Annotated in this window: 57 protein-coding genes (1 of these 57 only partly in view); 24 read left to right on the top strand and 33 right to left on the bottom strand. The window is 34.0% G+C overall.

Annotated features, from left to right (window positions below):
- Together J7E44_RS06700 and gloA2 are read left to right on the top strand one after the other, a co-directional pair.
- On the top strand, nt 1–198 hold the end of the coding sequence (locus J7E44_RS06700; RefSeq protein WP_251040508.1) for a nuclear transport factor 2 family protein. 252 nt of this gene lie to the left of the window's left edge; the window shows 198 of its 450 coding nt (coding positions 253–450); its start codon lies beyond the left edge, outside the window; the stop codon is at nt 196–198.
- 6 nt (nt 199–204) lie between these two features.
- Complete coding sequence (gene gloA2 / locus J7E44_RS06695) at nt 205–582, top strand: SMU1112c/YaeR family gloxylase I-like metalloprotein (RefSeq protein WP_214826928.1); 378 nt, start codon at nt 205–207, stop codon at nt 580–582.
- Nucleotides 583–585: 3 nt separating this feature from the next.
- On the opposite strand, the gene J7E44_RS06690 is transcribed toward gloA2, so the two are convergent.
- Together J7E44_RS06690 and J7E44_RS06685 are read right to left on the bottom strand one after the other, a co-directional pair.
- On the bottom strand, nt 586–969 hold the full coding sequence (locus J7E44_RS06690; protein ID WP_214826927.1) for a DUF1634 domain-containing protein: 384 nt from the start codon (nt 967–969) through the stop codon (nt 586–588).
- Nucleotides 966–1796, bottom strand: coding sequence for a sulfite exporter TauE/SafE family protein (locus J7E44_RS06685; protein WP_214826926.1), 831 nt, complete (start codon nt 1794–1796; stop codon nt 966–968). The genes J7E44_RS06690 and J7E44_RS06685 overlap by 4 nt, the downstream gene beginning before the upstream one ends.
- Nucleotides 1797–1883: 87 nt before the next feature.
- On the opposite strand from J7E44_RS06685, the gene J7E44_RS06680 reads away from it, so the two are divergent.
- Both J7E44_RS06680 and J7E44_RS06675 read left to right on the top strand, forming a co-directional pair.
- A complete protein-coding gene (locus J7E44_RS06680) occupies nt 1884–2432 on the top strand; it encodes a DUF1543 domain-containing protein (protein WP_214826923.1) in 549 nt (182 codons plus the stop codon).
- Between the two features lie 195 nt (nt 2433–2627).
- A complete protein-coding gene (locus J7E44_RS06675; RefSeq protein WP_214826920.1) occupies nt 2628–3737 on the top strand; it encodes a 5-(carboxyamino)imidazole ribonucleotide synthase in 1110 nt (369 codons plus the stop codon).
- Between the two features lie 52 nt (nt 3738–3789).
- Here J7E44_RS06675 and J7E44_RS06670 read toward each other — a convergent pair whose 3' ends face one another.
- The 3 genes from J7E44_RS06670 to J7E44_RS06660 all read right to left on the bottom strand — a co-directional run bounded on the left by J7E44_RS06670 (nt 3790) and on the right by J7E44_RS06660 (nt 6751).
- Nucleotides 3790–4422, bottom strand: a complete 633-nt coding sequence (locus tag J7E44_RS06670) for an HdeD family acid-resistance protein (RefSeq protein ID WP_214826916.1) — start codon at nt 4420–4422, stop codon at nt 3790–3792.
- Between the two features lie 354 nt (nt 4423–4776).
- Nucleotides 4777–5688, bottom strand: coding sequence for a DMT family transporter (locus tag J7E44_RS06665; protein WP_214826912.1), 912 nt, complete (start codon nt 5686–5688; stop codon nt 4777–4779).
- 79 nt (nt 5689–5767) lie between these two features.
- The gene (locus tag J7E44_RS06660; RefSeq protein ID WP_214826910.1) at nt 5768–6751 is read right to left on the bottom strand and encodes a zinc-dependent alcohol dehydrogenase family protein; all 984 of its coding nucleotides are present in this window, start codon (nt 6749–6751) and stop codon (nt 5768–5770) included.
- A gap of 73 nt (nt 6752–6824) precedes the next feature.
- Between J7E44_RS06660 and J7E44_RS06655 the strand changes: the two genes are divergently transcribed.
- Both J7E44_RS06655 and purE read left to right on the top strand, forming a co-directional pair.
- Nucleotides 6825–7703, top strand: coding sequence for an AraC family transcriptional regulator (locus J7E44_RS06655; protein WP_214826907.1), 879 nt, complete (start codon nt 6825–6827; stop codon nt 7701–7703).
- Between the two features lie 82 nt (nt 7704–7785).
- Nucleotides 7786–8289 (top strand): 5-(carboxyamino)imidazole ribonucleotide mutase, encoded by a 504-nt coding sequence (gene purE, locus J7E44_RS06650; protein WP_214826905.1) that lies wholly within the window; start codon nt 7786–7788, stop codon nt 8287–8289.
- Nucleotides 8290–8335: 46 nt separating this feature from the next.
- Here the strand turns inward: purE and J7E44_RS06645 are convergent, their stop codons facing one another.
- The 4 genes from J7E44_RS06645 to ahcY form a co-directional block, all read right to left on the bottom strand.
- Entirely contained in the window at nt 8336–9895 is a 1560-nt protein-coding gene (locus J7E44_RS06645) for a BspA family leucine-rich repeat surface protein (protein ID WP_214826903.1), read from the bottom strand.
- A 17-nt stretch (nt 9896–9912) separates the two neighbouring features.
- Nucleotides 9913–11550: a BspA family leucine-rich repeat surface protein gene (locus J7E44_RS06640; protein WP_214826901.1), complete on the bottom strand. Its 1638-nt coding sequence runs from the start codon at nt 11548–11550 to the stop codon at nt 9913–9915.
- 148 nt (nt 11551–11698) lie between these two features.
- Nucleotides 11699–12091: an inner membrane protein YiaA gene (yiaA, locus tag J7E44_RS06635; RefSeq protein WP_214826899.1), complete on the bottom strand. Its 393-nt coding sequence runs from the start codon at nt 12089–12091 to the stop codon at nt 11699–11701.
- A gap of 249 nt (nt 12092–12340) precedes the next feature.
- The gene (gene ahcY / locus J7E44_RS06630; protein WP_214826897.1) at nt 12341–13657 is read right to left on the bottom strand and encodes an adenosylhomocysteinase; all 1317 of its coding nucleotides are present in this window, start codon (nt 13655–13657) and stop codon (nt 12341–12343) included.
- Between the two features lie 166 nt (nt 13658–13823).
- Here ahcY and J7E44_RS06625 point away from each other — a divergent pair, with 166 nt between their 5' ends.
- Both J7E44_RS06625 and J7E44_RS06620 read left to right on the top strand, forming a co-directional pair.
- The gene (locus J7E44_RS06625; protein ID WP_214826894.1) at nt 13824–14354 is read left to right on the top strand and encodes a pyridoxamine 5'-phosphate oxidase family protein; all 531 of its coding nucleotides are present in this window, start codon (nt 13824–13826) and stop codon (nt 14352–14354) included.
- Nucleotides 14355–14483: 129 nt separating this feature from the next.
- Nucleotides 14484–15098, top strand: coding sequence for a 4'-phosphopantetheinyl transferase family protein (locus tag J7E44_RS06620; protein WP_214826892.1), 615 nt, complete (start codon nt 14484–14486; stop codon nt 15096–15098).
- Here the strand turns inward: J7E44_RS06620 and J7E44_RS06615 are convergent.
- The 3 genes from J7E44_RS06615 to porU form a co-directional block, all read right to left on the bottom strand.
- Complete coding sequence (locus tag J7E44_RS06615; RefSeq protein WP_214826889.1) at nt 15079–17343, bottom strand: FUSC family protein; 2265 nt, start codon at nt 17341–17343, stop codon at nt 15079–15081. The genes J7E44_RS06620 and J7E44_RS06615 overlap by 20 nt on opposite strands.
- Nucleotides 17344–17419: 76 nt before the next feature.
- On the bottom strand, nt 17420–18583 hold the full coding sequence (gene porV / locus J7E44_RS06610; protein ID WP_214826886.1) for a type IX secretion system outer membrane channel protein PorV: 1164 nt from the start codon (nt 18581–18583) through the stop codon (nt 17420–17422).
- Between the two features lie 60 nt (nt 18584–18643).
- A complete protein-coding gene (gene porU, locus J7E44_RS06605; RefSeq protein ID WP_214826883.1) occupies nt 18644–22528 on the bottom strand; it encodes a type IX secretion system sortase PorU in 3885 nt (1294 codons plus the stop codon).
- Between the two features lie 164 nt (nt 22529–22692).
- Between porU and gldJ the strand changes: the two genes are divergently transcribed.
- A complete protein-coding gene (gene gldJ, locus J7E44_RS06600) occupies nt 22693–24294 on the top strand; it encodes a gliding motility lipoprotein GldJ (RefSeq protein ID WP_214826880.1) in 1602 nt (533 codons plus the stop codon).
- A 65-nt stretch (nt 24295–24359) separates the two neighbouring features.
- Nucleotides 24360–25631: a UDP-N-acetylmuramoyl-tripeptide--D-alanyl-D-alanine ligase gene (locus tag J7E44_RS06595; RefSeq protein WP_214826877.1), complete on the top strand. Its 1272-nt coding sequence runs from the start codon at nt 24360–24362 to the stop codon at nt 25629–25631.
- Here the strand turns inward: J7E44_RS06595 and J7E44_RS24090 are convergent.
- Nucleotides 25624–26235, bottom strand: a complete 612-nt coding sequence (locus J7E44_RS24090; protein WP_214826874.1) for an NUDIX hydrolase — start codon at nt 26233–26235, stop codon at nt 25624–25626. The two genes, J7E44_RS06595 and J7E44_RS24090, sit on opposite strands and share 8 nt — an antisense overlap.
- Before the next feature lie 29 nt (nt 26236–26264).
- Between J7E44_RS24090 and J7E44_RS06585 the strand changes: the two genes are divergently transcribed.
- Entirely contained in the window at nt 26265–26654 is a 390-nt protein-coding gene (locus J7E44_RS06585; RefSeq protein ID WP_214826871.1) for an SRPBCC family protein, read from the top strand.
- Between the two features lie 29 nt (nt 26655–26683).
- Here J7E44_RS06585 and J7E44_RS06580 read toward each other — a convergent pair whose 3' ends face one another.
- The 5 genes from J7E44_RS06580 to J7E44_RS06560 all read right to left on the bottom strand — a co-directional run bounded on the left by J7E44_RS06580 (nt 26684) and on the right by J7E44_RS06560 (nt 31820).
- Entirely contained in the window at nt 26684–27727 is a 1044-nt protein-coding gene (locus tag J7E44_RS06580; RefSeq protein WP_214826868.1) for an anhydro-N-acetylmuramic acid kinase, read from the bottom strand.
- A gap of 7 nt (nt 27728–27734) precedes the next feature.
- A complete protein-coding gene (lptC, locus tag J7E44_RS06575; protein ID WP_214826865.1) occupies nt 27735–28328 on the bottom strand; it encodes an LPS export ABC transporter periplasmic protein LptC in 594 nt (197 codons plus the stop codon).
- Between the two features lies 1 nt (nt 28329).
- Complete coding sequence (gene bamG, locus J7E44_RS06570) at nt 28330–29634, bottom strand: BamG family beta-barrel-assembly machinery protein (protein WP_214826862.1); 1305 nt, start codon at nt 29632–29634, stop codon at nt 28330–28332.
- A 333-nt stretch (nt 29635–29967) separates the two neighbouring features.
- Nucleotides 29968–31287 carry an NAD(P)-dependent benzaldehyde dehydrogenase MdlD gene (mdlD, locus tag J7E44_RS06565; protein WP_214826859.1) on the bottom strand — a complete coding sequence of 440 codons (1320 nt, stop codon included), beginning with the start codon at nt 31285–31287 and terminating at the stop codon, nt 29968–29970.
- A gap of 104 nt (nt 31288–31391) precedes the next feature.
- Entirely contained in the window at nt 31392–31820 is a 429-nt protein-coding gene (locus J7E44_RS06560) for an organic hydroperoxide resistance protein (RefSeq protein WP_214826856.1), read from the bottom strand.
- A gap of 217 nt (nt 31821–32037) precedes the next feature.
- Here J7E44_RS06560 and J7E44_RS06555 point away from each other — a divergent pair, with 217 nt between their 5' ends.
- From J7E44_RS06555 to J7E44_RS06530, 6 genes are all read left to right on the top strand, one after another.
- Nucleotides 32038–33156, top strand: coding sequence for a DNA polymerase III subunit (locus J7E44_RS06555; protein WP_214826853.1), 1119 nt, complete (start codon nt 32038–32040; stop codon nt 33154–33156).
- 232 nt (nt 33157–33388) lie between these two features.
- Nucleotides 33389–34609, top strand: coding sequence for a tail fiber domain-containing protein (locus J7E44_RS06550; protein ID WP_214826850.1), 1221 nt, complete (start codon nt 33389–33391; stop codon nt 34607–34609).
- A gap of 375 nt (nt 34610–34984) precedes the next feature.
- Complete coding sequence (locus J7E44_RS06545; RefSeq protein WP_214826846.1) at nt 34985–35611, top strand: TetR/AcrR family transcriptional regulator; 627 nt, start codon at nt 34985–34987, stop codon at nt 35609–35611.
- The gene (locus J7E44_RS06540; protein ID WP_214826844.1) at nt 35595–36914 is read left to right on the top strand and encodes a TolC family protein; all 1320 of its coding nucleotides are present in this window, start codon (nt 35595–35597) and stop codon (nt 36912–36914) included. Before J7E44_RS06545 ends, J7E44_RS06540 begins: the two co-directional genes overlap by 17 nt.
- 15 nt (nt 36915–36929) lie before the next feature.
- Nucleotides 36930–38042 (top strand): HlyD family secretion protein, encoded by a 1113-nt coding sequence (locus J7E44_RS06535; protein ID WP_214826842.1) that lies wholly within the window; start codon nt 36930–36932, stop codon nt 38040–38042.
- 156 nt (nt 38043–38198) lie between these two features.
- Nucleotides 38199–39776 (top strand): DHA2 family efflux MFS transporter permease subunit, encoded by a 1578-nt coding sequence (locus tag J7E44_RS06530; protein ID WP_214826840.1) that lies wholly within the window; start codon nt 38199–38201, stop codon nt 39774–39776.
- A gap of 49 nt (nt 39777–39825) precedes the next feature.
- Here J7E44_RS06530 and J7E44_RS06525 read toward each other — a convergent pair whose 3' ends face one another.
- Genes J7E44_RS06525 through J7E44_RS06515 form a run of 3 tightly spaced genes read right to left on the bottom strand, consistent with a single transcriptional unit; the run spans nt 39826 to nt 42225 of the window.
- Complete coding sequence (locus tag J7E44_RS06525) at nt 39826–40836, bottom strand: TQO small subunit DoxD (protein ID WP_214826838.1); 1011 nt, start codon at nt 40834–40836, stop codon at nt 39826–39828.
- A 53-nt stretch (nt 40837–40889) separates the two neighbouring features.
- Entirely contained in the window at nt 40890–41270 is a 381-nt protein-coding gene (locus J7E44_RS06520; protein WP_214826836.1) for a hypothetical protein, read from the bottom strand.
- A gap of 40 nt (nt 41271–41310) precedes the next feature.
- Nucleotides 41311–42225, bottom strand: coding sequence for an alpha/beta hydrolase (locus tag J7E44_RS06515; RefSeq protein ID WP_214826833.1), 915 nt, complete (start codon nt 42223–42225; stop codon nt 41311–41313).
- 126 nt (nt 42226–42351) lie between these two features.
- Between J7E44_RS06515 and J7E44_RS06510 the strand changes: the two genes are divergently transcribed.
- The 4 genes from J7E44_RS06510 (at nt 42352) to J7E44_RS06495 (ending at nt 45099) form a co-directional block, all read left to right on the top strand.
- Nucleotides 42352–43179, top strand: coding sequence for an SDR family oxidoreductase (locus J7E44_RS06510; RefSeq protein ID WP_214826830.1), 828 nt, complete (start codon nt 42352–42354; stop codon nt 43177–43179).
- A 132-nt stretch (nt 43180–43311) separates the two neighbouring features.
- A complete protein-coding gene (locus tag J7E44_RS06505; protein ID WP_214826827.1) occupies nt 43312–44226 on the top strand; it encodes a helix-turn-helix domain-containing protein in 915 nt (304 codons plus the stop codon).
- Between the two features lie 4 nt (nt 44227–44230).
- Nucleotides 44231–44551, top strand: coding sequence for a nucleoside triphosphate pyrophosphohydrolase family protein (locus J7E44_RS06500; RefSeq protein WP_214826824.1), 321 nt, complete (start codon nt 44231–44233; stop codon nt 44549–44551).
- Nucleotides 44548–45099, top strand: coding sequence for a DNA-3-methyladenine glycosylase I (locus tag J7E44_RS06495; protein WP_214826821.1), 552 nt, complete (start codon nt 44548–44550; stop codon nt 45097–45099). Before J7E44_RS06500 ends, J7E44_RS06495 begins: the two co-directional genes overlap by 4 nt.
- A 96-nt stretch (nt 45100–45195) precedes the next feature.
- Here the strand turns inward: J7E44_RS06495 and J7E44_RS06490 are convergent, their stop codons facing one another.
- On the bottom strand, nt 45196–45705 hold the full coding sequence (locus tag J7E44_RS06490) for an LptA/OstA family protein (protein ID WP_214826818.1): 510 nt from the start codon (nt 45703–45705) through the stop codon (nt 45196–45198).
- Nucleotides 45706–45781: 76 nt separating this feature from the next.
- A complete protein-coding gene (locus J7E44_RS06485) occupies nt 45782–46153 on the bottom strand; it encodes a winged helix-turn-helix transcriptional regulator (RefSeq protein ID WP_214826814.1) in 372 nt (123 codons plus the stop codon).
- Nucleotides 46154–46245: 92 nt separating this feature from the next.
- Between J7E44_RS06485 and J7E44_RS06480 the strand changes: the two genes are divergently transcribed.
- A complete protein-coding gene (locus tag J7E44_RS06480) occupies nt 46246–46776 on the top strand; it encodes an NAD(P)H-dependent oxidoreductase (protein ID WP_214826811.1) in 531 nt (176 codons plus the stop codon).
- Nucleotides 46777–46928: 152 nt separating this feature from the next.
- Here the strand turns inward: J7E44_RS06480 and J7E44_RS06475 are convergent, their stop codons facing one another.
- From J7E44_RS06475 to J7E44_RS06450, 6 genes are all read right to left on the bottom strand, one after another.
- Nucleotides 46929–47432 carry a TlpA family protein disulfide reductase gene (locus J7E44_RS06475; RefSeq protein WP_214826810.1) on the bottom strand — a complete coding sequence of 168 codons (504 nt, stop codon included), beginning with the start codon at nt 47430–47432 and terminating at the stop codon, nt 46929–46931.
- Between the two features lie 39 nt (nt 47433–47471).
- Nucleotides 47472–47942 (bottom strand): hypothetical protein, encoded by a 471-nt coding sequence (locus J7E44_RS06470; protein WP_214826807.1) that lies wholly within the window; start codon nt 47940–47942, stop codon nt 47472–47474.
- A 246-nt stretch (nt 47943–48188) separates the two neighbouring features.
- Complete coding sequence (locus J7E44_RS06465; protein ID WP_214826804.1) at nt 48189–48662, bottom strand: hypothetical protein; 474 nt, start codon at nt 48660–48662, stop codon at nt 48189–48191.
- Between the two features lies 1 nt (nt 48663).
- Nucleotides 48664–49161 carry a DUF2199 domain-containing protein gene (locus J7E44_RS06460; RefSeq protein ID WP_214826801.1) on the bottom strand — a complete coding sequence of 166 codons (498 nt, stop codon included), beginning with the start codon at nt 49159–49161 and terminating at the stop codon, nt 48664–48666.
- A gap of 44 nt (nt 49162–49205) precedes the next feature.
- Nucleotides 49206–50792 (bottom strand): patatin-like phospholipase family protein, encoded by a 1587-nt coding sequence (locus J7E44_RS06455; RefSeq protein WP_214826798.1) that lies wholly within the window; start codon nt 50790–50792, stop codon nt 49206–49208.
- A gap of 200 nt (nt 50793–50992) precedes the next feature.
- Entirely contained in the window at nt 50993–51892 is a 900-nt protein-coding gene (locus J7E44_RS06450) for a magnesium transporter CorA family protein (protein WP_214826795.1), read from the bottom strand.
- A 73-nt stretch (nt 51893–51965) separates the two neighbouring features.
- On the opposite strand from J7E44_RS06450, the gene J7E44_RS06445 reads away from it, so the two are divergent.
- On the top strand, nt 51966–52988 hold the full coding sequence (locus tag J7E44_RS06445; protein ID WP_214826792.1) for a 3-oxoacyl-ACP synthase III family protein: 1023 nt from the start codon (nt 51966–51968) through the stop codon (nt 52986–52988).
- A 61-nt stretch (nt 52989–53049) separates the two neighbouring features.
- On the opposite strand, the gene J7E44_RS06440 is transcribed toward J7E44_RS06445, so the two are convergent.
- The 3 genes from J7E44_RS06440 to J7E44_RS06430 form a co-directional block, all read right to left on the bottom strand.
- Nucleotides 53050–54210 carry a thioredoxin family protein gene (locus J7E44_RS06440; RefSeq protein ID WP_214826791.1) on the bottom strand — a complete coding sequence of 387 codons (1161 nt, stop codon included), beginning with the start codon at nt 54208–54210 and terminating at the stop codon, nt 53050–53052.
- Between the two features lie 188 nt (nt 54211–54398).
- Nucleotides 54399–54611, bottom strand: coding sequence for a hypothetical protein (locus tag J7E44_RS06435; protein WP_214826789.1), 213 nt, complete (start codon nt 54609–54611; stop codon nt 54399–54401).
- Between the two features lie 259 nt (nt 54612–54870).
- Entirely contained in the window at nt 54871–55581 is a 711-nt protein-coding gene (locus tag J7E44_RS06430) for a hypothetical protein (RefSeq protein WP_251040507.1), read from the bottom strand.
- 563 nt (nt 55582–56144) lie between these two features.
- Between J7E44_RS06430 and J7E44_RS06425 the strand changes: the two genes are divergently transcribed.
- Nucleotides 56145–56957: a helix-turn-helix domain-containing protein gene (locus J7E44_RS06425; protein ID WP_214826787.1), complete on the top strand. Its 813-nt coding sequence runs from the start codon at nt 56145–56147 to the stop codon at nt 56955–56957.
- A 191-nt stretch (nt 56958–57148) separates the two neighbouring features.
- Here the strand turns inward: J7E44_RS06425 and J7E44_RS06420 are convergent, their stop codons facing one another.
- Nucleotides 57149–57370, bottom strand: a complete 222-nt coding sequence (locus tag J7E44_RS06420) for a cytochrome C551 (protein WP_214826785.1) — start codon at nt 57368–57370, stop codon at nt 57149–57151.
- Between the last annotated feature and the right edge of the window lie 301 nt (nt 57371–57671).

Here is a 57671-nt window from a genome sequence, read left to right as displayed (position 1 = left end):
GATGAGAGGATAATTGTAGAATCTATTAATGTTGATGGAGAACTGGCGAGTGTATTCACTCCATATCAGTTTTATTATAAAGGGAAATTTTCACATTGTGGAGCCAATAGTTTTCAATTGGTAAAACAGAATGATAAGTGGAAAATTCAGTATATTATTGATACAAGAAGGAAGGAGAATTGTGAAAATATCAAATAATTTAAAATGAAAATTCACCATATAGCTATTATCGGCTCGAATTACGATGTTTCAAAGAAATTTTATACAGAGATTTTAGGATTGAATATGATACGCGAAGTATACCGTGAAGAAAGGCAGTCTTATAAATTGGATCTTGCTATTGGAGATCATTATATCATAGAGCTTTTCTCATTTCCTGATCCGCCAAAAAGACCATCACGCCCTGAATCATGTGGATTAAGGCATCTTGCGTTTTCTGTAGAGAACGTTAATGAGAAACGTCAGGAGCTCATTGAAAAAGGTCTCAATTGTGAGGAAATTCGTATTGATGAATTTACAGGGAAAGAATTTTTCTTTACCCAGGATCCGGACCAACTTCCTCTGGAATTTTATGAAATGTAAAATTTAGTGAGCATAACCTGTAAAGAAACTGATTGCCATAATGGCTAAAACAATAGATGAGATTACGACATAAACGTAATCTTTTTCTTTTAGATAACCTATCAATGCAAAAACAATTCTCATTAAAGGAGTGAAGATTAGCACAAGAATCCCAAGCTGGATAATAGCCATGCCTTCGCCTTTGCATAAAGAATCCCAAAGCTGACTCCATACTTTTTCTGAAGAAGATCCTGTTTCTAAAGAGGAATAGTTTTTAGGCATTTTAAAGCCTTCAAGGAATAATTTTATAAATCCTATGAGAGATATAATTACGGATAGGATAACCCCAAGTCTTAAAAGGTTTCCTACCGAACGGTTCAAATCAACATCTGTGAAATTCTTTCTCATCGGAAACTTTGATTTATACCGTTATACATCATATAAAGTGAAAGGATAGTAATTACAATAGCAAAAAATACTTTTAATTTTTTTGTTTTAGAAACCATTAATGTTTTAGATCCTATAAAACTTCCTACTACAACACCTACTAACACAGGAGCTACAATAACAGGGATAATTTCACCTCTCTGAAAATAAATTAAAGAACTGGCTACAGCAGTTACCCCAATCATAAAGTTACTGGTCGTAGTTGAAACTTTGAAAGGCAGTTTCATCATATTATCCATTGCCAATACTTTCAATGCACCTGAACCAATTCCTAAAAGCCCAGACATTGCACCGGCAAACATCATCATAAAAAATCCAGGAATAGTATTTCTCGCTGAATAATTTTTAATTACCCCTTTATCGGGGAAAGTTCCATACAACTTAAGTTTATCTTCTAAGCTTCCTTTTATCAAAGGTTCCTGATGATCAGGTTTTCCTTTAATATTAAGAATTACAGTAAGCAGAAGGATACTGGCGAAAATAATTCCGATGGTATTGGGATTAAGAATTCCTGAAACAAGAGCTCCAACGATGGCTCCGGCCGTAGTGGCAATTTCAAGGAACATTCCAATTCTCATATTGGTAAAACCTTCTTTAACGAAAGCTACAGCAGCTCCAGAGGAAGTACCGACTACAGATATTAAAGAAGCTCCGATTGCGTAATGCATAGGAACACCGAAACCCAGTGTCAACAAAGGGATAATGATAACTCCTCCTCCTAAACCGGTAAGCGAGCCTAACAGGCCGGCCGAAATTGCTCCAAGAAAGAGAATAATGATTTCTGACATGAATACAAATATAAAACTATTGCCGTTTTCTGCCAAACTTTCAAAAAGATAAATTTGACGTATTTTTGTGTGAATAAAAAAATGGAAATGAAATTATTCTATGTTATCCTTGGTGCTACACCTCCAGGAAGGAATATTGAACAGCACGATGTATTCTTTGGTATAGCAGAAAGTTTAAAAGACCTCGTTCCGGATATGAAGGATTTCTGGAAAGAGGCTGATGGTAAAATACATATCGACTGTCATCAGGAAGTGAAGTTTGCAGACGGATATGAAGTGAAAATTGTTGAAAAAAGAGACTTTGTTTCTGAAAATCAATTATACTTTATAAACCTGGGTGGATATAAAAAAGGCTTTTTCGAAGAGTTTCATGAGCAGCACCTGATGGTAGGACGATCAATGGGGGAGATTGTGAAAAGAGTAAAAGATACAGAGTTTTATAAGACAATGGGGTTTGAAGGTGCAGTAAGCCACGTTGATGATAAGCACGGAGTAGATATTGATGATATTTTTAATGTCAATGATATTCTTCCACAAAAAATGAAAGAAAAATATTCTATTGTTTTAGAGAAATCAGATACGGAAGATCAGAAAAATCCAATGGGACTGGGATATCTGAAAATAGATAAAGTATAACCTAATAAGAGGGCCGGCTTGAAAAGCCGGCCCTCTTATTTTAAAGTATATTTGAATAAAGTGAAAATTTAGGTAGTAGGATATAAAATTTTTATCTTTGCAAAGTCTTAAACAGACGAATATGTATCGTACTATTATCATTATAAATGGTGAACGATTATTAATACTTAATTGAATATATCTAATTAAAATAGAATGAAAATAGGAATTTTAGGAGGTGGACAACTCGGAAGAATGTTGATACAGAGTGCACTGAATTATGACGATGACTTTTATACTCTGGATCCTGCTTCTGATGCACCTTGTCACAATATTTCGAATTTTACACAGGGAGATTTCAATGATTATGAAACAGTCCTGAATTTTGGTAAGGATAAAGACGTTGTCACAATAGAAATTGAACATGTAAATGCTGAGGCATTGGCAGAGCTTGAAAACCAAGGGGTAAAAGTCGTTCCGAATTCTAAAATCATTAAAACCATTCAACAGAAAATTCTTCAGAAGGAATTTTATAAAGCTCACGATATTCCAAGTCCCGAATTTCAGGTGGTATGGAATAGTGATGAAAAAATTATGATGTCATTACCTTTTGTTCAGAAAATGAATACGGGTGGTTATGATGGAAAAGGTGTTCAGGTCATTAAAACAGAAGCAGATTATCAACATTTATGGAAAGAGGCATCTGTAATAGAAAGTCTTGTTGATATTGATAAAGAACTTTCTGTGATTGTTGCCAGAAATGAAAAAGGAGAGACCAAGACTTTTCCGGTTACAGAGATGGTTGCTGATCCGAAATTAAATCTGTTAGATTTTAATATTTGCCCGGTTTTTCTTAACGAGGATATTGAAAGGCAGATTAATCTGATCACTGAGAAATTTTTAAATGCTGTTAATTCTCCAGGACTTTTTGCTATAGAATTGTTCTTAGATAAGGATGGCAAAGTATGGGTAAATGAAACAGCACCAAGATTACATAATTCCGGACATCAAAGTCAGGAGGGAAATGCAAATTCACAATTTGAACAAATGTACCGGGTGGTTAAAAATTTACCTTTAGCAGATACGGATGCTTTTGGATATAGTGGGATGCTCAATCTGGTAGGAGCTGAAGGTTATGCTGGAAAAGTGATCTATGAAGGAATGGATGAGGTTTTAAAGCTTCCAAAAACCTATGTTCATCTTTATGGAAAAACAGAGACCAAATCAGGAAGGAAAATGGGACACATTAATGTGCTGGCTGACTCGAAAGAAGAACTGATGGAAAAGTTGATAATGATAAAAGGAATGGTAAAAGTGATTGCTTAACGATAAAGATAAAAGACTGCCGAAAAGCAGTCTTTTTTTATTTTAAGCTTCTTTATTTCATTCTGTCATTAATTTCATTTTGAAGCGATTCTATTTTTTCCTTCAATTCACTGCTGAGTTTGCTGGGGTAGTCTTTTATTTTCTTCAAATTGAATGCTAGGATTACGGAAGCAATTCCTACAAAAATGAAAGATAAACCAGTTAAAACAACTAGTGAGATACCAGAGAATATAGGGTTAGCCAAAAGCATAAAAGATAATATAATACCTAAAATACTAAAAATAGCCAGGTTTCCCCATTTAAGGACATGGGCATCTTTTAGGTCAAACGAAATTCCTAATAACTGAAAAGAACGGAACATAACGGTAAATCCTACTATAAAAGGAAGAACGCTCATTGAAATATGAGGATAGGAAACTAGATAGATTCCCATAATGAGGGAGAGTAGCCCTGTGACCAGATATAAGCCCCATCCATTTAAAAATTTGGCGTTATTAAGAGAGAAAAATATATCCGAAATTCCTGAGACGATAAACGATACACTGAAAAGAACGGATAATGCTAAATAAGTTTCAACGGGAGATGAAAATACATAAATTCCACAGACAATAAAAAGAATCCCTAAAATAAGTGGGATATACCAGTGTTTTACTGAGTTTCTAAATGATTTTAATAAATTGGGCATAATCTAAGTGTGTTTTTGTTGCCTACTTTGAAATACGGTGTTCGGCTGGTCCGTTTTTTAATTAGTTTAATTATTGATTCGTTGGTATAAAATGAAAGGCCAAAATTCATGATTTTCACCTAATCTAATTTAATGAAAATAAACTAAAAATAATAGCGTCAGCTGGTTGAAATTATATTATCAATATAGGTTAATTGATTGAAAATCTTCTCAATAATACATGAGAGAATAGGAATCGATAGATAGTCCCGAAAGAAAGATATCCCTTGAAAAGAACTGTAAATAAAAATCTAATTCAAGATATACTTTTCTTGTCAACTAAAATAAAGACGTCTCGACTTGGGGGAATATTCTTTAGGAATCCTGAATTTTTTGTCTTTTAAACATTTCGGGTTTATAATTGATGATAAAGACACCGAAAATAATTAAAACAGCAGCAATGATGAATTTAAAAGAAATACTCTCATTAAGAATGAGCCAGCCTAAAAATATTGCGATGATCGTATTAAAATAAGCCAGAATAGAAACCTGAACAGGTGAAACCCTGGTAAGGGCAAAATGAAAAGCAAAAAATGCGGCTACTGAACCGAAAACAGATAAATAAAGCATGGCTGAAATACTTTTGATACTCCAATTTCCAAAATTATAATCTTGTGAAAATAAAAAAGCAAAAATAATCTGAATAATTCCGGCAAAGGCAAACTGATAAAAGAGATTCAGTGAAATATTTCCACTTTGGATATTTAGTTTCTTGGTAAAAATAGTACCTGAGGCCCATCCGGAAATAGCACAGAACAGGAAGAGGATTCCCATTCTGTAATCTGGATTAGCAAGATCTTTAAGACCATCCCAAAAGATAAAAAGAATTCCGCCGAAACACATTAATACACCCAGAAAAGCTTTAAAGCTAAACTTTTGTAAGCCAATAGCGACACTGCCTAAAAAAACAAGAATAGGAGAGGAGGCACTTATTAATGAAGCAAGACTGCTAGATACCGTTTCTTCAGCTACAGTGGTCATCCCGTTAGCAATCACAAGCATTAATGTAGAGAAAATAATCTGATATTTTAGATTTTTCCATCCTATCCATTTAAATTCTTTTCTGTAAAGAAGGATCGAAAGCATGATAAGGGATGCTAAAAACTGACGTATTCCTGCTACGAACCAGGCAGGTATTGTTTGTACGGCGACCCGGATTGCCAAAAATGTTGTTCCCCAAACAATAGCAACTGTAACGATAGCAAAAAAGAGTTTATAATCTTTCAAAATATAGATGTGAAATGGAACACAAAGATATTTATTTTGAATTGAATTTCGTGCTAATCTTTTTTATTGAAATCCCTATTTAATGAATTTCAATAACCAATTTTCCTGTGTTTTTTTTATTTTCTAAATCGGTATATGCTTCATTTGCGTTTTCTAATGTATAAGCGATTGGATGAAGTATTATTTTTAGTTTTTCTTGTTCAAAAAGCTCAACAGCTTCATTTAATATTTTTCCAAAGTGTTTTCTGCTTTTACCGGATAACAATGGGTATAAAGAGAATACTCCTGAATAAGTTCCATTACGGAAAGAAAGTGGCGCGAGGTTCTGACTGCCCCAACCTAAAATACTTGCAACGTGCCCTGAATATCTTTTCACAGCTTTAAAAGAACTTTCAAGAACATTGCCCCCAACGGTGTCAAGAATAGCATCAAATCCAACTCCATTGGTATATGTTTCTACATAATCTTCTACGGATAAACTTTGGTAATCAATGGATTCAGCACCATATTTTTTTATTGATTCAACCTGATAGGGTGCAACAGTGGTATATACTTTTGCTCCTTTTGCTTTTGCAATTTGTATGGCTACATGGCCTACACCACCACTACCGCCATGAATTAAAACAGTTTGGTTCTGTTGAATATTCATCTGATCTACCAATGCTTCCCAGGCTGTGATAAATACCAAAGGTGTTGCTGCAGCTTCGTAGAATGAAATATTTTTTGGTTTTAATGCCAGCAAGTCAGCATCTGCTGCAATATATTCAGCTAAAGTTCCCTGAAGATCCGAGACCCCTCCTACCAAACCAAATACCTCATCACCTACTTTAAAATTGTGAACATCTTTTCCTACTTCCTCTACAACACCGGCCATATCCAAGCTTAATATCATAGGTAGGGCAGCTTCAGCATGAGCAGCCTGTCCATTTTTTATTTTAACATCTAAGGGGTTAAGCCCACTCGCTTTTATTTTAACTAAAACTTCATGGTCTTTTGGTTCCGGTTTGTTTATTTCTTTTAATACCAAAGGTTTTCCAAATTGTTCTAATACTTGTGCTTTCATTTTTTAATGTTGATTTTTTGTTCGTTATTATCATTTAATTATAATACAAAGTTGAAAAATTCATATGGTTAAAATGTTGTATTTTTACATCATTAAAGAGTATATTGTTGCTGTGAAGAAAGATTATCTGAATGAACCTTTTGAACTTGATTTAAAAGAACCAATGGATACTTGCCCCAGAGGAGAGCACGGGGTTAGTTTCTTTGAACTGGTTTATATTGTGTCAGGAACCGGAACTCAGAACATTAATGGAAATAAGTTTTCTTATAAGGAAGGAGATCTTTTCTTGTTAATGCCGGATGATGTCCACTATTTTAGATTTAAAGCAAAAACACAATTGTTTTTTATCAGGTTTAATCGTATTTTTTTTAGTACGAATCAGTTGGCTTCTTCTTTTTTACAGCAAATTGAACAACGTTTTTTTAATGCAAATGGTTTTCAGGGTTGTATTATTGACCATAAAGGAGATAACCTTTTGATAAAACATATTATGCAAAGTCTGTTGCTCGAAAAGGATGGGATGAGAATTTATGAACGTGAAGTAACCCATTTATTGGTACATTCCGTTTTGGTTATTGTTTCCCGTAACCTTTTGCAGAAAACAAATCTTAAGGTTGGTGAAAAAACAGATGACAAAGCTGCTCATATTATTCAATATGTCCATGAAAATATTTATCATCCTGAAAAGCTATCTGCTGATAATATCAGTAAAGTTTTTGGAATATCCGTTACTTATGTTGGACGTTACTTTAAAAATCAGACTGGAAAAGCATTCACTGAATATATTGCTCAGTATAGAATGAAACTCATTGAAAATCGGTTGAAATACAGTGATATGAGGATTAATGAGATAGCAGATGAATTTGGTTTTACAGATAAGAGTCATCTTAATAGATTCTTTAAAAAATCAAATGGGATGTCACCCTCTTTATTTCGCCAGAATAACAATTAGGAAGCAGTTTGGATTTCATGGCAGCTGTAATTTTAAAAAACAGATTTTAATTTTTATCTTTGAAAATCTAATAAAATTGAAGATGGTAGGAATTATTATGGGAAGTCAAAGCGACTTGCCGATCATGGAACAAGCGGCAAATTTTCTGAAAAGCCTCAATATTCCTTATGAGCTTACAGTGGTTTCGGCTCACAGAACACCGGAAAGAATGTTCGATTATGCTAAAACAGCAAAAGAAAGAGGACTAAAAGTAATAATAGCCGGAGCTGGAGGAGCTGCTCATCTTCCCGGAATGGTTGCGAGCTGCACTACGCTTCCTGTAATCGGAGTTCCTATTCTTTCCAGCAATTCAATTGACGGATGGGATTCCGTATTGTCAATTCTTCAAATGCCAGGTGGAATTCCTGTCGCTACTGTAGCACTAAACGGTGCTTTAAATGCAGGGATTCTAGCTGCTAAAATTTTAGGTAGTGGCGATGAACAGGTTGCCCAAAGGCTACAACAATATCAAGATTCTTTAAAAGATAAAGTTTTAGGAACAGTAGATGATATTAAAGCTCAGCATCCTAATCAATACGATAAGTAAAAATTATTTAAATAAAAAGGCCTCACTTAATTAGTGAGGCTTTATGTTATTTTTTAATAAACTTAAACGATTCCGTTTTATTTTTCGTAGTAATCTGTAGTATATAATTTCCTTTTGTTAAGGAACTCACGTTGATCATATCTGTATTAAGAACATTCTGTTGTACCAGTCTGCCACTTGTATCTATTATTTTATAGCTTTTGGTGTCGTGTACATGTCTGATATGCAGATTGTCTTCCGCAGGATTAGGATATATGGATGAATTCTGAACATCTGTGTGAACATCAGAGACTGATAATAAACAGTTGCCTGCTGTATCTCCCGACATGCTCCAACCCTTACCGATCAGAATATTTCTTTTACCAACGGCATTGGAGGCATACTGTAGTGGAGCTACTGAAGAGAGAGGTATATTATTTGGAGTAGTAGGATTGTCTGCCCAACCGGAAAGAGTCTTACTGTAATTGTCACAACTGAGTCCCGTATTAGTGAGCATTCCTGAAGCTTCAGATAGGGAGCTGAGATTCCAGTTTCCCAAAGATTGATTAAACAGAGTAGAGCCATTAAACATAAAATCAGTTTTGGTAACCAGTGAAGTATTCCAGTTAAGAGGCTGATTGAAGACAAGGCATCCGTGAAACATATGGGTCATAGTAGTTACCGCTGAGGTATTCCATCCGCCTATATCCTGATTAAAAACCGGAATGTAATGAAACATAAAGGACATATCTTTTACCTTTGAAGTGTTCCAGCTATCTAATCGCTGATTGAAGTTCACACATGCTGCAAACATCCAGCCCATATCTTCTACTTTAGAGGTATCCCAATTATTTAGAGATTGATTAAATGCATTTCTTCCCGAAAACATATTGTTCAGGTTTTTAGCTGAAGACATATTCCAGGAATTTAAATAAGGAGAATTAAAGAGGTCTATTGCCTGAGGGTAGTCATTCATTCTTGCAAACATGAATTTAAAATTTTCAATACCTGAAGTATCCCAATTTTGCATAGAACTTGCTCCTAAGAAATTATGGGCATTATAGAACATGAATGAGACATCCGTTACATTATTAAGGTTTGGACTATCGGGAGCAGTAAGCTGCAGTAATCTGCAATGTACAAATGCACTATTCATAGAAGTCCATGAAATATTTCCCCATTTTTCTATTTCTGTAATTTTATCTGAGCTGCCAAACATATTCCATATAAGAACGTAAGAATCTGTCACATTTATAATTTGACATTCACCAAATCTGATTTGCTTAAAAGTACCATTTCCATCACTTACTTTTACGCGATAAGTGGCGCTGGCGATATCAGAATTTAATGAATTTCCAAAGTCAATGAGTACCTGTTTTACGGAGGTTACATTGTTCATGACACCATTGTGCTGTGGATATCCTACTTCTTCCCAGCTTATGGTATAATTTTCACCGATCCCTGGAAACCAAATTTGATTTTGACCTGCAGGATAAGGAGCATCGATATTAATAAATGGTGTTGTATTTGGCATGTTAGGTTGCCATATGGTGGTAAATTCGTCCTGTGCCTTTATGATGTGACCTAGAAAGAAGAATAAGCTTAAAACTAAAATCTTTTTATACATATTGATGGATTGGATTATTATTTCTTAATAAATTTAAAAGACTGTATTTTATCTTTTGAAATGATGTGTAGTATGTAATTTCCTTTAATTAAAGAAGCGATATTTATTTTCTCCTCACGTAGCAGATTTTGAAGCACAATTCTTCCACTTTTATCAAAGATTTTGTAAGTATCAAAACCTTTCATGTTTTTGATATAAATAAAGTCTGTTGCCGGATTCGGATAGATAGAGGGGTTGTTGAGATTATTTGCTGAAACACCCAATACTCTGCATTCCGATCCGGGAGTATCACCGTTGAAAACCCAGCCTTTATTAATGAGCATGTTTCTGTAAGGAATTACATCTGGTGAATAGATTAAAGGTGCTGTAGAGGCTAAATTAATATTGTTCGGGGTGCTAGGATTATTTGCCCAGCCTATAAGCGTATTGCTGTAATTTTCGCATTTTAATCCTGAATTTGCTAATATCTGCATTCCCAGAGTTAAAGAGCTTAGATCCCATGTCTGTAAAGATTGATCAAAATTTGTAGCACCATCAAACATGGCAAGCATCGTTCCTACTAAGCTGGTTTTCCAGGTATCTAAGGGCTGATTAAATGTGGAAGCACCTGAAAATAACATATCCATTGAGGTTCCTTTACTCGTATTCCAGTTATTAAGGGGTTGGTTGAAAGCGGTACAATGATGAAATATGTGGCTAAAATTGGTAACACTTGAAGTATCCCAATTGCCAATTGGCTGATTAAATTCTGGAATAAAATGAAATAGATAAGCCATATCGGTAACCTTTGAAGTATTCCAATTATCAAGAGGTTGATTGAAAGTGAAACAATTTTCAAATGTATGAGCCATTGTTGTGACATTTGAGGTATTCCAGCTGTTTAAATTTTGATTAAATGATCTTCTGTGGAAAAACATATAACTGATATCTTCTGCAGAAGACATATCCCATGAGCCAACTGGAAGGTTAAAGGTATCAACTGCTGCGGTAGCGGGAATAAAAGAAATGTGGCCAAATATATAGGTGAATTTTTGAACACCAGATGTATCCCATGTAGTCATTGAAGGATGGCCCTTAAAATCTGAATTTCCATAAAACATAAATGATACATCATTTACGTTGGATAGATCCGGAACATCGGTTGCTGTAACCTGAAGCCTTCTGCAATTACTAAAAGCATTATTCATTGAAACCCAATTAATGTTTCCCCACTGAGCAATTTCTGTGATTTTATCGATACTTCCTACACTATGCCAGGAAATACTAAGATATGCCGACGGAAAGTTTAAGATTTCAGGGTCACTAAATCTGATTTGTTTAAAAATACCATTTCCATTACTTGCTTTTACTTTATAGGTAGCATCTGCAAGATTGGGATTTAAGGCTGTTCCGAAATCAATGAAAACCTGATTTGTGGAGGTCACATTAGAAATGGTTCCATTGTGTTGCGGGTAACCCACTTCCTCCCAGCTGATGGTGTAGTTTTCTCCAATTCCCGGAAACCATATTTGATTGTTGCCTGCAGGATGGGGAGCAATAAAGTCTATATCGGGAACAATGGCGGGAGCATTAGGCTTCCAGATTGTAATAAATTCATTTTGAGCATTTGTAATTTGAAAATAAAAAAGGATAAGGAGTAAAAATCTTTTATACATATCAATATTTTGTGAAATAAAGATAATAAAAATAGAAAACTCTCCAAATTTTTGAAGAGTTTATTGTTGTAATTGATTTATTTTATTCTTTTTTGCCTTTTATAGCCTGAATGGTAAAATATCCGGATTTTGAAATGTGATGAGTTCGTTATTCCTGAAGCATATTATCTCTTGTATTTTTCTGAACGGTAATAGCTCCGAAAAGGGCAAGTAAGAATGCAAAAGCATAAAATCCTTTTTCACTCGGAAGGATGGTTGCGTTCCAGAGGCCTATAGCTAATAATACAATAGAAGATAAAGTTGCAAACCAACAGATTCCATAATAGATATCCGTTACAGGGATATTTTCTAATTTATCACGAACGGCTTTCTGCAAAGAAACTACTGCGAATAGACCATATAAAAGGATCGTAAAATAATATCCTTTTTCATTAAGCAACATTTCGGCTCTTGCAAGACCTACGATAAAGCCTACCATTCCTGCTCCTAATGCTATCCATGACGCTGCAACGAATGCATTTGATACTTTTTGTTTTTTCATTAATTATAATGTTTTGTTTAGGGAGCCAAATATATACTTTTTTTAATTACCCTTAAACATTCCTTTTTATGGTTGAAAAGTAATAATTATTAGCCCCGATAGAAGCGGTTACCCCACAGCAGGAATGGATTAAGCATTAGAGCGAGGAGTATGAGCAAATAGCGGGAAATAGCTTCTAAAAAGAAAAACTCTCCAAAAATGGAGAGTTTCTATTATTTTGAAATCCTTTGTAAAATTCAGGATCACATTTTAGTATCTGTAATATTCCGGTTTGAACGGCCCTTTTACGTCAACACCGATGTATTCGGCCTGTTCCGGAGAAAGAGTTTCTAATTCTACACTTAGTTTTTTAAGGTGTAAAGCAGCTACTTTTTCGTCTAAATGTTTTGGTAACATATATACTTCATTTCCATATGCTGCAGAGTTAGTCCAAAGTTCGATTTGAGCTAAAGTCTGGTTAGAGAAAGAATTTGACATTACAAAACTTGGGTGTCCTGTAGCACATCCTAAGTTTACCAATCTACCTTCCGCAAGGATGATAATTTCTTTACCACCTTCTAAAGTATAGATGTCAACCTGTGGCTTAACTTCTGATTTAGTATGACCATAGTTTTTGTTTAACCAAGCCATATCGATTTCATTATCGAAGTGACCGATGTTACAAACTACAGCTTTATCCTTCATTTTAAGGAAATGCTCTCCTCTTACAATGTTAAAGTTACCAGTCGTTGTGATGATGATATCTGCATTATCTACAACAGTATCTAATCTTTTAACTTCGTAACCGTCCATTGCAGCCTGTAAAGCACAGATTGGATCGATCTCTGTAACAGTAACGATAGAACCAGCGCCTCTGAAAGATGCAGCAGTACCTTTACCTACGTCTCCATAGCCACAAACTACAACTCTTTTTCCAGCCAACATAAGGTCTGTAGCTCTTCTTACAGCATCTACTGCAGATTCTTTACATCCGTATTTGTTGTCGAATTTAGATTTAGTAACGGAATCGTTTACATTGATTGCAGGCATTACTAAAGTTCCCGCTTTCATTCTTTCGTATAATCTGTGTACTCCTGTTGTTGTTTCTTCAGAAAGTCCTTTGATATCTTTTGTGAATTCAGGGTATTTATCAAAAACCATGTTTGTTAAATCTCCACCATCATCAAGAATCATATTTAACGGCTTTCTATCTTCACCAAAGAATAAAGTCTGCTCAATACACCAGTCGAATTCTTCTTCGTTTAAACCTTTCCAAGCATAAACGGGAATTCCTGCAGCAGCAATAGCAGCAGCAGCATGATCTTGTGTAGAGAAAATATTACATGAAGACCAAGTAACTTCAGCACCTAAAGCTACAAGAGTTTCGATAAGCACAGCGGTCTGGATTGTCATATGAAGACATCCTGCAATTCTTGCTCCTTTTAAAGGTTGAGATGGTCCGTATTCTTCACGAATAGACATCAAACCAGGCATTTCTGCCTCAGCAAGAGTAATTTCTTTTCTTCCCCATTCTGCTAGAGAAATATCCTTAACTTTATAAGGAATGTATTGTGTTGTAGTACTCATATGTTAATGAATAAGTTTAAATTCAATTGATAACGAACTGCAAAATTACAATTAATAATTAAGATATAAAAACAACTGATCAAGTTCGATTGATGAGATTATACATAGTTTTAAATTATCTTTATTTATTCTAAATAACCTATTTTTGCTTAAATAAATTTATACAATGAATCATACAAATACGCAGGATGAAGCTCAGAAAAAAGCAAAACCTCTGACTCCGAAAGTGAAAGAATTGATAGCAAATACTAAAAGTGTAATTTTAGCGACTGTAGATGCGGAGGGAAATCCTAATTCCAGCTATGCCCCTTTTATACAGGTGGAAAATACATTCTATATTCTTGTATCTTTTATGGCGAGACATACTAAAAATCTTGCTGAAGGAAGAAAAACATCAATGATGTTTATTGAAGATGAATCTGCAACAAAACAAATTTATGCCCGTGAACGTTTAACACTTGAAGCAACAACTTCTCAAATAGAAAGAGATTCTGATACGTGGAATACTGTTGTTGCCAATTTAAAAGAAAATCATGGAAAAGTGGTTGATGTTATTTCCGAAATGAAAGATTTTATTCTTATCGCTTTACATCCTGTTAAAGGTTCTTATGTTAATGGATTTGGAAGTGCTTATTTTGTTGATGAGAATTTAGAAATTCTTGAGCATCGAAATGATGTTAACCACCAGTCAAAATAAAAAAAAGGCTTAATCTGAAGATTGAGCCTTTTTTATGTTGCAAAAAGTTGAACTCTAATATTTTGATTTCCGATGATTTCGAGATTCTAGAATCGTTATCTTTGCATTACTTTTACGAAATAAAAAACAATGCCCCTTTACCGAGATTTTTCAGATGATACCGCTACAATTCTTGTATGGAAATATGATGAGAGTGAAGAATTATGCATTAATGAACTTTTAGAGCCTGAAAATGCTGAGAAAGTAAAGGATTATCACCCTAAGAAACTCCTGGAGGTTTTAATGGTCCGTAAACTTTTAAAGGGATTGAAGCCCAGTTCAAAGATTCTATACAACGAAAGAGAACCTTTTCTCTCTCCTAAAGATGCAGAAATTTCTATTACCCATTCATTTCCTTTTGCTGCGATTGCAATTTCAAAAAATAAAATTGGAATTGATATTGAGAAATTTAATCCTAAAATAATGAGGGTCATTGATAAGTTTACCTATGAAAATGAAAGAGGTTTCATACCGGAAGATATAGCGGATACTTATTATACGATTATCTGGAGTGTGAAAGAAAGTATGTACAAAATACACCATTCAAAATACTGGTCTCTGAAAAAGAATTATGAAGTAAAACCTTTTGAATTAAAAAATCTTCACAAAATAAGCTGTAGGGTATATGATGATCAGTTTTCAGATGAATTCAAAGCCAAAGTAGAGTTTTTTGATGATTATTGTTTTACGATTGTGGAGGAGTAGTTTTAGATTCGTTTTTATATTTTTCTATAACTTTTCTCTGTTCTTTAGCAACATCATAAATAAGTTCCAGAACATCATGAATATTTTTCAGTTCTGTAAGATGAGATATTTTATTCGGATCATTCAAGTTTGATGGTTCATTTTCTTCAAGCTCACTTTTTCTTTTTAACATCAGATCGTCAATAGAAGAATCTTCTGGCTCAAGACGACTGTCCATTTTCAGTACTTCGTTAATTTCTTCTCCATTAAGAAGTGCAGAAGTCTGATGCATTTCTGATTCTATTTTCCGGCTCCAGCTTTCGGCATCTATTTCAGGATATTTCTCCTCATTCTTAGAATACTGAGATAGGGAAGCCGTATAAGCAGTAATAAGATGTGAAGTTGCCACAAACTGATGGACAACCTCCAGTTTCTTCTGCTGGTTTTTTGGTTCAGAGATCATCCTTTGGAAATTATCAGAAAGATTGGCCAGTGAAATGATTGCATTTTTACGTTTTACTTTATAATCTTCAAGATCAAAATCTTCCTGTAAAAATTTGGAAATGACACTTTGAAAATAGATAAGGTTGCTTTCAGCAGATTTCTTCATCAGATCAAGGTTCTGAGTGTGTTCCCAAACAGGAAGAACAACATAAGAAACCAGAAATGCTATGATACCTGCAATCATAGTATCTACAATTCTGTCTTTAAAAATGACATCTACTTTCCCGGGACTTAAAAAGTTGAAACTCATAAAAACGTAGATCGTCATAAATAGGACAGCCCAGAAATATCTCCCTTTTAATAAACTGAAACAAAGGATCATACTCACCAAAAGTGTAGCAAATAATATGGCGTTAATATGAACGAAGTGCAATATCACATAAGCAATGGTAGCACCAACGATCGTTCCATACAAACGAAGTCCGTTCCGCTGTTTTGTGATAGAGTAGGCGGGCTTTAATATTGCGGTAATTGTGATTAATATCCAATAGGTATGTCCAATCCCTAAAAATTGGAATAATGAAAAAAGATAACCAATTAATAAAGCTGTTGTAATCCGTATAGCATGCCTGAACTGAGACGACGAAAGAGAAATATTATTTCTTAATACCTTGAAATTAAGTTTCTCTTCATTAGGCATAAATTTCTTTAAATCTAGTCCGGTTGAAAGACTCTTTGCTAATTTTACATCTTGCGAAAAGACTTTATAGATCTCATTTATTTCTTTTGTAATCTCACTGATACGCATTAGAATTTGACGCAAGATCATAAAGTTTTCAAGATTCCCTGGTGTGATCTGCTTATTTCTAAGCTCAAAATATAAGGTATTCAGTTTTTTTAATTCGATATCGAGATCAAAGATGGGCTTTGCTCTTGTACCAAGCTGAAGAGAGATTCCGATATTGGTGATTTCTTCAGAAAGGAGATTGAGATAATCATGGATATTAACCAGGATCATGCTGTCTTCAAAACTTTGCTGAAGCTTTTGATAGTCACTTTCAGAAGTCATTAATTTTTCATGAAGGTCCATTGAGTTCAGGAACATCAGCATTAGCAATCGACTAGTGGTCGTAGATTCATTAACGATAGTCCTGGTTTTAAAAACGGTTTCTCTGGTTTCTTCCTGAAGATTTTTAATTCCGATCTGTTTAGCAATGACCTGTGTTGTAAGTTTATCAAAATCGGGATTCTTCTGATAATAATTAGCCTTAATTTTTAAGAACTCAGCCAGTTGAAGATAGTTTTCACCAATCATCTGGCTGGCAAGTTTATAGGGTTGTATGGTAGTAACAATAAGGAATATCAGTAAGAACCAGATACATCCCGAAGCAAAAATAAGAAGGCTTTTAAAAATATTACTTCCCGTGAGATGTCCATCAATAAAGATAGCTAACACCACCAAAGATAATGAACCAACGGCAGCCAGCCTCTGTCCATAAACTCCTATTAATGAGAAAAACATTGCAAATACAATGATCTCCAGGATAACGAGAACTTTTATATGCATCACTAAACTTGCAATAAGGGATACGAGTACAAAACAGAAAATAGCAAATGTTAATGCATTTCTTCTTCTTATAAAAGGTCCGGGTTGATCAGTAAGGGCTACGAAGCTGGTTCCAAGAGGAAAAAGGAAATATTCCTTTAAAATTCCGAAGTGGGCAAGAACTAAACAAGGCAATACAGTGGCTAATGTAATTCTGATGGCAGAATATACATATTGACTGGTTACAAATTTTTTTAGCTCCGCTGAATAGTTCATTTTACAAAAATAATTATTGGAAAACAAAAAAGCCTCATAAATATGAGACTTTTGTAAACTTATGTATTATATTTTTTTAATAATCAACATTAGAAGTTTCATCTCCGATATTCCAGGTTAAACCGAAACGAAGTGTATTATCTAAAGCTGTATTAATTTTAGACATATTGATTAAGTAAGAGATGTCAAGTCCAAAAGAACGGTATTTCAAACCAACACCTGCAGTTGCAAATTGTCTGGCTCCCTGTTCTTCGCTTTCACGGAAATATCCGGTTCTTACTGCAAAAGCATTATCATATGAATATTCTAAAGCACCACTATACATAATGCTGTTTTTATTTTTGAAAGATTTTCCGATACCTGCAATTGGACCTACGTTTGGTACAGCATACATCGGCTGTCTTGTATTTGGATCCATTCCTACAAATTCAGAACCTGGAACCAAGATCTTAGAACCTTCTACGCTTAATCCTATTTTATTGGCATCATCTAAATACATATCATATCCAACCCCTAATCTTGCCATAGTAGGAAGATAAGATCTGGATTCTTCATTTCCTGTATAGTCCAGTTTAGGACCTAGGTTCTGAATTGTGAAACCTGCATTCAATTTACCATCATAACCTCCGAAACTTGAAAATCTTGGAGAAGTATAGTATCCTGAAACGTCTACTGCAAAAGAGTTTGCAGGCTTAAGAGTAGTATCTGTATTGAAACCTCCGGCTAAATCTGAACGAATAAATCTACCAGTTACAGCCATGGAATAAGAATCTGAAAGTTTTAGTGCGTAGGCAACATCAATAGAGAATTCATTAGGTTTTGATGTTCCCATAGAAGCTACCTCAGTACCTACTAATTGAGTTAAATCCACCTGACCCATATTGAAGTAATAAATACTTGCCGAGATCGTAGATCTTTCATCCTGACCTAAAAATTTATGGAATGCTCCATATAATAAGAATACATCATTAGTCAGTTTTCCCATGTATGGGGTGTAGTTAAGGCCTACGGAAGAACTAGTTCTGCTAAAAGGGTATTTCGCTGCATTCCAGAATTGAGAAAATGCATCCGGAGAGGTAACGACACCTTGATCACCCATACCTCCAGATCTCGCATCTGGCGCAATTCTTAGAAATGGAGCTCCGGTTAATACAGGTCCTACCTTACTCAGATCTTGCGAATAGCCTAAAAAACCAGCAGTAAAACCAATTCCTAAAAGCAGTTTAGTAGTTAAATTCATATGTTGTCTTTTATATATTATCAGTTTTTTATTAATATTGTTATTTATACTTCTTTTATTTTACTTCAAAAGTACCATTTTTTCTACAGCTGTAGCACTTCCTTTGCATTTTTCTTGATTTTGACTTTTTGCAAATATCTTAAAAATATACGTTCCCTTCCCAACAGTTGAACCAAAATCATCTCTTCCGTCCCATTCAATTGCTTGTCTTGGCGTTCTAAAGCCCTGTAAGAAGGGTTCTGCAACTACTGCTTGAGATAATGTTCTTACTAATTTTCCTGTTATTGTATAGATTTGAACATTTACATTTAATATATCATCGCAATTATGTTCAAATTGAACATAGGTTTTGTTGGTAAATGGATTTGGCCAGTTAAGCGGTCTGTTAATTACCAGATGCTGATCGGCCTCATCCTTAACTTCAAAGTTTAACGTTGCAGACGTAGAATTATTGTTTATATCCCAAACTTTAAATGATAATTGATGTTGACCTACTGCTAAATTCCTGAAAGGGTAGGTTACATTTCCTTTTTGGTAATCTGCAAGACTCGGGCTCAGACATCCGTTTCCTTCTCCCGAAGCGTAAAAATCATTTAATACGATAGTGTTAATAATTTGTCCGTCCAAATATACAGTAATATCATGACCGATACCAGCACCTGTAGAATTTATTCCTGTATCATCAGTTACACAAGCTAGCAACATCGGATTTTGATCTGTAATTCCTCCATCTGCAAAATTGGTGTTGTTCATATACAATTTTACTTTTGGCGGCTCACTATCATTAATTCCGTTTGGATTAACATCTCCAACCTGCACAGACTGGTTGTTGAAGACATCAGTAGATTTATTATCGGCATATCCTAATATCCTTCCTTCACCTACTGCATAATTGATATCTTTTGGAACATAAAACTCGACATTGAAAACTCCGTTTACAGCCATTCCTGATGCTTTTACAATAGCACTTCCTTCTTCTGTATAGTTTAATATCGGATCTAAGGCTCCACTGTTATTTAAAGTTTTTTTATTTAATCTTTTATCAAAAATGTTAATTACAACTCTTCCGTTGAATGTAGTGTTAACTGTTCCATTTGCATTATTGATATGTCCTTTCACTTTTACAAAATCTAATCCTCTGATCAGCCCTGGTACAGGGGTGTCAATATTATCAATAACTAATAATCTTTTGGGCCTGCTTAATTTCATAGCGGGATCACCAAGAAGATTTACTTTTAAATGATCAGTTTGTGGACCTTTTTGTTTTTTAGCATTTAAATGTGCCAGTCCTAATGTTTCAAAATCATCATTTACTAATTTGAAAATATCCTGAGTATATAGGTTTGTAAAATCACGGCCATAATCTACACCGATAGCACGGCTTGATGTGATCATAGCTGCAGGGCCTCCTTGTTTCATTTTAAGGAAACGTTCTCCGGCAGAAAATGTTTCCGGTTCATCCCATAATGTAAATTCACACGTTATTGTGGATACAAATGGAAATCTACTGTATACATTCGAAAAGTTATTGGCATTGTTGATTTCATCCAGAGTTAAAACTCTTTCCTGGGCCCAGCCACTGATCCCTCCATGTCCGAAATAAAAGAGATACATGGTATTTCCAATATCGTTGGAGATTGCCTGGTTTACTTGTGGATATCTACGCCCCCCCGCTGTACTTTGAGCCTGAAAGGCATCTAAATACAGTTTTCTTACATTATATTCTTTAAGATTATTTGATCCAGCCTGTTCAAAAATAGTTTCTAAGGTACTGTTCATTACATTATGAAACGGACTCCCATTATCAGTATCATCATCAACAACAAAATCAAGTTTCATACGCCATTCTCCAAATGGACTGGATTGGCCTGGTAATGAATTGTAATAAGCAAGGGTTTTATCTATCATAACTGTTGCTTCCGTAATGTTAGCCGCTGGAATTCTTCCTACTGGAAGATCCGGAAGGTTACTTGGAATAGATGCCGACGTCTGAGGTTTTGTCATGACAATATAATCATCAGTTACATAAGAGGTAATGAATTCTGAAGACTGCTCACTTTGATAACTTGACACGACATTAGAATTATTAGGAACCCTGTTTTTATAATCATATGAAGTATCTCCTAAAATAAAAACATATTTTAAAGCTCCTGATGGAGTATTTAATTTAGTTACAAAATCACGGATGGCCGTAAGATCTCTGCTTCCGCTACCAAATTCATTATAGATTTTATTAGCATCTACGATTTGAACATTAAAATTATTCTTGGTTTGATGATAGCTGGCTAACCTTTGAGCCTGTGACATCATTTCCGGAACCGTAATTATCAAATAATCTACATTTTGTAATCCAGAGAGATTTTGATTTCCAATCCTCTCTACAAATTGAGGTGAGTATGCAGCATCTGCTTTGAAGGCTACAAACTCGTTGTTGAAATTTACATCAGCAGTAACATATCCAAAGTTAAAATTCGCGCTACCCGCTGCTTTGTTTACCCTTCTGTTTGCATTGGTAATATCCGTAACATCCCAAATTTGCTCCAATCCTGAAACATTGTTTACGCTAAAGCCGTAATTGGTATTAGTTCCTGTGGTAAGAGAGAAATCTCTAAAGTTCATTTGGGAACCATTATATTTTAGGTCTTCTTTATATTGTACTTCTACATAATCAAAGTAAAATAATCCATTAGGATTGGTCGTAATGCTGGGTTTGTAATTAAAGGAGATCTGATTGCCACTTAAATTAGTGATGTCCCCAGTATAAACAAATGGTATATAATCCAGATCTGTTGGAATGGTTGAGTAGGTTTGCGCATTTTGATTGTTGATATCAAAAGAAATACTGTTACCCTGAGTTTTATACCCTATTATCTTTGTTCGGTATTTTATATTATCTGCACCCTGAATAGGCGAGGCGAGGTTGAACGTAACGGTCTTGTCAGTAGTGAAAGGTGCTTCTTCAGTCCATACTCTTCCTACTTTCATGATATTTTTTTGGTCATTATTAATAACCTGATAATTATCAAATCGCGTAATTAAAGCTGCCGGAAGATTAGCATCTATAGGCTGAACTCTTTTTCCTTCTCCTTTATCAAAGTTGATAAAATAATAAGAAAAATCATCATAAATATTTTTTGTATTCTCACTTCTGTCATTTCGTTCATCAGCTCTTTTTATACCATTACCGTTTGATTTATTGTAAAGGTTATATCCGTTTGGACCTTGAGCATAGAACAATGCATAATCTTCATCATTCCAAGTGCCATCACTTTCTCCTACTACCTGTATTGCATTTTCCTGTAAAGCGCTATATTTTACATCCTGATTAAATTCTGGAAGCATAATTCCTCCATTGCCATAGATTCTGAAATTTCTTGGATTTATAGATGAAGGATTAATGCCATTATCCCTTAAAAACTGTGTCGTGATTTTAAAAATACCTGATTTGTCAACTTTAATTTTATAAAAAGTACCACTCGACAAAGGGTTGTTATTTGTACCAACCTTAGCAGCACTCATAATTTGGTTCGAAGCACTGCCTTCTGAAATTTCAAATGATGAAAGCCTCTGGATTCTCCCTTTTACATTTTTAAATAAACCGACATTCACACCGGCATATTGTTCCCCTTCAAAATAGTAGTAAGAAACATTTGTAATGTCATAATCTGGGATTCCGTTTTTACCCAATTCAAACAAATCTCTATTTGAAACGGTTTCCCAAACTAAATTAGAAATCTTTAACTGCTTTTCTCCTATTTTTTGTTTGGTTGTTATAAAAATGTTATTTTGGCCATACGAAAAACCTGTATTTTTAAAATTAGGGAGATTGATTTTTGTATCGCCAAAATCTTGAATTTTTGATCCATCCCATTCGATGTTGATTTTTTGAGCATAAAGCGTTGATACAAAAGTCAATAAGAGTAAAAACGTAGTTAATTGTTTCATGTTTGTTTTTGAAATTTCTAAATTACAAAATAAATGAAAATTTTATAATTAAATTGCGATACAATAAAATTAATTTGTTAACGTTTTTCAAAAAAATCAAATGTTTACTTGATTTATTGAATAATTTATTTTTTCTTTGTACTTTGAAAATATTTATATCGACTATGAAAAAACTAAAGTTGTTTTCATTAATAGCATTAAGTTCTACACTTGCATTAACCAGTTGTGGTGGATCAGGTACCAACAAAGGTGGAGGTACTAAAAAATTTATCAGTAAGACGGGTTGGAAGCCAAACGAAAAACAAGGTTGGTTTTTTGCAGGAAAGCAACAAAAACAGAAAGGTTGGCCGGGGATGGTATATGTAGAAGGTGGAACTTTTACAATGGGATTAGTGAAAGATGATGTAATGCACGATTGGAATAACTCACCTCGCAGAATGCAGGTAAGTTCGTTCTTTATCGGTGAAACAGAGATTACTAACTATGAATACCGCGAATACCTGACATGGTTGAAGTATGTATTCCCACCTAGTGATCCAAGTTTTAAGGAAATCTATAATGGTGCTTTACCAGATACCTTATTATGGGATAACAAACTATCTAGAAATGATTACAACGAGACGTATTTCCGTTCTCCTGAATTTGATTACTATCCGGTAGTAGGTGTTTCTTGGACTCAAGCAAATAGATATTGTGAGTGGTTAACTGACAGAGCTAATGAAAAAGCATTAATGTCTGCAGGAATCATTGCTAAAGATTTGTATATCAATGAATCCAATAATCAAGGTGGAACTGCATTTAACATGGATAAATTCAAAGCGAATGATCCTGAAATGCAAGGGTATATCAATGAACAGAGAATGCAGCAAAAATCAGGTTTAAAAACAACAAACCAAAGATTGCTTTCTGCTAATAGAGCTCCAAACTCTGCAATGGTTCAGAAATTCAGACTTCCTACAGAAGTTGAATGGGAATATGCAGCACTTGGTATGGCTAAAAATAGAGAATATAACCAATACCTAGGTAAAAAACCGGAAATCGAAAGATTGAGAGGTACTAAAGGAAGAGACAGAGGGATGTTCCTTGAGAACTTCAAAATGGGTAGAGGTGATTATTCAGGTATTGCAGGCTGGAAAAATGATGGTTCAGCAAGAACTTCAGATGTTAGACAATATCCATCTAATGACCTTGGGGTATATGGGATGTATGGAAACGTATCTGAATGGGTTGCCGATGTTTACAGACCAGTTATTGACGAAGATTTCAGTGACTTCAACTACTACAGAGGAAATATGCCTCAGGCTGTTGTAAAGAACGGAGACGGGACTTACAAAATGGTAGATGAAGGTTCAATAAAATATGATACTTTAGCTGATGGTAGATTAGTATATAAAAGTTTACCAGGACAGTTTGAAAAACAAACTATCGCTGATTACAGAAACTACAGAGATGGTGACAGACAATCTTCTTTAGATTATTATAAAGCGGGAGACTCTGCAACAGCTTATGATATGTATAATTCTCCAAAACAGAGATTTATTGTAGACGGATCTGGAAAAGTAATTATGCAGAAGGATACTAAAGACAGAACATCTGCAATGTCTAATGATATCAGAGTAATTAAAGGAGGTTCTTGGCAAGATACAGCTTATTGGCTGGATCCGGGACAAAGAAGATATAAAGATCAAAATAGAGCTTTTGGATGGATTGGATTCCGTGTTGCTCAAGATGCTAGAGCAGCTGACAAGAGTAGAACTAGAAGATAATATTTATCAAAAAAATAATATAAAAAACCTTCCTAAATACTGGAAGGTTTTTTTATTTTTGAACTATGAATACAGCACAGTTTTATCCTTTATTTTTGAAGGCCAATAAAGTTACGATTGATAGTAGGAAAGTAGAAAATAATGATATTTTCTTTGCTTTTTCGGGAGAGAACTTCAACGCAGCGACGTTAGCGGAAAAAGCTATTTCCATGGGAGCGCTGGCTGCTATTGTTGAGCTTAAGGATTTCGAAGATATTGGTAAAAATATTTTCTATGTTCCTTCAACATTAGAATTTCTACAGGCTTTAGCTATACATCATAGAGATCAGTTAAATATACCTATTATAGGGCTTACAGGAAGTAACGGTAAGACGACTACAAAAGAGTTGATCCATGCTGTTCTGTCTGAAAAGTATAATGTTCAGTATACCTATGGTAACCTGAATAATCATATCGGAGTTCCATTGACGATTTTATCAATTAAGCCAGATCATGAGATGGCTGTTATAGAAATGGGTGCTAATCACAAAAAGGAAATTGAACTTCTGTGTTCTATATCAAAACCTAATTATGGTTATATCACAAATTTCGGAAAGGCTCATTTAGAAGGTTTCGGAGGTTTCGAAGGTGTTATTATAGGAAAGTCTGAATTATATGATTACTTAAAAGAATCTAATAAGACGATCATCATTAATGAGAATGATGACATTCAGGTGAGTAAAAGTGAAAGCTATGAACCGAAAATAACTTTTGGAAAACCAACTTCAGATTATTATTTTGAAGCTTATTCTGAAGATCATTGTGTTGGGCTGTCTTATCAAAATACAAAAGCTCTATCTAAACTTACTGGAAATTATAATTTTACGAACCTTTGTGCAGCAGTAAGTTTTGGACTTCATTTTGGAATTGATATCGAAATAATAAAACATGCTATTGAAAATTATACGCCTACTAATATGCGTTCTCAGATTGTAAAGAAGGAGGGGCGAACATTGGTTTTGGATACTTATAATGCCAATCCGAGTTCAATGACAGCTTCCTTACATAACTTTGTAACTTTTGAAGGAAGTAAAACCATTATTATTGGAGATATGCTTGAATTAGGAGTGGAGAGTGAAGCCGAACATCAGAATATTTTAAAACAAGCATTGGAACTAGGCTTTGATGAAATTATTACAGTAGGTGGAAACTTTAAGAAAGTAAATAGTGTAACATTATCTTTTAATAATACCCAAGAGCTAATAGAATATTTAAAACTAAATGGAATTCAATCAAAAAATATTCTATTAAAAGCATCAAGAGGCATTTCTCTGGAAAAGGCAGCAGACTTTATTTAGTCTTGCTATTCCGAAATTCTTTAACAATCAGCTGAATGTTTTTGAAGGTGTTTGGAAAAACTTCATTTTCTATCTGAGAAGCGTTTTTCCAGGCTACTTCAGTGATGCCTTCTTCGATCTGCGGCTTTGAGGTATCTTCTCCATCAAAGCTCATTTCAAACCAATGGGTACACTTCAGGATCTTATCACCATTTCTTTCTACATAGATATGGTAGGTTGTATTAATGAATTCCAGTAATTCAACATCCTTTAGTCCCGTTTCCTCTTCAATTTCCCTTACAGCAGATTCCTCTCTGGATTCTCCTTTTTCCATTTTACCTTTGGGAAGATCCCATTTTCCGAGTCTTTTGATAAAAAGAATCTCTCCCTTGCTATTATTTACCAATCCGCCAGCCGCTTCTATAATCCTGAAAAGGTTTTTAAATTCTTCCCAAATTGTATCGATATCATCTCCAAATACATTTAATTCTTTTACAGATGTATTTTCCAGAAGATCCAATGCGATTTCAAAAGTTGTGAAGTTTTCATACCTAACATTTTTTTCCAGGTTTTCAGACTGTTTAGACAGCAATAATTTTTTTTCGTTCACAAAAACTTTATACATTTGTAGGAATTTAAATACAAAAATAAAAAATGAATTTAGAAGGACGAAAAATTATTGTCAATAAATCATCTAAAGAGTTGGCGGAACTGCTAAAAACACCTGACAACTATAAAGAATTTATGCCGGACGGACTTCAAAAGTTTGAAAGCAGAGAAGATGGATTTAAATTCGGATTGCAGGGAATGCCGGAAATAGCTTTAAAGATAGATGAAGTTACAGATGAAAAAGCTGTTTTAAAATCGGCAAGTTCAAGTCTGGATTTTTCATTAACAGCCACTTTAAATCCTCTCAATGAAAACCAGACAGAAGTACAAATGCTTTTTGAAGGTAAATTCAATCCATTTATAAAAATGATGGTAGAGAAGCCTCTACAGAATTTCATTAATGCATTAACGGATAAAATAGAAGCTTATAAATAATAACTAAACCTTCAGAAATGAAGGTTTTTTTATGCGATAATCCCAGAACTGTGGTCTCTATAGCTTCCAGTAGCTGAGGAAAGTACATTAATATCATTAGTGAGCTTTAAAGCACCCATTAAGGCAAAGATTAATGCTTCTTTGTAATCAATGATCTGTTTTTCGGGGATAATAATCTCAGCGCTGGTTTTCGTTCTTATTTTTTCAATAAGAAAAGTGTTGTAAGTTCCACCGCCAGTAAAAAGAATGTTCTTCAGGGCATTATCATTAATTACATTTGAGATCTGTTGGGCAATATGTTCTGTAAAGGTTGCTAAAAGATCAATCGCCTTTATATTTTCAAAACTGTTGAAAATATGGTCATTACACCATTCAATTCCCAAAGATTTTGGGTGACCCTGTCTGTAAAAATGAAGCGAACCAAGTCGGTCAAGTAACTTTTCGTTAATTGTTCCTGTTCTTGCAAGATCACCATTTTCATCATAGTCTTTACCAAATTCCTGAACTAATTTATTGAGTACAATATTTACGGGTACAACATCAAATGCTATTCGTCTATTATTGTATTTAAATGAGATATTTGAAAACCCACCCAAATTAAGACAGGCATCATAGTGAGAAAAGAGTAGTTCATCTCCAATAGGGACGAGTGGGGCACCATTTCCACCCATTAAGACATCCTGGGTTCTGAAATCATAGATGACAGGGAGGCCTGTCTCAAGTTTTATAGCCCTTCCATCTCCAATTTGCAGCGTAATTTTTTTTTGAGGCTGATGAAAAACAGTATGACCATGAGAGGAGATGATATCAATATTTTTTAATTGATAAGCATCAATGAAGCGACGAACTGATTTTCCCAGATAAAAACCATATTCGGCATTTAGTTCCAGTAATTCTTCAGCTGAGAGATAAATGGAATTTCTAAGTTTATCCGCCCAGTTTTTAGGATAAGGAATGGTTTCAGCTTTCAAGATCTGAAAGCTCCATTGATCCTGTTTTTCGAATTGTACAAAACAAATGTCTAATCCGTCTAAACTGGTACCTGACATTAGACCTAACGCTCGTAGAATCATTAAAGATTTATTTTTTAGATTCGGATAGTTGTTTGGAACTGAAATCTCCGGAATTGTTGAAGAAAGTATATTCAGAGAAATCGTCTTTAGCGGTCATTCCATTGGCTCCCACAAGTGTAGAGCCATCTGCCATCGTTACAAATACTGTATCTTTGGTGTAAATGCGGTTTTTTCTTTGATCCCAATAAATGCTTTGCATGGCAAATCTCTGCCCCTCATTGGTCGTAATTCTTACATCACCTTTCGCTTCATAGAACTTTTTATATTCGAAAATTCTGGCATATTTGGCGGTGATCTTTCCAGGGACTTTTGGCTTTTTCTTATCAAAAAATTCAATGTTGATCCCTTTTCTGGCAACAACATAAGGACTGTCTATAAGCTCATATTTTTCAATAATGGGAGCTAGTGCTTTTAAAGTAACAAATCCTGAATCTCTCTGTATGATATTGGCATTATTAATGATCTGTGATGGAAAATTCTTACTTTGACTGCCATTTCGTTTTGTAAGGTCTTCTTCACAGGATATCAATATAAAAAATATAGCACAACTAAAAAGGCATGCTATATTTTTTTTATATGATAAGTTTTTAAACAGTTTCATTCTAGTTGTATAAACTCTTTCTGAACCACTTGTCAGCAAAATTGAACCCTACTCTTAGGTTGATGAAATTCTGATTGATCAGGTTGTTATCTAAAGTTCCACGTTTACCAACTTCTACACCTAATTCAAGTCCACTCATTCTTGTGATACTACTTGTTTTGAATGGAAGCATTACCCCTGCAGAAATTCCAAACTTGTTGATGTTATTACTGCCTATTTTTAAACCCCCTCTTTCATAGAAAGCTCCATATCGGTATACCACTCTGGAGAAATAGTTTCTGAAGTTATTATAGTTAGGTAAATACCATCCTCCGGCAGATATTCTGTATGTATCATCGAAATCTACTGTTTTCCCAAAATAGGAAATACTTTCACCTTTTTTATAGTCTAACTGACCAGATACGAACCATTGGTTTTCACTTCCATATCCTACCCCAAATGATGCTTGTATCGGTAAGAGATTTTTAGAACTTGTGCTTTTCTGCTCAATGATTGTTTCATAAGCCTTAGTGTCCACAGCTGAATAGAAGTAAGTACTGTTTTTATAATCAGTGGTCATATTACTAGTGTTACCAAAAGTAGTAGTTGCACCAATTGTCAGTTTTTTATCAGTACGGGTATTTAGGTGTTGATAGCTCCCCCCTAATGTAAAGTTGAAATTTTTAATGCTGTTTTTGGTTTCATAAGCATTGATCAACTCAGAATAAGGAGCATTTGGGTTAGATACCTGATATGGATTTGAAAATTCATTGGTATCATAAAGGTTTCCAAAATAATAGTTAGCTCTTAAACCTAGGGCAAACTCATTGTTTACTTTATATGATACGGCAACCTGAGCAGTATTTAAAGTTCCGGTTCCTTTAAAATTATTCTGATAAATGCCACCATCAGGTCGTTTCTCTATATTTTGAATATCATAGCTCTTTGAACTGTAAGGCTGATAGGATAATCCCATTTTAACCCTCGAAGAGATAGGAAATGCTAATGAAATATTAGATAAATACGTAGAATGTTTGGTAGACTTCGTATTGTTATAATTCGTTTTGAAATAGTTGTTTTCGTTGGTTGCTTCAAGCTTAATACTCGTAAGTTCGAAATTCGTATTATTTGCTGGATTGGCAAAGTTGAAATTACTAGTGAAATCACTTATAAAAGCCGTTGAAATGCCACCCATAGAAGCTGTTTCAATCGTATTATCATATTTTACATCTCCGATTCCGTAAGTTGCATATGGTGAATTGCTTAAACTCTGCGCATTAAGGAAATACCCAACAGAAATGAATGATAGTACAAAGATTTTTTTCATTCTTTATTTTTAAAATAATGCGCAAATATCTTAAATATTAATGAATTGTAAAAATTTCATGAGGTTAAAGTTTGTTAAGGGAGATTATCTTTAAACTTAAACAGAATTTTTTATTACAAAATTAAATATATAAGGAGTGCTGCTTATTTTTGTAATTATAAAATATACTCATTAAATTGAAAGGTACATCTTTCACTAGCATAATGATTTAGACGGTTAGCTGGGGTTTTATTATAAGTTTTCTTTTTCATTAAAAGATAAAAAAAGAGACAGCTTTCATCATTGAAAACTGTCTCTTTACATCTTATTTTATTTATAGAAATAAAGGATTTTTTATTTAACCTGCAGTACAGATCTGCTATGGCTGAAGGCATAAAAGCTAAATTTCCCATGATATTTTCCCATTCCGGAAGTTCCAACACCACCAAAAGGTAGAAAATGTGAACCAACATGAATAATAGCACTATTGATTTCAGCATCACCACTTGTTGTTCTGTTCAAAACATCATCTGCAAATTCCTGACTTTCCGAAAAGACATACAGCGCTAAAGGTTTTGGACGGCTATTGATCTCTTCCAAAACAACATTAATATTCGTATATGTCATAATGGGTAATATCGGGCCAAAGATTTCCTGTTGCATCACCTGATCATCCCAGGTTACATTATCCATTAGTGTAGCTTCAAAATGACGGTTATCAAGATTATATCTGCCACCATAAATTACTTTGTCAGGAGCTGCTTCCAAATAGCTGGCTAAATGTTTGATTTGTCCTGGATTTACAATCTTTCCTATTTTTCCCAGAGATCCATCAGGATAGGTAGCCTTTAGATAGGCTGTAAACTTGCTGATAAATGTATCTTTTACGGATTCATGGATATAAATATAATCCGGTGCTACACAGGTTTGCCCACAATTGATCCATTTTCCATAAGAAATCTTAGCCACAGCTTTATCAAGATCAGCATCCTTATGAACAATAGTTGGTGATTTACCCCCCAATTCCAGAGTTAGTGGGATCAGTTGTTCTGCTGCTGCTTTCATTACAATCTTACCGACGTTTGGACTTCCGGTAAAGAATATGTAATCAAAAGGAAGACTTAATAATAAAGTATTTTCTTCTATTGCTCCCTGGATCACTTTTACATATGATTCATCAAAAGCTTCGTTTACAATATCTTCAATTACTTTAGCCACGTGAGGTGTATTTTCAGAGGGTTTGATAATTGCCGTATTTCCGGCGATCAATGCTCCAATCAAAGGGCTGAAAGTAAGCTGAACAGGATAATTGAAAGGACCGATAATATAATTAACACCGTAAGGTTCATACATTATTTTGCTCACGATCTCACCACCTGATGGGTGTGGTTTTGATTCTACAAAAGTAGGTTTTGCCCATTCATCAATGTTCTCTAACAGATAATCCAGTTCGCTTGATACAATTTGAATTTCTACATATTCTGCCTCTTTTCTGCTCTTACCCAAGTCAATATCTAGAGCTTCACATAAAGCATCTGTGTGACTTAGAAATACGTCACGGAATTTGCTTAATTGCGCTTTTCTAAATTCAATATCTTTAGTTTGGTTCGTCTTGAAAAATGCCTTTTGTTTTTCAAATACATTCTTGATGTGTTGGTCTAGTTCTGGTGTCATTTTTTTTCTTGTTAATATTATTGGATCCTATTTATTGTCGCTGAAAGTTTTATCTAAATTATTGATTTTTAATTAATATTTAGATTATTGCTTTATGATTAATTTTAGGATTCGGTATTTGTAACACTCAATTTTACTTCGATATTTCCCCTTGTTGCATTGGAATAAGGGCAAACCTGATGTGCTTTTTCAATCAGGGATTGTGCTTCTTCCAAAGATACTTCAGGAATGTTGGTATGTAGATCTACGGCAAGACCAAAACCACCATTTTCCAATTGACCAAGACTTACTTTGGCTGTAACCTTTGTTTCGCCTGTTTTTATTTTGCTTTGTTTAATGACCAAATTCAAAGCACTGTCAAAACACGCAGAATACCCTGCTGCAAATAACATTTCTGGATTTGTAAAATCCTCGTTAGCGCCACCCAGGCCTTTTGGCATCCTTACTTCAAGATCTAAAACTCCGTTTTCACTTTTTACATGTCCATTTCTTCCTCCCGTTGCTGTAGCCGCTGTACTGTATAATACTTTCATAATGTTGAATTTATTTTTTTGTTTAATTGTTAAGCAAATGTATTGTTAAAAATTAAATTGTACACAATTTAATTAAATGAATTATTTTAAATTGATTATTGATGCTAACTATAATTACATCCTTTGTTTTAAAAAATCATATCCGAAGATTATTTTTTTAACAAATACGGTGTATTAAATTTCCGGAAATTGAAAGAAGATTTTTTATCTTTGGAGCATGAATTGGGAGAACATTGCCGGTCAAGAGAGCCTGAAAAAACTTCTTAAAGACAGTATTAAAGAAAACAGAGTAAGCCACGCCCAACTTTTTGTCGGAAAAGAGGGATATGGGACATTCCCACTTGTATTGGCTTATGCAAAAGAGATCTTACAAAGGGAAAATGAACATGCTGCTTCAAAAGTTGAACATTTAAATCACCTGGATCTCCACTTTAGTTTCCCTGTTTATACGGATAATAAAAATTCATTAAGTAAAAATAAGTTTGAGGATTTCAGAGAAATGATCCTTGCATCACCCTATGCAAGCTATGATGACTGGACGGCATTTTTAGATTCAGAGAATAAACAGCTTTTTATTTCTGCAGATGAAGTAGATGACCAAAACCAGAAATTCTCTCTTAAGAGTTTCGAAGGTGGAACTAAAATTCTAATTGTCTGGAGGGCAGATAAAATGAACATTGCAGCGTCCAATAAGTTTTTGAAATTTTTAGAAGAACCACCTGCAAAAACCATTATCCTCCTTACGGCAGAAAATTCTAATGATATCTTACCTACCATACTTTCCAGAACGCAGATCGTGGAAGTTCCCCGGATTAATGATACTGATATTGAAGCATATTTGAAGAACAGCTTTTCCGTTTCAGATGATCAATCCAGAGAAATAGTCCATGAAGCCCAAGGAAATCTTAATGATGCAATAAAGCTTTTAAAGTCAGAGAATAAAAATGAAGAATTTGAAAGGCTTTTCATTCAGTGGGTGAGAGATGCTTTTCAGGTAAAAAAGAAACCTGAATTTCTTAAAAATATTATTCTTTGGGCAAGGGAAATTGCAGGATGGAATAGGGAGAAACAAAAAAACTTTTTAGACTATTGTTCTGAAATATTCAGGCTGGCTCTATTGCAAAATTACCAATCGGAAAGTCTGGTTTATAAAAAAATTAATGCAAATGGTTTCAATTGGACAGGTTTTTCCAAATTTATCAGTGGAGCAAATATTGAAAGTATCTTGGAAGAAATAAGCACTGCTGATCTGCATCTCACCCGAAACGGAAATCCTAAAATTATATGGACCGACCTTGGGATCAAGCTTTCAAGGTATATTCATAAAACAACATAGAAGTTTAACAGTGGTTAAAGGTATATAATATCAAAAACAATTTACATAATAAAGAGTCCGGTATCTTACCGGACTTTTTTATTTTTAAACGAGTCAGAATTATACACTTATTATAAAATAGTGACACTTACTAAGAATATTGCTACACTTACTTTTTTTTGGATGTGAAAAGTTTTACATGATAGTATCTTTATTGACAAATGGATAAATCCAATCACTAAAAATTAATACTATGAAAAAAATCACAACTTCTTTATGCCTTTTATTTGTATTAGGCGCAACTTTTTCTGTTTCTGCACAGAACGTGTGGACAGGTACAGCTATACCAACTACAACTGGTGGTGCAGTAGGAATAGGTAACACAGCTCCTACGGCGAGACTGGATATTAATTCAGGAAGTACTATTTCTGCATTAAAGATCAATCATGGATATAGAGTGTTTAACGGAACTAATGTTCCTAATATCATAGAAGTCTACAACCAGGTTACGAATATAATACCTCCGGTAAATCCAGTATTAATCAACTGGCTGAGCTATGGTGGCGTTTTTGGGCTTCAATCTTTATCGAATACCGTAAATGAAAGCAGGATGATGTACAATGATAATTTAGGTAATGTAAGGTCTTCAGGGATTGCCATGTACTCTAGTCCGAGTTTTGGTAACGGAACGATCATCAACTCAATAAGGGGAGTGGCTTATTTAAATTTCCTGAATGGGGGTAATGGTTCTCCAACCGGAGGGGTTACTGTTTTGGGAAATGGAAATAACGAACTTTATGTAGATGGACGTTTACAGGTTTCATTTGAGGCAAGAGCTCAGTCTTTTATTTCAACTTCCGACAGAAGATTAAAGGATAATATTAAACCTCTTAAAGACATTCCGGGTAATCTATTCAATCTTAATACATACTCTTATACTTTTAAACCTAAAAAAGAAGGTGAAGGTAAAGCTGATACTAAACTGCATTTTGGTCTTATTGCTCAAGAAGTTGAAAAGGAATTTCCAAACTTAGTTACTATAGATGAAAAAGGAAATTATGCACTTAATTATATTGAAATAATTCCACTATTAATCAATGAATTAAAAGATCAGAAAAATGAAATTAAAGATCTGAAGGCTAAGATGGATGCAATAGAAGCAAAGCTGAATGCTATGGGTGATAATAAAAATACTTCTCCATCTATGGTGAATACATCCACATCTTACTCTCTGGAACAAAATGCTCCTAATCCGTTTAATCAGGAAACGGTGATCAGATTTAATGCAGGTGACACAAATGCCGCGATAGGAATATATGATCTGAGTGGGAGACAAATGCAACTTATTCCTATTAAAAAAAGTGAAAAACAAATCAGTGTTACTGCACGTACGTTGACAGCAGGAACCTATATTTATAATCTTGTTGCCAATGGTAAGATCATAGATTCAAAAAAGATGATCGTAACCAATTGATCTTAAACTGATACCATTAATTATATTCAACTCCGGCTATTTGCCGGAGTTTATTATTTAATTCCTTCCCAAGTATATTTTTCTTTCTAATGAATTTTTATAATTTTCATCTTATTTAATCTTTTAGCGTAATAATTTTTTTCTTCCGACAGAAGCGGACCTGCTGATTTTAGTTTAAATATTTTAAATTTAATTCACGTATTTGTAAATTAAATTTAAACCTTTTATGGAAATTTAGTATTTTTAATTAGCCAAAGTGTATTAATTTTCAGTTAGTTATATTAACTGAAATTAAAAACATATTAAAAAATCAATCAATCGTTTGATTTTGTGAAAAACTTATGTAAATTTGCGGCTTCAAAAATGAATAGTGACATGATTTCAAAAGAAGAAAATATATTATTTGCCGCAGAAAAACTTTTCGCAGAAAAGGGTTTTGAAGGAACTTCTACCAGAGAAATTTCTAAGGCAGCGAATGTAAATATTTCCATGATTTCCTATTATTTTGGTTCAAAAGAAAAACTGTACGAGAAATTGGTTGAATACAGAATGAATGAAGGCCAGTTTTTTTCGAAAGATATTCTGGAAAGAACTGACATCAATGAATGGGAGAAAATAGAGAAGATAGTAGATAAGTTTTCAGCGAAAATAAAAGATCAAAAATGTTTTTACAGAATTATGCAGCGGGAGCAATTACATGCTGAAAATCCACAGATTGTAGAATTCCTTAAACAAACAAAAATGGTCTTTATCTCTACGTATTCACAAATACTGGAAAGCGGATTGAGAAAAGGAATTTTTACAAAAAATCCACCTATTTATTTATTACATGCAACGGTAAGTGGAACATTGTTCTATGCATTTAATGGGAAGGAAATGTATAAGGAATTCTTAAATGACACGGAAGATGAAGAAGTTTTTGATAAAAAATATTACGCAGAACTTAATAAACATATTAAACATATACTAAAAGACCTTTTAGGTTATGAAGAAAATAAATAATTCCATTATTGCACTTTCTCTATTTATAGGAATTGCAAACACAAATGCTCAGGAGAAAAAACAACTCAGCCTCGATGAAGCTGTTCAGTTGGGAATCCAAAACAGCAAGAATCTTAAGATCGATGCGGCTAAGATTGAAGAGGCTACAGCAGATCTTTTGGAAGCAAAAAACAAACAACTGCCTGATTTTAAACTTTCGGGGCAGTATATGCGTTTGACAAATGCAAAAGTAGATTTGAAATTTTTAAATGAATCTGGGTCTGGAGGTGGAGGTATGGCATCTCCGAAGTCTGTATTTTTAGGTCAAGCCAATTTATCAATGCCTTTGTATTCAGGAGGAAGAATAAAGTATGGAATTGAATCTGCGAAATACCTTGTAGAAGCATCAAAATTAAGCACTGAAAACGATAAAATAGCAATTGCTTATAATGTTGCACAGGCTTATAATAACCTGTTTAAAGCAAACCAATCTATTAAAGTTTTAGAGGAAAACCTTACTGCCTCAAACCAAAGGGACGAAACGTTCCTAAAAATGGAAAATAATGGTTTGATCGCAAGAAATGACCGTTTAAAGGCAAATCTTCAGACTTCAAATATTGAATTACAGTTGTTGGAGGCTAAAAATAATTACAATATTGCCAACATCAATATGGATTTACTATTGGGAATTCCGGAAGCGACAATCATTGAAGTTGATCCTAATTATATAGATGAAGCTCAGGATGCTAAACCTGTAGATTATTATTTAACTGAAGCTCAGCAAAACCGTAAAGATTTACAGGCTCTAAGTCAACAAAGAAGAGCGGCACAGCTTGGAAGCAAAGCGGCAAAAGCAGAGAACTTACCTACAATTGCATTGACAGGTGGTTATATTGCAGCAGATGCGCCTGATTTTTTAACAGTTTATAATGCGGTAAATGTTGGAGTGGGAATTCAGTATAATCTGGCTAATATCTGGAAGAAGAATTCATCATTGAGACAGTCTCAAGCCAGAGAAAAACAATTGGAAGCAAGCAATGAACTTTTAAATGATAATATTAAGCTTGATGTAAACAGAGAGTATCAAAATACAGACTATTCAAAACAAAGAATTGCTGTTTTTGAAAAATCAGCTGTTCAGGCAAATGAAAACTATAGAATTACTAAAAATAAGTTTGATAACGGTTTAGCAACAATGACAGAGCTTCTGGATGCAGATGCCGCACAGATTTCAGCAAATGTTGGGGTGATTAATGCAAAAGCAGATGCCGCATTAGCCTACAGAAAACTATTACAAACTACAGGAACTTTAACTATTAAATAAAAGAATAATACCACAATGGAAAATAATAAAACAGAACAAATCGAGAACTTAGAACCAAAAAAGAAGAAAAGTTTAGTTTTTCCTATCATTTTAGCGGTTGTATTAATTGGAGGTGGAATTTACGGATACAGAACTTATTCTTACGGGCAGATTCACGAAGAAACGGACGATGCACAAATTGCTTCCAATATGAGTCCTGTTATTTCTAAAGTTTCAGGATATGTAACAGAGGTTAAAGTAAAAGATAACCAGTTTGTAAAGAAAGGAGATACTTTGGTTATTTTAGATAGCAGAGATCAGAAAATGGCATTAGAACAAGCTGAAGCAGCATTATCTACCGCAAAAAGTAATATTTCTACTGCACAGGCTTCAACTACTGCAACTTCTAAAAATATTGGCAGTTCAGAAGCAGCTGTTGCAACAGCGAATGCTCAGATCGAAGCAGCAAAAGTAAATGTGTGGAAAACTTCTTTAGATTTAAAAAGATACGCTAATCTGGTAAAAGACCATTCTATTACGGAACAGCAATACGAGCAGGCTTTGGCTGCAAAACAATCTGCTGACAAGCAATTACAGGTTTTAGTAGAGCAAAGAAATCAGATCGCTCAGCAGACAGGGATTGCTTCTTCTCAAACAGAAGCGAGCTCTCAGCAAATAAGCGTTGCAGGTTCAGTCGCTAAACAAAGACAGGTAGACGTAGAAAATGCAAGATTAAACTTATCATACACTATAATCCTAGCTTCAGAAGATGGATATGTTGGAAAAGTTCCTATTCAGGTTGGACAATATTTACAGGCAGGAGCGCAATTATTCAGTGTCGTGAAAAATGACCAAAAGTGGGTGGTAGCGAACTTTAAAGAAACTCAGGTTGATAAAATGGTGGAAGGACAAAAAGTGAAAATTGAAATTGATGCTTTCCCTGACCAGGAGTTTGAAGGTGTAGTAAGCTCTTTTTCACCAGCAACAGGAGCTACATTCTCTATCCTGCCTCCAGATAATGCAAGTGGTAACTTCGTAAAAGTAGTACAAAGGCTTCCTATAAAAATTGACTTTGTAAAACTAGATCCGAATATCGCTAAAAAACTAAGAACAGGAATGAATGTGAAAGCTGAAGTTTCGTTAAAATAAAATATGTATTAGTGTATTCATGTAAAATGTATTTATGATTTAAATGATGGCTAAAGCCATTGATTAATTGACTTTATTTTAATAATAAATCTCAATCTTTAAATCAGTCTTTATTAGATTTTACATGAATACAATTGTACATCATACAAAATTACTATGCAAGATTCATTAGTAGAATATGGAGCCCGGAGAGTAATCATTACGATTACGGCTATTCTTTGTGCTCTGCTTGAAATTGTGGATTCCACGATTGTGAACGTTGCCTTGAATGAAATGAAGGGTAACCTGGGATCGACACTTTCAGAGGTAGGTTGGGTAATTACGGCTTATGCAATAGGTAACGTAATTATCGTACCAATGACCAGCTGGCTTTCACAACAGTTCGGACGTAGAAATTATTTTGCTGCTTCTATTGTTATTTTCACCATATTTTCATTTTTATGTGGAAATGCTGACAATATCTGGGAACTGGTCTTTTTTAGATTATGCCAGGGTATTGGAGGAGGAGCATTATTGGTAACCTCACAAACAATCATTACAGAATCATACCCAATTGAAAAAAGAAGTATGGCTCAGGCGATATATGGATTAGGAGTTATCATTGGTCCGACTTTGGGTCCGCCATTGGGAGGATATATTGTTGATAATTTTAGCTGGCCATATATTTTCTATATCAATATTCCAATTGGTATTGCTGCAACTTTGATGACTTTACAATTTGTAAAAAGTCCCAAATTTGCTGAGAAACGAAAAGCGTCTGATGTCGACTGGCTGGGAATTGCCCTGTTAGCTGTTACGGTAGGATCATTACAGTTTATTTTGGAAAGAGGACACGAAGAAGATTGGTTTGCAAGTGGAATGATCGTAGCCTTTACTGTATCTGCAGTATTAGGATTTATACTATTCCTTTGGCGGGAACTTACCTGTAAATATCCTATTGTAGAATTACGGGTTTTAAAGAACAGTAACCTGAGGATCGGAACCGCTATGTCCTTTGTATTAGGATTTGGTTTATATGGTTCTACGTTTATTGTACCGTTGTATACCCAGAGTATTTTAGGATGGACGGCTTTACAGTCGGGTGCGTTAATGATTCCGGCAGCTTTAACAACTGCTTTTATGATGCCTATTATTGGTAAATTGCTTTCAAAAGGAGCCAAACAGCAGATTCTGGTATCATTGGGACTATTTATATTCTTTGTTTACAGTTTCTGGGGGTATAAGATCCTTACACCGGATACCAGTAAAGAAGCATTCTTCTGGATGTTGATCGTGAGGGGAGCTGGATTAGGACTTTTATTCATACCCATTACGTCCTTGTCCTTAAGTACATTAAAAGGTCAGGAAATTGGACAGGGAGCTGCATTTACAGGGATGATGAGACAGTTAGGAGGATCTTTTGGGATTGCTGCTATTACTACCTTCATCGCTAACGCGAGTCAGAAATACAGGGTAAACCTTATTACCCATCTCGATAGTGACAGTTTTGAGGTACAGCAAAGATTAGCTGCCCTGAAAGCCAGTTTTATATCTAAAGGGATGACTCCTGATAATGCATTAAATGCTGCCTATAAAATGCTTGATCTCTCAGTAACCAAACAGGCAACGGTACTATCTTATATGGATGTTTTCCTTTATTTAGGAATCGCTTTCTTAATTTGTATACCGTTTATCTTATTTGTAAAAGAAAGAAAGAGTAAAGAAAAAATAGATTTGAGTGAAGCCATGCACTAAATTTAATCAAAAACCTCCGAAGATCTTCGGAGGTTTTTTTATTCAGTAATTAAAGTTTAGATACCCATTCGATACCACTGATATCAATCAGTTTTATACTGTAGATATTATCTTTTTGATGGAGAATATCTTCAATGCTAACGCGTAAGTCAGCTTTGGCTCCCAATGGAATGATCAAACTGTGTTTGCCTGGTTTTACTTTGGCAACATAGTGATTTTTGATGTTTTCTGATTTCAATTTCGAAAGCTCATGATGATCCAATGCTTTTAAGACAGTTCCGTTCTTATCCATAATATGAATTCCGATAAGAAATGAACCATAAACATCAGCACCCTCAGTTCGATAAATTTCAAAATTTATATCAGAGTGGGTTAAATTGAGATTGGAGATTTCAATCTCTGGCTTCACTGATTTATTGTGCAAAGTTCCCCAGACCCCACCATGAAAATATTGATTGGTATAAAGAGTCATTCCAAAAATAAACAGGGAAGTAACCAATACTAAGATTTTTGGGTTTTTAATAGGAAAATTACCGGAACCAATCCATCGGAACCATTTCTTATTGGTAAAGCCAACCTTGTTCTTTAAAAAATAATGATCCAGTGAATATAGTCCACTACCAGTAAGAAACAATGTGAATCCACCGGCAATTCCCAATACACCAATCTGCCATTCATCAAGGCAGGTCGTTCCAAGCCAGCCGGAGCCCAATAAAATTCCAAAAGCCAGCCCGAAGATTCCAATGCTCATTAATCTTGTGAATAATCCTAAAATAATAAATAGTCCGACAATAGCTTCAAGGATTGTAAAGGTTACCATGGAAGTATGTAAAGCATTGGGATGAGTAACCAGATATTCTATGACCGGTTTGATTCCTAAGGCATTTGGAAGAAAGTGATTGAATTTTTCTCCAATATATCCTCCTTCATCAGGATCGAGCTTATTTTCAAGAATCAGACGTCGCCAAAAGGCTGAAAAGTAAGTCCATCCGATAACCATACGGATAGATAATGTATATAAACCAGCAATATCAGCAGGCTGATTGGTATTGTTTTTCATTGAATGTATATTTTACTTAATAATTGAATTAAAAAATGATCTTTGAATTTGATCTAAACCACGTTTAACTTCAATTGTTTAAATAGAATATATTTTGGAGGGCTACTTCCGGAAGTTGCTCCGGAATATGGGTTGCAGAATTTTTTATCCTCTTTAGAAAAGTTTAAAACAGAATTAAACTGAAAAGTAAAATCTTTTCCAGATCTGGAATTTACTTTTAAAAGTACAATTCTTTTTGATGAGGTTTCCGTTGCGCTGTCACAGCTGAAACTCTGACTCGCAGTAACTTTAACTTTATTAAAAGAGCTGATATGTTCGATGTCAAAAATACCAAGCAAATCTCTTTTAACAGAGCATGGAGATAATGAAAACATCAAAACAAGCATCATTATGATTGCTTTGGAAATCTTCTTATGTATTATTAGATCCGACATCTTTTACAAAACTAGTCTATTAAAATGCAATGAGAGAATTTTAATGCCTATGATGAACAATAAATTTCAAAAATTCATCCTGTTGATCAACAAACAGGTAGTGAGAGCAGTTATCTACGAGTTTAAAATTTTCTTTTCCTGTAATATGTATAAGATCGTTAATTTGTTTCTCGGAGAATATCCCGTCATCTTTTCCATAGATTGCAAAAATGGGAATCCCTTTCTTTTTTATGTTTTTCAACATATCTTTATTGTCTAGATTATTTTGAGCTTCATTTTTATAAAACTTTAGTGGTGAACTGGGATTGCGGAAATTATTTTTATAAAAATCGCTGGCGTTATAGTCATTCCTTAACTGCTGACTTTTTGGAGTTTGATTGGGCATCGTGAAAAAATTAAGTTCACTGGCTATATCATAACAGCTTTTTCTGTATTCGGCAGAGTTTTTATTTAAACTATCAATATCATTAATCTGCTTCAGTTTTGAAGGATCGTTTTTAAATTTTTCCTTAGCCTGATGTAGAATATGATCATAGGTTTCCTGTTGGGAAAATAAAGCACCGACAAGCGTCAGTGAGCTGACTTTCTGAGGATATTGATCGGTAAATAAAGTCGCTATGATCCCCCCGAAACTATGTCCGAGGATGTTGGCTTTTTTGAGGTTATAGGTTTTATAAATCTGCAATAAGTCATCGAAACTTTCTTTAAAAGTCATGGTTGCATTGTCATCTTTAGAACGTCCTTCACCACGTCTGTCATAAACAATTACATAAAATCCTTTATTAGCCAAAGCTTCAGCGGTAGTAGCTTCAAATAATGTGGCATTGCCACTGGGGCCACCATGGATAAAGATAATAGGTGGGTTGTCTTTGTTTCCGTAATCTTTAGAATAGATATTTTGAGCTTGAACAGAGCTAAAAGGTAGAGTAAAAAGAAGGAGCAAGATCCATTTCATAAGTGGCTGATTATTTTTGCTAAACTAGTCATTTCTGATATTTCGTCAAAATAGCTACAACGATACTCAATATGGCTACTTTTAATTTTCAATTTCTGAAGACCTTTGTAGTATAAAATTATAACAATGCAAAAAACAATTTTTATCACCGGAGCATCGTCAGGTTTGGGAAAAGCTACCGCCAAGCTATTTCAAAGTCACGGATGGAATGTTATTGCCACGATGAGAGATCCTGAAAGCGAGACTGAACTTACAGCTTTGGAAAATGTGTCTGTTATCAAGTTGGATGTTACTAATAAAGAAGAGTTAGAAGAAACTATCGCACGGGTTCTTACCGAAACTCAAATCCATGTCGTTGTTAACAATGCAGGTTATGGATTAGTTGGTCCACTAGAAGCTTTTACAGACGAACAGATCAAAAAACAGATCGACACCAACCTGATGGGGGTGATTCGTATTACGAAAACTTTCACTCCTTATTTCAGAGAAAGAAAAGAGGGTGTGTTGATCAATATTACTTCCAGTTTTGGACTGATGGGATTTCCAACATGTTCTATCTATAGTGCCACCAAATTTGCTGTGGATGGTTTTTCGGAAAGCATGGGCTATGAACTGGCTCAGTTTGGGGTTCAGGTAAAAGTGGTCGCTCCAGGAGGAATTCAGACTGATTTTGCTGGCCGTTCATTAGATGCCGCTCAACATAAAGCATATCAACAATTGGCTGAAAAAGTACAGGAAGGTTACAGCCCGGAACAAATTGCCAATTATTCGAAATCAGAAGATATTGCCAGTGTTATTTATGAGGCCGCTACAGATGGTAAAGATCAGCTGAGATATGTTGCCGGGAAGGATGCTATTGCTTTATATAATGACCGGAATACAATTGGAGTCGAAAATCATGTCCAGAAAATAAAATCCGGTTTTGTATTTGATAAATTAGAGGCTAGAAATTAGAAGATGAAACATGAAAGATGAAAAGTAAATAATTCTAAGGTATTTACTCTCAATTTTCAATTCTCCACTTTCCATTTATTAAAAATTTCCTACTGACTAACAGTTGTCACAACCCAATCTTATCTTTGTATCATGAAAACGAATCATTCACCTGTTCATTTCCGTTCATTATCAGCTTTGCATGAGGCAATGGGATTATCTGCACCCCTGCATCCTCTCATTACTATTATTGATTATGATAAAGTAAGCTTTGATCCAAAAGCTTTCCAGCAGGGGACAAAATCGGATTTTTATAAAATATCTTTTAAAACAAAGTTTAACGGTAAAATTCGTTATGGACAAGGGTACTATGACTTTGAAGAGGGTGGGATGTCTTTTGTGTCACCAGGTCAGATCCTTATAATGGATCAGGAAGAAAATAGCTACAGTGGCTTGTCATTACATATTCATCCGGATTTTATAAGACCATATTCTTTAATGAAAAAAATTAAAAACTACGGTTTCTTTTCCTATGCCACCTCAGAAGCACTCTACCTTTCCGAGAAAGAGAAGAAAGCTATTCTGGATGTTTTTGAAAATATTCAGAATGAATTAAATGAAAGAATAGACCAGTTCAGTCAGGATGTTATTATTTCACAAATAGAATTGTTACTTACCTATAGCAATCGCTTTTATAACCGCCAGTTTATTACCAGAAAAGCGACGAATAATGATCTTTTATCCAAAATGGAAAATTTACTGGATGATTATTTTGATAAAGAGAAAGGAATTAAAGGTTTACCGACAGTGGAATATATAGCCTCACAACTCAATCTTACACCAAGGTATCTGAGTGATATGCTTCGGCATCATACAGGGCAAAATGCACAACAGCATATCCATGAGAAGTTAATTGAAAAAGCGAAAGAGTATTTATCAGAAGCACAACTTTCAGTTTCTGAAACTGCTTATCAGCTTGGATTTGAACATCCCCAGTCATTCAGTAAACTCTTTAAAAATAAAACGAGACAGACTCCTAACCAATACAGGCAATCCCTCAAAAATTAAAATAATGGACCAGAATAATTTAGATGAAATCATAAAGCGTTCTTTGAATATCAGAGAAAAGTACCACGAGTTGGAAACGAAGCAAAATGGCAGTGAATGGACGTTGGAGCAAGATACATTAGGCTACCTTACCGATGCTGGACTTATTGGAAGAGATATCATGTCATATGAAAAAACGTGGCTGAAAAAAGATTCAGCGTCAGAATTGGAACATAAATTAGGAGAAAATATCTGGTGGTTGATTATCTTAGCAGATAGAACAGGCATTGATATTAAAGATGCTTTAGAAAAATTTTTAACTAAAACAGAAAATTTATTTAAATGAGTTATTGTTCAGCCATAGAAGGAATGCAGCCGGAAAGCAGAAAAATATTGCATAAGAATTATCATGATAATCATTACGGATTTCCTATTCATGATGATAATGAATTGTTTGGAAGATTGATTATGGAAATCAATCAGGCTGGACTGAGCTGGGAAACGATCTTAAAAAAAGAAGAAAGTTTTAGAAATGCATACGATAATTTCAATATTCAAAAAGTATCAGCATACACGGAAGAGGATCGCGAGAGACTATTGAGCGATCCTGGAATTATTAGAAATAAATTAAAAGTAAATGCCGCGATTGAAAATGCAAAGACCATTATTCAGTTACAGGAAGAATTTGGTTCTTTTGAAAAATGGCTGGAACATAACCATCCCAAAACTTTAGAAGAATGGATGAAGCTATTTAAAAAAACATTCAAATTTACTGGCGGTGAAATTGTAAACGAATTTTTAATGAGTATTGGTTACCTGAAAGGAGCTCATACAGAAAATTGTTCTGTTTACAGTATCATAATAAAACATAAGCCCATGTGGCAAAAAGGATAAAATAAAAGCCTCCCAGTTAGGGAGGCTTTTTTATGTTCTATTTTATTAAGCAGGAATGATTAATAACCATCATCTTAGCGTTTAAACAATGAAATGTTACTTCAGACTTCTTACAGAAACCTCTGGTTTTTCTCCCTGAGGAACAATGAAAATAGCATTGTCACTTATCGCATCTCCGGCATCAAAATAATAGCTGCCTATTACAGGAATCACACCATTCGTCAGCTTTCCGGATCTGTCATAAGCGGTGTAGGTCACATTGATCATCTGAGCTTTCATTTTAAGCTGGATTTTTTTTGAAGTAAGCTTTGATCCTGTTGCATTGATGCAGTCTAATTCTACAATGCCGATGTTGGTTGTAACCTGAGGATAAGAGGATAATCTGATATTGTATGATTTATCGGAAGTATTTTTAACAGTAGCTGAAACTTTGTAACGGTCAAATGGCTTTCCGCCCACTTCAATACTTTCTTTATTTAAAATATTAAAAGTTACACTCATTCCATTAAGATCAACAGATTGCCCATCAGTTATTTTTTGAGCATTAATAGAGGTACTGAGACTTATTACTGCAAACAGTAATAATAAAAGAAATTTATTTTTCATGGTATAATGGTTTTCAGATATAAGTGTCCTATGATTAAAAGTACAAAAAATGTTCATAAAAATGATACTATGTAATTTAATTATTGGCCTTGCGAACAATTTCTTTATGTTCTTCTCCCCATTGTTCCAGTCCTTTAATAATAGGCTTTAGCTTATAACCTATTGATGTAAGTTCATATTCAACGCGGGGCGGAACTTCAGCAAAAACTGTTCGCGTAATGATCTTGCTTTCCTCCAGTCTTCGAAGCTGCAGTGTAAGCATGCGTTCTGTGATATTAGGAAGGAGCTTTCTTAATTCTCCAAATCTTAATTTTCCATTCATTAGCCAGCTGCATATTGCCAGTGACCATTGTCCACCAATGACATTTGAAGCATATACTTCCGAACACTCATCTGAAAGTACTTTTTTATTGGCGAAATTTGTTGATGTTTCTTTTATTTTACCCATTACTTACCTTTTTTATAGTACCATACATTTAGTTGCTAATGTACAAAATGTAAGTTACATGAATTATTTTTGCAATAGAAATTTAATTAAAAATGAAAACATTAGTTATCGTAACCCATCCAAATATGGATGATTCTCTGATCAATAAAAGATGGATGGAAGCACTGGCTCAGTATCCGGAAAAATATACGATCCATGATTTATATAAAATATATCCTGATGAAAAAATTGATGTGATTAAGGAACAGGAATTAATAGAATCTTATGATAAAATTATTTTTCAGTTTCCTTTTTATTGGTTCAGCAGTCCGCCACTTTTGAAAAAATGGCTTGATGAGGTCCTTGCGTACGGTTGGGCATATGGAAGCAAAAGTGGTTATAAAGTAGGAGGGAAGAAAATAGCGTTGGCAGTCAGTGCTGGAGTAAACGAAGAAGACTATTCAGCAACAGGCGAATATAAATATACGATGGAAGAATTGACAAGGCCTTATGAGTTGAGTTTTGAATATATTAAAGCCGATTATAAAGGAATATTTACCTATTTTGGAATGGAGGTCAACACCACTCAGGAATGGGTTGAAAAAAGTGTTTCCATGTATCTGGATTTTATTGATAGCTTGTAATCTTTTTATATGATAGTACTTTCAACTCTGTTCAGTATGTACTGTGTATTCTTTTTTACCGTCTGATAAAAACAGCTAGTATTAGAAATGTCATCCTGAGCGGAGTCGAAGGGAGCTACTGTAAAGATTTATATGTTTGTAAACCTTTTTCCTTAATATTCATCAAACCTTTTTTTAATTGAATCAAATTTTTCTTCACTAATAATACCCATGATTTCTCTGATATTCCCGTTTTTATCTACAATAAAAGTCATTGGATATCGCTGAACTACAAATAGCTCCTTTAATTGTTGACCCGCATTGGTTACTTGCTGAAAATCAAAATCATGTTTTAATAAAAACTGGGTTACTTTTTCTTCAGTGTCTGGAGTGATTCCCATGAAATTTATTTTATTCCCTACAGATTTTTTTAGTTTAACCAGATCCGGTATTTCTTTTAGACATGGTTCACAGGTGGTGAACCAAAAATTGAGTAATGTTATTTTGCCTTTTAAATAATCTGCACTGTAATTTTTACCGTTCTGATCTTTAAATTTTTCGATTGGAAAGTGAGTATCCAATTTATTCTCAAGATCAGGAAATGTTCGTAAAGATTTATTCTGTGCAATTGAATATAAACTAATAATTAGAAGAAATAGGGTCGCTGCTTTTTTCATTCTTGGAGGTTTTGTAAGGTTGGTGTTTTATGAAAATTTTCATTGAAGGGAAGGTGATATTTCTTTTTCATATTCATATGGTTCAGCATTCCAATCCTTTACGTACTTTTTTATTGTATTAGAATCAATATCAAATGGTACATCCTGATATTTCCATCCTTTTATGGGGACCTTTAAATTAGTAAGATGATTCTCAATAAAATAAATTCCAAGAATCTTTACATTCTTAGGTTTCACAGAATCAAAAATGACTAGGAATCTATTACCTTTTTTATAAGAGCAGTTTGTAGTTCCAAAATATATTTTGTCCTTTACTTGATATTTATAATCAGTTCCTACACCGTTATCATTTTTCTGATGCCAGTCAGTCGTAGCTTCTCCAATTGTATATTTTGGTCTTTTTAGCATTTGTTTTATCCATAAATTCTCGTGAATAAAGCCAAACAAAAATAATAGCACAGTAAGAACTAAAATAATTATATGAAATTTTTCTAAAATATATTTTTTCATATTATGATAATTCTCTTAATTATAAACTATTTTTTCTAGAATACATTACCCCACCTACAACAGAAAAAAGAATTCCTATTATTAAAAACGGGAGCCAGAGAATGAAAAACCACTCCCATAATCTTATGATTATTTGAGGGAATTCCCCTCGGGCTGTAAACACCGCCAAGGAAATTATAAACATAGCGATGGAAAGAGGAATCATTATGAGACCTGTAACTAAAAGGTATTTATAGACTGACTTTTTCAAGTACTATATTTTTTATTAAACTCTTGTAAATCTAAAGCCTGTTCTTGAAAGTAATGCTGAAAAGTGTTGGAAAGGTTTTCATCTTTAAATTTTATGATTGTATAAGAACTATCAAAAGCTATAATTTCCAGAAAAGATTCTTGAATTAAAAATTGATCGCTTTCCCATACTTTTTGGTTTTCTGAAGATAAATTGGAGATAAAGCTATGATCAAGTGTAGTGTTTGTTGGTATAGCGGAAATTATTCCCCAGATAATCTGAGTACTACTTTGGTAAATGTGCTCAAATTTATCATGGTCTAAAATAAAAAAGTCATTATCAAAATTTATGGGAAGAACATCATCTGACATAAAATCCAGATCAACTAAAACCCAGTCATAATTAGAAAGGTTTTCCCAAATTGGTTTTAAAATTTCAAATAAATTCGTGTGAAATTTCACCATATTTGTATTTCTTATGATCCAGTTCACTTTATTTATTTAAAATCTTATTAATCCGACTTTCAGCTTCTTTCTCTGTGATTCCGTCATAAAAATCATTTACAAACGGATGCTCAAAACGCTCTTGTGGATAAACAAAAGGACGTCCTATCCTGTTGTTAACAACAACATTTGTTGGAATACTTTCTGAGAAATCATAATCTGGAAGATAGTTTGATAACCATCCAAAATATTTTGCTTCAAAATTCTTATTGTTGTAGTTTTCTACATATTCATTAAAACTTTTTTCACTTAACGTTACCCAAACTCCATATTCAAGAGTTTGGCAGCTATCAATAATTTCCTGTACAAGTACGGCTCGAATAAATCTATCAGTTTGCTCAGGGTGCTCAATAACACATAAATCTGAACTTAATTCAGCATTCTTCAATTCCTCTTTGGTTAATTCCATATAGCTTGCCGGAGATTTGTAAGCAAGCGCTGGCCAATCTTCCTTTTCTTTACCACAACATTCGCAGATGTATTTCATAAATATGTTTATAAATAGTAGTCCCTAAAAATACTCAAAATCTCTTACCCCACAGTCTTCGTATCTTCTTCTTTCAATATTTTTTTCTCTTTCATGGAGATAAGCATCCGTTCTGCTTTATATTTTTTCCAATCAAATTGATTAAGAAAATCTAGGGCGGCGAGAAAACCTGCGTTAAAGAGCTGTTCCTTTTCTTCTCTTTTCATGAAGAAATTAAGCCAGCTGCTGGTTCCACAATCTACAGTCTGGATACTGTAAAGTCTATAGAATGTATGTTTAGTCAGGAACGATTTATCATTAAATCCTTTCAAGGTATTAATCATATTTCCGGCATATGAAAAAGGGGTTTTCATGATCTCAGCACTTGTTTTTCCTTTTTCGGTATCGGTTTCAGATTTACTGGTCAGCTGTACTCCGAATAAAGGCATTCTGGGATAAAAAACATCATTCATATGAAAAAGATCAATCGGAAAGTTCGAAATACTTCCACCATCAATGAAAACTCCCACAGGGTAGATATTTTCTGGTTTTGTGTTCATCCAGAATCTCCAGGCATATTTCACGGAATCATCATCCTTATCGATCCTTTTCTGTAGAGGTTCGAAAAAGAAAGGCACCGACATAGAAGCACGCACAAATTCGGCAGGGCTGCTGTGTTTCAATTCTTCTTCAGACCAATATAAATTAGCCATTGTAGGAAGTTCAACTTTTATCTTAGCATTGATATCGGTTGCTATCACCACATATTCTGATTTTAGCTGATAGAAAGGGTTGTCCTTATAATGGTTATTGTTAACAGCACTTTCATAAAATATTTTATATTGGGTTTCATCAATATGTTCCCGCATATTGGTCTTGATCTCTTCAATACTTTCGAGTGCAATTGTATAATATTCCTGATTATTTCCATAACGGTAATTCAGGTTGAGGTCACGCTCTTTTGGAGCAAATTTCAGATTAAGTTCGGCCACCGTTTTTACTCCAAAACCATCAAGGACATCTTTCATTGCATTGAGGAAAGTATTTCCTGGATTCAGTCCGCTATTTTGTTTTCGGAAATCATTGTAAAACTTTTTAATACAGAAAAAAAGTATGATTAAAGGAATAACGGGAACAAGGAAAAGAAGCTTTGCCTGCGTTATCGTTCCGGAGGGAACAGCAAAAGGAGTGATGATTAAAAGAATTAAAATAATAGCTGCAATAATGGTATTTATTTTAAGAAAGTTCTTGTTATTGAGCATCGCATGAATGGTGGTTCGTACATAGGGTTTGCCATCCATAAAGTCTGCAAAATTCCAGTTGAACAAAATTTCTTTGATGGCTTCGCTTTTTGCTTCCTCTTTGGTTTTGTATGCAGCGATCAGCATGGTATTAATTGCTCCCGCACTTGTTCCTGCAACTTTCAGGAAACGAATACCAAATATTTCAAGACCATACAGATACCCAACCAGAGCACTGCCCCAGACTCCACCTCCTTCCTGTACAAATTCAACATACTGATTACCATGAGCATCCAGTAGATCAGAAAATTCTTTAGACGAAATATTCTCATGCAAAGCAATGAGCTTATCTTTAGATTCCTTTGAAAGAACATTCTCATCCAGAATTTTATTAAGAAGATCGGTTTTCATGGTGGTTTGGTGTTTGCTTAAATTGTTAAACATCTCAACTGTCATTGCGAACCATTGTTGCAAGGGATTGCTTCGTCACTTCGCTTCTCGCAATGACAATGTTTCTTGCGATTAACTGATGTTTTTAATTATGACGATATAAAAATAATAATAATTACGATCTAAAACAGAGGTGTTTTCCCCCTAATTCATCCGTGAAATTACCATTGTTTTCTTCTTGCATAAATAAAGGTTACGATGACAATTAAAGCCATTAATCCAAGAGTGAAAAAGTATCCATGCTTATGATGCAACTCAGGCATATTGTCAAAATTCATTCCGTATACTCCGGCGATAAAAGTGATAGGTAAGAAATAAACTGAATAGATGGCCAGTACTTTCATTACCTGATTTGCCTTTTGATCGGAAAGTGCCAGGAACATTGAAATAAGGTTGGTGATCTGGATATTCAGATGGTCAAAATCAGCAACTACATCCTTATGTTTATCTTTCAGGTCTACAAATTCAGAATCCTGCAGGTTTAAAAGCTTAAACTTATCCACAGCATCTGTAGAAATGATCAATACTCTGGAATTTAATCCCGATTTTCTTTTTAATTTATAAAGTCTGCGGATCTGTGTCGTATGATTGGTATTTTTCAGGAAGATCTCATTTTCGATATTATCCATGGTTTCCAGTAAACTGATCGATTCATCATCAAAACTTTTCATGATCAGTAAAGCAATCATTAATGCTATTTTTACGCATGATGTGTTTTCCTGATTTTGAGATAATTGTTTTTTCGTTTCAGAGATACTTCTTGTTTTCATCCTGTGAACAGTGATAATGGTATTCTCTAAAATAAAGATTCCAATTTTGGTGCTGATATCACTTATTGTATTCAGGTTTTTTCTTTCCAATTCAGTACTTTCCCTTAATAAAAAGAATTTTACATTTCCATCCTCTTCATATTTAGGTAAGTGATTAGGATCCAGAGTATCTTCCAAAAGAAGGTTATTGATCTCATATCGTTCATGAAGAAATTGCAGATCTTCTGCAGTAGGAGCTTCTACGTCTACCCATTCGCAGTGGGAATCTCTGTATATAGTGTCAATTGGCATAAAGTAAAAATACTAATATTTTGAAATACTATGGATTAAATAAGTTTATCTTTGCCAAAATTAAAAAAACTATATGATTAAAAGTACAATAAAAGGAATAGGATTTTATGTCCCGGATAATGTTGTAACGAATGATGATCTAGCGAAATTAATGACCACTAATGATGAATGGATCACAGAAAGGACAGGCATCAAAGAAAGAAGACATAGAAAAAACAGAAACGATTCTCAGGAAACTACTGCTTATTTAGCTTTCAAAGCTTCTGAAAAAGCGCTTGAAAAAGCTGGTTTAACGGCTAAGGATATAGACTATATTGTTTTTGCTACTCTTTCTCCGGATTACTATTTTCCAGGCTGTGGGGTACTGCTTCAGGATATGTTGGGCTGTGATACCATTGGTGCCCTTGATGTAAGGAATCAATGTTCCGGGTTTGTATATGCAATGAGCGTTGCGAATGCTTTTATTAAAACAGGAGCTTATAAAAATATTTTAGTAGTAGGTGCTGAAGTTCATTCTTTTGGACTGGATTTTTCTGATGAAGGAAGAGGCGTTTCTGTGATCTTCGGAGATGGAGCAGGAGCTATTATACTTTCTGCTACTGAAGATGAGAATGCTGGAGATATTTTAGCTTTCAATATGCATTCTGAAGGGAAATATGCTGATGAATTGTGTACACAGTTTCCAGGTTCAAAATACGGATGGAGTGACAGGATGAGAAAAGAACCGGAAAATGTCACCAACAAGGAAGTGTATCCAATTATGAATGGAAATTTTGTATTTAAACATGCGGTAACAAGATTTCCTGAAACGATGCAGGAAGCATTAAATAAAGCAGGAAAGACAATTGAAGATCTTGATATGTTTATTCCACATCAGGCGAATTTAAGAATTGCACAGTTTGTACAGCAGAAATTTGGACTGCCCGATGAGAAAATTCATAACAATATCCAGAAATATGGAAATACAACCGCAGCATCTATTCCAATTGCTTTAAATGAAGCGATTGAGCTGGGTAAGATCAAAAGAGGAGATTTGGTTCTTCTTTCTGCTTTTGGAAGTGGATTTACCTGGGGAAGTGTGCTGTTCCAATATTAATTATTAAAAATAAAAAAACCGTAGAGCAATGCTACGGTTTTTTGTTTTATTAAAAGTTTAATTAAAGACTTTTTAGTAATTTTTCAGTGTCTGAAGCATCCTCACCTGAAGCTTTAGCAAGTGCTATTGCTTTTTCAGCCCAAAGTTTCGCATTTTTCTTATCACCAACTTTGTTATAAAGATTGGCTAGAGTGTCAGTATTGGCAGAATTTTCACTTTTCTTTACAGATTCCTGAGCCCAAAGAACAGCTTTTTCAAGAGATGATTTTGTGGTTACATTTTCAAAGAAATCCCATGCAATAGAGTTTAATTCCTCAGAAGATGCAGTAGAATAATCTTTGTATAATTCTAAAGTTAGCTTCTCATAAGTTGGGATGTCTTTATTTTTTAAAGCCCTGCTCGCTTTTACTTTTTTAAATACTTTATCAGCTTCATCCTTACTCATGAATTTTTGAGTTTCAGTTGAAAAGTATTTCTCATCCCAGGTTTTAGTATCTGCATTATAAGATTTTTTCAGAATACTGTTTAGCTTGATGTTTTTATCAATCTTATCATACTTATCTACAGGGAGAATAGCAATGATAGAAGCTTTTTTATCCTTAAAGATTTTATATAAAGGGCTATCCGTACTTTGAATTCCAGAAAGTAACAATTGAATATCTTCCTGGTCCAAAGTTGGTTTTGCCTGGAAATAACGGTCTAAGACTTTACCAGCAAATTCGCTGTCATTATAAATGGTAAGTCCTGCAAGATTCTTTAAAAATTCAGGATCTTTTTCTCCCCCTTCAAATTTTTGCTTTAAAGCAGTCAATCTCTTGTTAGGATCTTCAGCATCTTTAGCAAATTGAATAAAATCTTTCTCTTCTACATATCCTAAAGTTCTGTGTACTTCTTCACCATTTCCATTGATAAATAGATACGTTGGAAAAGCTTTTACATTATATTTCTTAGCCAGATCGATCCCTTCACCCTTTTCCATATCAATTTTTGCATTGATGAAATGAGCATTATAATAATCTCCAACATCTTTTAATGGGAAGATATTTTTTACCATTAGTTTACATGGTCCACACCAAGAAGCATAGGCATCGATAAAAATAAGTTTGTTTTCTTTTTTCGCTTTGGCAACAACGCTTGCGAAGCTGGTATCTTCAAATTTTATCCCTTGTCCAAATGTGACAATTCCGATAAAAATGGAAGAGAGTATAGCTAACTTTTTCATAAATACTTTTTTATTGATTGCAAATGTAATAATTATGTTAATGTGTAAGTCGCATTTAAGTGAAAATAGTTGCGATGTTTTTTTATTTTTAAAAATTATTTCTAATGATTGAGCTATTTGACTAATGATTTGATTTTTTAACCACGTCACTGAAAGCGAAAATCCGCAGAATTTCCGCGGATCTTTTATTATTTTGTTTTTGTAGAATCTGATTTCATTTTTACGGTATCTGATTTTGTGGCTGGAGCTTGATCTGAATTGGCTACCGCAGAATCTCCCATCGTATTTCGCATTGCATTTTTATCATGCTCATCTTTAAATTCTTCACGTTTTTCCTTGTTCTGAGCACAGCTACCTAAAAAAAGTAAACCTAAAACCGCTCCTATCCATAATTTTTTCATAGTATATTCTTTTAATGTTTGTATCAATCAAATATAGAAAAATATTAATATTGAATTTATCTAAAGTAAAAGAAATGATGATATGGCATTTTTCAAATAGAGATTCATTCTTTCAAAAAAAGCTGCGTTAGACAGGATATAGAAAAACTGTAATTAAATATGATAATGAGAAAATAGGCTATTTCAAATACAGAAAAAATTAATCCATCACATTTTTCGTATGATGGATTAGACTATATACACAATTATTTGATGTTACTTAATTAGAGATTTTATAAATGTAAAAAGAAGAGGCGCTGGAGCCTAATAGCCCAAGATCTAAAAGAGAAGAGCCTGTAAGTCCAAAAGAGATCTTATCACCAGCTTGTAGAGGATATACTGAATTAATATTACTTTCGGATATTGTTAAGCTAAGGAGAAGTAGATTGATCCCACTAAAAACCCGTGTGTCTAAAAGAGTGACTGTTGTACCTGTCGTTTTCAATATGCCAATACCAGGCGAATTAGCTAATACAGATGCCTGCAATCCAGTGCCATAGCGAAAGGTGTAGCCTATAGCGTAAATTCCGGCTGATGGTACTGTATATGTATAGTCAGTGTTAGAAAATAAAGCGATATTTCCAACTGTTCTTTCAGTTGTTACAAAATTAACCGCTCTAAACCCAGCAGGAAATAATCCCAGACTAAGAAGACTGATACCTGAAGTTTTTTTTGCTGCATAAGCAGTGGTATTTGTATTGACAAGCGTATTGATTATCGATGGATCCATCTTTGAGACCTCATTAGTGCTTTGATTGATTGCTAAAAGTTGATAGCCAGATATAGAGGGAACCTGTGGAACCGTTCGGATTTTTGTGTTTCCATTAATGTCTAAAGAAGCTGTTGGAGTTGGTGTATTAATCCCTATTTGGGAAAATAATGAAGTTGAGAAAGCAGCTAAAATCAGAGTGCAAGTTTTAATTTTCATCATTTTGATTTTTTTAATTGTTTTGTTATTTTTAAATTTAAAAAGCATGTTTTTTTTCAAGAAATATTTGTAATAATAATTCAAATGTAGTTGAATTATTATAATGAGTAATAGATTCAAAATTTATAAATAATGGTTATTAGAAGGTATTTGTAACTGCTTTTTTATTTATAATTTATAATTGATTGATATTGTAAATTATAAATCAATAAGTGGTGATTTTTTTTTAATTTCAAAAAAATATCCCAATTTTTTAAGTAGGATAGGTAAATTATTTTTTTATCTGATTTTAGAAATCGTTGAGCTTTTTTGTATCAAAGAGGGTTAAATTCGCTGAAAATATTATTAATGAGAAGGATCATTTGTATTTTGGGCTTTCCTTTAGATAATATGGTGCCATTTTATTGAACTTCAATGAATCACCTCATCGCTTTTTACTGTATTCTAATCAGGAAACTTTAGACAAGTTAATTAAATGGGCATTAATTATAAAAAAAGAAAATAGCATGTAATTTTTAAACTATTTTTGAGACTCATTGTATATCACATTATTATATTGAAAAAAAATGGAACTGAAATTAATGAGGCCGAAGGACAAAACGCTGGCTAAGTACATGGAAGGATATTATTTCCTTAATAAAGACCGCAGTTCTAAGGATATAGAATATCTTACTTTTCCCAATAATTATAGTATATTATCTGTATCACAAAATATAGAATTGAAATTCGGTGAAAATGAGATAAAAGCAATAGGAATTAATAATGGTAGATTTTCATCCGATTTAATATGTCACTACAAAAAACCTATAAAAGTCTCTATACAAGGTCACTTCAATGAGATCACTTTTTATTTTAAGCCGTTAGGGCTTAATGCTTTTTTAATAAAACCACTTAAAGAATATACCAAAGATTTTTCCCAAGTTTTTTTACCTTATGATGATTATAAGGAATCCATGATTTCTATTTTGAATGAGAAAAATAATGAAAAGCAAATCGACATGATCGAAGAATTCTGGATGTCTAAATACGTTGGTTTTAATCATTCTTTTTTTACTGATTTGGTAGATGATGTAATGAAAGATCTGGATAAATCGCTGGAAAGCCATGCCACTCAGTATAAAACCAGTAGGCAAACGATCAATAAACTTTTTGATATTCATTTAGGTAAAAGCCCTTCAGATTTCAGAAAAATCCAACGCTTTCGTGAAACACTTATACAGAGTGTAGATAAAAAAACACTCACAGAACTAAGTTATGATCATTTGTTTTACGATCAATCTCATCTGATAAAAGATTTTAAATCATTAACCGGTTTAACGCCCAAGAATTTTTTTGCTAAAGTCTATAGTGAAGGAAAAGTGAAATGGTTATTTCTTTAGCTTACTTTACAATTTTACAATTTTTTTGTTTTCCTGATCTTTATTTTTGATACATATTTAATGACCATGAAAACTAAAATTAATATGTTATTAATGAAATAAAAAAGATCAGCCCCTTTATAAAGCCTTCATATATCAAAAAAATCCGCAGCGTTTCAACTGCGGATTTTCCATATTTAGTTTAAAAATGATTATCGAGTAGCTGGAGCTTTAACCGTATCAGTTTTCATCTTGATACTATCAGGAGTCGCCATCTTTGTTTTCATTGTATCAGTAGTAGATGGTGTTGTCGTTTTTACGGACTGATCTACTGCTGTAGAATCTTTATTTCCTGATGACATCTGTGGCTCCTTCGTTCCGCAACTCACTGCAAATATCCCTAAACCTAGGGTTAATAACACTAACTTTTTCATATTATCCTATTTTGGTGTACTAGTAAAAGTTCAATAATTGTTCCTAACTGGGTTTATAAATTATTAAAAAAATAATAAAATGATTAAAATTTTGTTAATAATGGACGGAAAGTTGGTATATGGAGGAATAGAGGACTGCTGATTGTGCCGGAAACTTACGAGCAACAATAAAAGCTGCATAACAAGAAATAGGCTAGAGATTGCTTTCGGCTGCAATGATAGGTTTCGTTCTTATCTATAGCATGTTTTTATAAATTATGTCGAACTTTGTCATTCTGTAAGAATCTAAATTTCTATCAAT

The sequence above is a fragment of the Chryseobacterium sp. ISL-6 genome (assembly GCF_018613715.1).
In the GTDB taxonomy this organism is placed as follows: Bacteria; Bacteroidota; Bacteroidia; order Flavobacteriales; family Weeksellaceae; genus Chryseobacterium; species Chryseobacterium paludis.
Note: the sequence above shows the minus strand (reverse complement) of the source record. Positions and strands in the feature narration are given on the sequence as shown.

Bases quoted from the DNA above. Each gene is read 5' to 3' on its own strand.
- J7E44_RS06670 (WP_214826916.1), bottom strand. From the start codon at position 4,422: ATGCCCAATTTATTAAAATCATTTAGAAACTCAGTAAAACACTGGTAT.
- J7E44_RS06445 (WP_214826792.1), top strand. From the start codon at position 51,966: ATGATTAAAAGTACAATAAAAGGAATAGGATTTTATGTCCCGGATAAT.
- J7E44_RS06545 (WP_214826846.1), top strand. From the start codon at position 34,985: ATGATTTCAAAAGAAGAAAATATATTATTTGCCGCAGAAAAACTTTTC.
- J7E44_RS06580 (WP_214826868.1), bottom strand. From the start codon at position 27,727: ATGATTCTACGAGCGTTAGGTCTAATGTCAGGTACCAGTTTAGACGGA.
- J7E44_RS06540 (WP_214826844.1), top strand. From the start codon at position 35,595: ATGAAGAAAATAAATAATTCCATTATTGCACTTTCTCTATTTATAGGA.
- J7E44_RS06595 (WP_214826877.1), top strand. From the start codon at position 24,360: ATGAATACAGCACAGTTTTATCCTTTATTTTTGAAGGCCAATAAAGTT.
- J7E44_RS06460 (WP_214826801.1), bottom strand. From the start codon at position 49,161: ATGAAATACATCTGCGAATGTTGTGGTAAAGAAAAGGAAGATTGGCCA.
- J7E44_RS06475 (WP_214826810.1), bottom strand. From the start codon at position 47,432: ATGAAAAAAGCAGCGACCCTATTTCTTCTAATTATTAGTTTATATTCA.
- J7E44_RS06490 (WP_214826818.1), bottom strand. From the start codon at position 45,705: ATGAAAAATAAATTTCTTTTATTATTACTGTTTGCAGTAATAAGTCTC.
- J7E44_RS06440 (WP_214826791.1), bottom strand. From the start codon at position 54,210: ATGAAAAAGTTAGCTATACTCTCTTCCATTTTTATCGGAATTGTCACA.
- gloA2 (WP_214826928.1), top strand. From the start codon at position 205: ATGAAAATTCACCATATAGCTATTATCGGCTCGAATTACGATGTTTCA.
- J7E44_RS06645 (WP_214826903.1), bottom strand. From the start codon at position 9,895: ATGTATAAAAAGATTTTAGTTTTAAGCTTATTCTTCTTTCTAGGTCAC.
- J7E44_RS06480 (WP_214826811.1), top strand. From the start codon at position 46,246: ATGAAAACATTAGTTATCGTAACCCATCCAAATATGGATGATTCTCTG.
- J7E44_RS06430 (WP_251040507.1), bottom strand. From the start codon at position 55,581: ATGATGAAAATTAAAACTTGCACTCTGATTTTAGCTGCTTTCTCAACT.
- porV (WP_214826886.1), bottom strand. From the start codon at position 18,583: ATGAATTTAACTACTAAACTGCTTTTAGGAATTGGTTTTACTGCTGGT.
- J7E44_RS06685 (WP_214826926.1), bottom strand. From the start codon at position 1,796: ATGTCAGAAATCATTATTCTCTTTCTTGGAGCAATTTCGGCCGGCCTG.
- bamG (WP_214826862.1), bottom strand. From the start codon at position 29,634: ATGAAAAAAATCTTTGTACTATCATTCATTTCTGTTGGGTATTTCCTT.
- J7E44_RS06425 (WP_214826787.1), top strand. From the start codon at position 56,145: ATGGAACTGAAATTAATGAGGCCGAAGGACAAAACGCTGGCTAAGTAC.
- J7E44_RS06470 (WP_214826807.1), bottom strand. From the start codon at position 47,942: ATGAAAAAATATATTTTAGAAAAATTTCATATAATTATTTTAGTTCTT.
- J7E44_RS06625 (WP_214826894.1), top strand. From the start codon at position 13,824: ATGAATCATACAAATACGCAGGATGAAGCTCAGAAAAAAGCAAAACCT.
- purE (WP_214826905.1), top strand. From the start codon at position 7,786: ATGGTAGGAATTATTATGGGAAGTCAAAGCGACTTGCCGATCATGGAA.
- J7E44_RS06680 (WP_214826923.1), top strand. From the start codon at position 1,884: ATGAAATTATTCTATGTTATCCTTGGTGCTACACCTCCAGGAAGGAAT.
- J7E44_RS06450 (WP_214826795.1), bottom strand. From the start codon at position 51,892: ATGCCAATTGACACTATATACAGAGATTCCCACTGCGAATGGGTAGAC.
- porU (WP_214826883.1), bottom strand. From the start codon at position 22,528: ATGAAACAATTAACTACGTTTTTACTCTTATTGACTTTTGTATCAACG.
- J7E44_RS06500 (WP_214826824.1), top strand. From the start codon at position 44,231: ATGGACCAGAATAATTTAGATGAAATCATAAAGCGTTCTTTGAATATC.
- J7E44_RS06495 (WP_214826821.1), top strand. From the start codon at position 44,548: ATGAGTTATTGTTCAGCCATAGAAGGAATGCAGCCGGAAAGCAGAAAA.
- J7E44_RS06455 (WP_214826798.1), bottom strand. From the start codon at position 50,792: ATGAAAACCGATCTTCTTAATAAAATTCTGGATGAGAATGTTCTTTCA.
- ahcY (WP_214826897.1), bottom strand. From the start codon at position 13,657: ATGAGTACTACAACACAATACATTCCTTATAAAGTTAAGGATATTTCT.
- J7E44_RS06525 (WP_214826838.1), bottom strand. From the start codon at position 40,836: ATGAAAAACAATACCAATCAGCCTGCTGATATTGCTGGTTTATATACA.
- J7E44_RS06560 (WP_214826856.1), bottom strand. From the start codon at position 31,820: ATGAAAGTATTATACAGTACAGCGGCTACAGCAACGGGAGGAAGAAAT.
- J7E44_RS06550 (WP_214826850.1), top strand. From the start codon at position 33,389: ATGAAAAAAATCACAACTTCTTTATGCCTTTTATTTGTATTAGGCGCA.
- J7E44_RS06520 (WP_214826836.1), bottom strand. From the start codon at position 41,270: ATGTCGGATCTAATAATACATAAGAAGATTTCCAAAGCAATCATAATG.
- J7E44_RS06535 (WP_214826842.1), top strand. From the start codon at position 36,930: ATGGAAAATAATAAAACAGAACAAATCGAGAACTTAGAACCAAAAAAG.
- J7E44_RS06620 (WP_214826892.1), top strand. From the start codon at position 14,484: ATGCCCCTTTACCGAGATTTTTCAGATGATACCGCTACAATTCTTGTA.
- J7E44_RS06505 (WP_214826827.1), top strand. From the start codon at position 43,312: ATGAAAACGAATCATTCACCTGTTCATTTCCGTTCATTATCAGCTTTG.
- J7E44_RS06660 (WP_214826910.1), bottom strand. From the start codon at position 6,751: ATGAAAGCACAAGTATTAGAACAATTTGGAAAACCTTTGGTATTAAAA.
- J7E44_RS06510 (WP_214826830.1), top strand. From the start codon at position 42,352: ATGCAAAAAACAATTTTTATCACCGGAGCATCGTCAGGTTTGGGAAAA.
- J7E44_RS06435 (WP_214826789.1), bottom strand. From the start codon at position 54,611: ATGAAAAAATTATGGATAGGAGCGGTTTTAGGTTTACTTTTTTTAGGT.
- mdlD (WP_214826859.1), bottom strand. From the start codon at position 31,287: ATGACACCAGAACTAGACCAACACATCAAGAATGTATTTGAAAAACAA.
- J7E44_RS06530 (WP_214826840.1), top strand. From the start codon at position 38,199: ATGCAAGATTCATTAGTAGAATATGGAGCCCGGAGAGTAATCATTACG.
- J7E44_RS24090 (WP_214826874.1), bottom strand. From the start codon at position 26,235: ATGTATAAAGTTTTTGTGAACGAAAAAAAATTATTGCTGTCTAAACAG.
- J7E44_RS06640 (WP_214826901.1), bottom strand. From the start codon at position 11,550: ATGTATAAAAGATTTTTACTCCTTATCCTTTTTTATTTTCAAATTACA.
- gldJ (WP_214826880.1), top strand. From the start codon at position 22,693: ATGAAAAAACTAAAGTTGTTTTCATTAATAGCATTAAGTTCTACACTT.
- J7E44_RS06515 (WP_214826833.1), bottom strand. From the start codon at position 42,225: ATGAAATGGATCTTGCTCCTTCTTTTTACTCTACCTTTTAGCTCTGTT.
- J7E44_RS06655 (WP_214826907.1), top strand. From the start codon at position 6,825: ATGTTGTATTTTTACATCATTAAAGAGTATATTGTTGCTGTGAAGAAA.
- J7E44_RS06675 (WP_214826920.1), top strand. From the start codon at position 2,628: ATGAAAATAGGAATTTTAGGAGGTGGACAACTCGGAAGAATGTTGATA.
- J7E44_RS06690 (WP_214826927.1), bottom strand. From the start codon at position 969: ATGAGAAAGAATTTCACAGATGTTGATTTGAACCGTTCGGTAGGAAAC.
- J7E44_RS06485 (WP_214826814.1), bottom strand. From the start codon at position 46,153: ATGGGTAAAATAAAAGAAACATCAACAAATTTCGCCAATAAAAAAGTA.
- lptC (WP_214826865.1), bottom strand. From the start codon at position 28,328: ATGAAACTGTTTAAAAACTTATCATATAAAAAAAATATAGCATGCCTT.
- J7E44_RS06420 (WP_214826785.1), bottom strand. From the start codon at position 57,370: ATGAAAAAGTTAGTGTTATTAACCCTAGGTTTAGGGATATTTGCAGTG.
- J7E44_RS06555 (WP_214826853.1), top strand. From the start codon at position 32,038: ATGAATTGGGAGAACATTGCCGGTCAAGAGAGCCTGAAAAAACTTCTT.
- J7E44_RS06585 (WP_214826871.1), top strand. From the start codon at position 26,265: ATGAATTTAGAAGGACGAAAAATTATTGTCAATAAATCATCTAAAGAG.
- J7E44_RS06615 (WP_214826889.1), bottom strand. From the start codon at position 17,343: ATGAACTATTCAGCGGAGCTAAAAAAATTTGTAACCAGTCAATATGTA.
- yiaA (WP_214826899.1), bottom strand. From the start codon at position 12,091: ATGAAAAAACAAAAAGTATCAAATGCATTCGTTGCAGCGTCATGGATA.